Origin of the sequence: Bradyrhizobium sp., assembly GCF_016213215.1 — a bacterium.
Lineage (GTDB): Bacteria > Pseudomonadota > Alphaproteobacteria > Rhizobiales > Xanthobacteraceae > Bradyrhizobium.
On record NZ_JACRAW010000107.1, the window covers coordinates 56807 to 114303 of the forward strand.

The 57497-nt window shown below is 63.8% G+C and carries 52 protein-coding genes (2 of these 52 running past the window's edge); 16 read left to right on the forward strand and 36 right to left on the reverse strand.

Translation table 11 applies throughout. The features are described from left to right. From HY852_RS18250 to HY852_RS18265, 4 genes are all read right to left on the reverse strand, one after another. Positions 1–543: the 5' portion of a thiamine pyrophosphate-dependent enzyme gene (locus HY852_RS18250; protein ID WP_291606181.1), read on the reverse strand. Its footprint begins 48 nt before the window's first position; the window shows 543 of its 591 coding nt (coding positions 1–543); its start codon is at positions 541–543; its stop codon lies off the left edge, out of view. Continuing rightward, positions 540–1082, reverse strand: a complete 543-nt coding sequence (locus HY852_RS18255) for a thiamine pyrophosphate-binding protein (protein WP_291606182.1) — start codon at positions 1080–1082, stop codon at positions 540–542. Before HY852_RS18255 ends, HY852_RS18250 begins: the two co-directional genes overlap by 4 nt. A 556-nt stretch (positions 1083–1638) precedes the next feature. After that, the gene (locus HY852_RS18260) at positions 1639–1935 is read right to left on the reverse strand and encodes a hypothetical protein (protein ID WP_291606183.1); all 297 of its coding nucleotides are present in this window, start codon (positions 1933–1935) and stop codon (positions 1639–1641) included. 137 nt (positions 1936–2072) lie between these two features. Further along, positions 2073–2396, reverse strand: a complete 324-nt coding sequence (locus tag HY852_RS18265; RefSeq protein ID WP_291606184.1) for a hypothetical protein — start codon at positions 2394–2396, stop codon at positions 2073–2075. Between the two features lie 267 nt (positions 2397–2663). Between HY852_RS18265 and HY852_RS18270 the strand changes: the two genes are divergently transcribed. Beyond that, a complete protein-coding gene (locus tag HY852_RS18270; RefSeq protein ID WP_291606259.1) occupies positions 2664–3362 on the forward strand; it encodes a Spy/CpxP family protein refolding chaperone in 699 nt (232 codons plus the stop codon). Between the two features lie 528 nt (positions 3363–3890). Then, on the forward strand, positions 3891–4286 hold the full coding sequence (locus tag HY852_RS18275; RefSeq protein WP_291606185.1) for a hypothetical protein: 396 nt from the start codon (positions 3891–3893) through the stop codon (positions 4284–4286). Positions 4287–4293: 7 nt separating this feature from the next. Here HY852_RS18275 and HY852_RS18280 read toward each other — a convergent pair whose 3' ends face one another. Beyond that, positions 4294–5145, reverse strand: coding sequence for a VOC family protein (locus HY852_RS18280; protein ID WP_291606186.1), 852 nt, complete (start codon positions 5143–5145; stop codon positions 4294–4296). Continuing rightward, entirely contained in the window at positions 5142–6401 is a 1260-nt protein-coding gene (locus HY852_RS18285; RefSeq protein ID WP_291606187.1) for a Glu/Leu/Phe/Val dehydrogenase, read from the reverse strand. The genes HY852_RS18280 and HY852_RS18285 overlap by 4 nt, the downstream gene beginning before the upstream one ends. 213 nt (positions 6402–6614) lie before the next feature. Between HY852_RS18285 and HY852_RS18290 the strand changes: the two genes are divergently transcribed. Then, positions 6615–7508, forward strand: coding sequence for a sugar kinase (locus HY852_RS18290; RefSeq protein ID WP_291606188.1), 894 nt, complete (start codon positions 6615–6617; stop codon positions 7506–7508). Between the two features lie 18 nt (positions 7509–7526). Next, entirely contained in the window at positions 7527–8450 is a 924-nt protein-coding gene (locus tag HY852_RS18295; protein ID WP_291606189.1) for a ribokinase, read from the forward strand. Here HY852_RS18295 and HY852_RS18300 read toward each other — a convergent pair. Further along, positions 8447–9667, reverse strand: a complete 1221-nt coding sequence (locus HY852_RS18300) for an FAD-dependent oxidoreductase (protein ID WP_291606190.1) — start codon at positions 9665–9667, stop codon at positions 8447–8449. The genes HY852_RS18295 and HY852_RS18300 overlap by 4 nt on opposite strands. A gap of 273 nt (positions 9668–9940) precedes the next feature. Here HY852_RS18300 and HY852_RS18305 point away from each other — a divergent pair, with 273 nt between their 5' ends. Continuing rightward, positions 9941–10738 (forward strand): enoyl-CoA hydratase-related protein, encoded by a 798-nt coding sequence (locus HY852_RS18305; protein WP_291606191.1) that lies wholly within the window; start codon positions 9941–9943, stop codon positions 10736–10738. A gap of 68 nt (positions 10739–10806) precedes the next feature. Here the strand turns inward: HY852_RS18305 and HY852_RS18310 are convergent, their stop codons facing one another. Further along, the gene (locus tag HY852_RS18310) at positions 10807–11637 is read right to left on the reverse strand and encodes an NAD(P)-dependent oxidoreductase (protein ID WP_291606192.1); all 831 of its coding nucleotides are present in this window, start codon (positions 11635–11637) and stop codon (positions 10807–10809) included. Positions 11638–11728: 91 nt separating this feature from the next. Here HY852_RS18310 and HY852_RS18315 point away from each other — a divergent pair, with 91 nt between their 5' ends. Next, complete coding sequence (locus tag HY852_RS18315) at positions 11729–12697, forward strand: SMP-30/gluconolactonase/LRE family protein (protein ID WP_291606193.1); 969 nt, start codon at positions 11729–11731, stop codon at positions 12695–12697. A gap of 115 nt (positions 12698–12812) precedes the next feature. On the opposite strand, the gene HY852_RS18320 is transcribed toward HY852_RS18315, so the two are convergent. From HY852_RS18320 to HY852_RS18370, 11 genes are all read right to left on the reverse strand, one after another. After that, positions 12813–14243 (reverse strand): aldehyde dehydrogenase family protein, encoded by a 1431-nt coding sequence (locus tag HY852_RS18320; protein WP_291606194.1) that lies wholly within the window; start codon positions 14241–14243, stop codon positions 12813–12815. A gap of 256 nt (positions 14244–14499) precedes the next feature. Then, positions 14500–16863: a transketolase gene (locus tag HY852_RS18325; protein WP_291606195.1), complete on the reverse strand. Its 2364-nt coding sequence runs from the start codon at positions 16861–16863 to the stop codon at positions 14500–14502. 261 nt (positions 16864–17124) lie between these two features. Further along, positions 17125–18303 carry a fumarylacetoacetate hydrolase family protein gene (locus HY852_RS18330; RefSeq protein ID WP_291606196.1) on the reverse strand — a complete coding sequence of 393 codons (1179 nt, stop codon included), beginning with the start codon at positions 18301–18303 and terminating at the stop codon, positions 17125–17127. An 82-nt stretch (positions 18304–18385) separates the two neighbouring features. Then, on the reverse strand, positions 18386–19327 hold the full coding sequence (locus tag HY852_RS18335; protein WP_291606260.1) for a DMT family transporter: 942 nt from the start codon (positions 19325–19327) through the stop codon (positions 18386–18388). 186 nt (positions 19328–19513) lie between these two features. Continuing rightward, positions 19514–20353, reverse strand: coding sequence for an aldo/keto reductase (locus HY852_RS18340; RefSeq protein WP_291606197.1), 840 nt, complete (start codon positions 20351–20353; stop codon positions 19514–19516). A 475-nt stretch (positions 20354–20828) separates the two neighbouring features. Next, positions 20829–23537, reverse strand: coding sequence for a nitrate reductase (locus HY852_RS18345; RefSeq protein WP_291606198.1), 2709 nt, complete (start codon positions 23535–23537; stop codon positions 20829–20831). Positions 23538–23550: 13 nt separating this feature from the next. Beyond that, positions 23551–24768: an FAD-dependent oxidoreductase gene (locus tag HY852_RS18350; protein ID WP_291606199.1), complete on the reverse strand. Its 1218-nt coding sequence runs from the start codon at positions 24766–24768 to the stop codon at positions 23551–23553. 42 nt (positions 24769–24810) lie between these two features. Next, on the reverse strand, positions 24811–25602 hold the full coding sequence (locus tag HY852_RS18355; protein ID WP_291606200.1) for an ABC transporter ATP-binding protein: 792 nt from the start codon (positions 25600–25602) through the stop codon (positions 24811–24813). 11 nt (positions 25603–25613) lie between these two features. Continuing rightward, a complete protein-coding gene (ntrB, locus tag HY852_RS18360; RefSeq protein ID WP_291606201.1) occupies positions 25614–26510 on the reverse strand; it encodes a nitrate ABC transporter permease in 897 nt (298 codons plus the stop codon). Between the two features lie 58 nt (positions 26511–26568). After that, a complete protein-coding gene (locus tag HY852_RS18365; RefSeq protein WP_291606202.1) occupies positions 26569–27885 on the reverse strand; it encodes a CmpA/NrtA family ABC transporter substrate-binding protein in 1317 nt (438 codons plus the stop codon). Positions 27886–28205: 320 nt separating this feature from the next. After that, positions 28206–29123 (reverse strand): dioxygenase, encoded by a 918-nt coding sequence (locus tag HY852_RS18370; RefSeq protein WP_291606203.1) that lies wholly within the window; start codon positions 29121–29123, stop codon positions 28206–28208. 141 nt (positions 29124–29264) lie between these two features. Here HY852_RS18370 and HY852_RS18375 point away from each other — a divergent pair, with 141 nt between their 5' ends. Together HY852_RS18375 and HY852_RS18380 are read left to right on the forward strand one after the other, a co-directional pair. Continuing rightward, complete coding sequence (locus HY852_RS18375) at positions 29265–30539, forward strand: serine hydrolase (RefSeq protein WP_291606204.1); 1275 nt, start codon at positions 29265–29267, stop codon at positions 30537–30539. A 112-nt stretch (positions 30540–30651) separates the two neighbouring features. Then, positions 30652–32154 carry a sensor histidine kinase gene (locus HY852_RS18380; protein ID WP_291606205.1) on the forward strand — a complete coding sequence of 501 codons (1503 nt, stop codon included), beginning with the start codon at positions 30652–30654 and terminating at the stop codon, positions 32152–32154. 34 nt (positions 32155–32188) lie between these two features. On the opposite strand, the gene HY852_RS18385 is transcribed toward HY852_RS18380, so the two are convergent. Next, positions 32189–32923 (reverse strand): cytochrome c biogenesis protein CcdA, encoded by a 735-nt coding sequence (locus HY852_RS18385; RefSeq protein WP_291606261.1) that lies wholly within the window; start codon positions 32921–32923, stop codon positions 32189–32191. Positions 32924–34018: 1095 nt separating this feature from the next. On the opposite strand from HY852_RS18385, the gene HY852_RS18390 reads away from it, so the two are divergent. Together HY852_RS18390 and HY852_RS18395 are read left to right on the forward strand one after the other, a co-directional pair. Beyond that, on the forward strand, positions 34019–34153 hold the full coding sequence (locus HY852_RS18390) for a hypothetical protein (RefSeq protein ID WP_291606206.1): 135 nt from the start codon (positions 34019–34021) through the stop codon (positions 34151–34153). A gap of 170 nt (positions 34154–34323) precedes the next feature. Continuing rightward, on the forward strand, positions 34324–34719 hold the full coding sequence (locus HY852_RS18395) for a helix-turn-helix transcriptional regulator (protein WP_291606207.1): 396 nt from the start codon (positions 34324–34326) through the stop codon (positions 34717–34719). A gap of 341 nt (positions 34720–35060) precedes the next feature. Here the strand turns inward: HY852_RS18395 and HY852_RS18400 are convergent, their stop codons facing one another. The 3 genes from HY852_RS18400 to HY852_RS18410 all read right to left on the reverse strand — a co-directional run bounded on the left by HY852_RS18400 (position 35061) and on the right by HY852_RS18410 (position 38615). After that, on the reverse strand, positions 35061–36140 hold the full coding sequence (locus tag HY852_RS18400; RefSeq protein ID WP_291606208.1) for an isocitrate/isopropylmalate dehydrogenase family protein: 1080 nt from the start codon (positions 36138–36140) through the stop codon (positions 35061–35063). A gap of 124 nt (positions 36141–36264) precedes the next feature. Continuing rightward, positions 36265–37332: an alcohol dehydrogenase gene (locus HY852_RS18405; protein ID WP_291606209.1), complete on the reverse strand. Its 1068-nt coding sequence runs from the start codon at positions 37330–37332 to the stop codon at positions 36265–36267. A 77-nt stretch (positions 37333–37409) separates the two neighbouring features. Beyond that, positions 37410–38615: a CaiB/BaiF CoA-transferase family protein gene (locus tag HY852_RS18410; protein ID WP_291606210.1), complete on the reverse strand. Its 1206-nt coding sequence runs from the start codon at positions 38613–38615 to the stop codon at positions 37410–37412. Positions 38616–38816: 201 nt separating this feature from the next. Here HY852_RS18410 and glgA point away from each other — a divergent pair, with 201 nt between their 5' ends. Beyond that, complete coding sequence (gene glgA, locus HY852_RS18415) at positions 38817–40238, forward strand: glycogen synthase GlgA (protein WP_291606211.1); 1422 nt, start codon at positions 38817–38819, stop codon at positions 40236–40238. Positions 40239–40245: 7 nt separating this feature from the next. Here the strand turns inward: glgA and HY852_RS18420 are convergent, their stop codons facing one another. Beyond that, a complete protein-coding gene (locus tag HY852_RS18420; protein ID WP_291606212.1) occupies positions 40246–41403 on the reverse strand; it encodes a patatin-like phospholipase family protein in 1158 nt (385 codons plus the stop codon). A gap of 28 nt (positions 41404–41431) precedes the next feature. Next, entirely contained in the window at positions 41432–42256 is an 825-nt protein-coding gene (locus tag HY852_RS18425; RefSeq protein ID WP_291606213.1) for a 3-hydroxybutyrate dehydrogenase, read from the reverse strand. A gap of 185 nt (positions 42257–42441) precedes the next feature. On the opposite strand from HY852_RS18425, the gene HY852_RS18430 reads away from it, so the two are divergent. Then, a complete protein-coding gene (locus HY852_RS18430) occupies positions 42442–43344 on the forward strand; it encodes a LysR family transcriptional regulator (RefSeq protein ID WP_291606214.1) in 903 nt (300 codons plus the stop codon). A gap of 12 nt (positions 43345–43356) precedes the next feature. Here the strand turns inward: HY852_RS18430 and HY852_RS18435 are convergent, their stop codons facing one another. Then, entirely contained in the window at positions 43357–44073 is a 717-nt protein-coding gene (locus HY852_RS18435) for a peroxiredoxin-like family protein (RefSeq protein WP_291606215.1), read from the reverse strand. Positions 44074–44156: 83 nt separating this feature from the next. Then, positions 44157–44444, reverse strand: coding sequence for a hypothetical protein (locus HY852_RS18440; RefSeq protein ID WP_291606216.1), 288 nt, complete (start codon positions 44442–44444; stop codon positions 44157–44159). Between the two features lie 235 nt (positions 44445–44679). On the opposite strand from HY852_RS18440, the gene HY852_RS18445 reads away from it, so the two are divergent. The 4 genes from HY852_RS18445 to HY852_RS18460 all read left to right on the forward strand — a co-directional run bounded on the left by HY852_RS18445 (position 44680) and on the right by HY852_RS18460 (position 48667). Beyond that, complete coding sequence (locus HY852_RS18445; RefSeq protein WP_291606217.1) at positions 44680–45174, forward strand: DUF302 domain-containing protein; 495 nt, start codon at positions 44680–44682, stop codon at positions 45172–45174. 78 nt (positions 45175–45252) lie between these two features. Then, positions 45253–46614, forward strand: coding sequence for an NAD(P)/FAD-dependent oxidoreductase (locus tag HY852_RS18450; protein WP_291606218.1), 1362 nt, complete (start codon positions 45253–45255; stop codon positions 46612–46614). Between the two features lie 120 nt (positions 46615–46734). Then, positions 46735–47217, forward strand: a complete 483-nt coding sequence (locus HY852_RS18455; RefSeq protein WP_291606219.1) for a cupin domain-containing protein — start codon at positions 46735–46737, stop codon at positions 47215–47217. A gap of 232 nt (positions 47218–47449) precedes the next feature. After that, on the forward strand, positions 47450–48667 hold the full coding sequence (locus HY852_RS18460; protein WP_291606220.1) for an MFS transporter: 1218 nt from the start codon (positions 47450–47452) through the stop codon (positions 48665–48667). Here the strand turns inward: HY852_RS18460 and ccoS are convergent. The 9 genes from ccoS to HY852_RS18505 form a co-directional block, all read right to left on the reverse strand. Continuing rightward, positions 48664–48849, reverse strand: a complete 186-nt coding sequence (ccoS, locus tag HY852_RS18465) for a cbb3-type cytochrome oxidase assembly protein CcoS (protein ID WP_291606221.1) — start codon at positions 48847–48849, stop codon at positions 48664–48666. The genes HY852_RS18460 and ccoS overlap by 4 nt on opposite strands. Further along, positions 48850–51042, reverse strand: coding sequence for a cation-translocating P-type ATPase (locus HY852_RS18470; RefSeq protein ID WP_291606222.1), 2193 nt, complete (start codon positions 51040–51042; stop codon positions 48850–48852). An 11-nt stretch (positions 51043–51053) separates the two neighbouring features. Continuing rightward, positions 51054–51557 carry a FixH family protein gene (locus HY852_RS18475; RefSeq protein WP_291606223.1) on the reverse strand — a complete coding sequence of 168 codons (504 nt, stop codon included), beginning with the start codon at positions 51555–51557 and terminating at the stop codon, positions 51054–51056. Positions 51558–51577: 20 nt separating this feature from the next. Then, positions 51578–53044, reverse strand: coding sequence for a cytochrome c oxidase accessory protein CcoG (ccoG, locus tag HY852_RS18480; protein WP_291606224.1), 1467 nt, complete (start codon positions 53042–53044; stop codon positions 51578–51580). Positions 53045–53165: 121 nt separating this feature from the next. Further along, positions 53166–54038, reverse strand: coding sequence for a cytochrome-c oxidase, cbb3-type subunit III (gene ccoP, locus HY852_RS18485; protein ID WP_291606225.1), 873 nt, complete (start codon positions 54036–54038; stop codon positions 53166–53168). 6 nt (positions 54039–54044) lie between these two features. Then, entirely contained in the window at positions 54045–54209 is a 165-nt protein-coding gene (locus HY852_RS18490; RefSeq protein ID WP_291606226.1) for a cbb3-type cytochrome c oxidase subunit 3, read from the reverse strand. A 14-nt stretch (positions 54210–54223) separates the two neighbouring features. Continuing rightward, positions 54224–54958: a cytochrome-c oxidase, cbb3-type subunit II gene (ccoO, locus tag HY852_RS18495; protein WP_291606227.1), complete on the reverse strand. Its 735-nt coding sequence runs from the start codon at positions 54956–54958 to the stop codon at positions 54224–54226. A gap of 11 nt (positions 54959–54969) precedes the next feature. Next, positions 54970–56619: a cytochrome-c oxidase, cbb3-type subunit I gene (gene ccoN, locus HY852_RS18500; RefSeq protein WP_291606228.1), complete on the reverse strand. Its 1650-nt coding sequence runs from the start codon at positions 56617–56619 to the stop codon at positions 54970–54972. Between the two features lie 711 nt (positions 56620–57330). After that, positions 57331–57497 carry the final stretch of a CBS domain-containing protein gene (locus HY852_RS18505; RefSeq protein ID WP_291606229.1) on the reverse strand. The gene runs 259 nt beyond the window's last position, so 167 of the gene's 426 nt are visible here — the last part of the coding sequence; its start codon lies off the right edge, out of view; it ends in the stop codon at positions 57331–57333.

Consider the following 57497-nt stretch of genomic DNA (forward strand, 5'->3'; position numbering starts at 1 on the left):
GGTGCCGTCCCGGGTGGGCAGCACGCGCTCTACCCCCGCGCTGTCGATCTTCACGCTGGCGAAGCGCGGACCAGCCGAAACGTCCTGGATCGCCTTCGCAAAAGCATCCACCTCGGACATGGTCGACATCGCGCGGGCATCCCCAATTCCACAAGACTTCGCTACCCCGACCAGATCGGCCACGGCCGCGGTATGGCTCACCTGCCCGCCCGTCTCGCCGTAGCACTCGTTGTCGAGCACGACGATCGAGAGATTGCCGGGCTTCTGCAGGCCCACCGTGGCAAGACTCCCCATGCCCATCAGCATCTCGCCATCCCCGGTGATGACCAGGACAGGCAGCTTCGGTTGTGCCAGCGCAAGGCCCAGCCCGATCATCACGGCACCGCCCATTCCGCCCCAGAGATAGAAGTTGCGCGGATGGTCGCCGGCGGCCGTGATGTCATTGGTCGAAGCGCCGAGCCCGCCCACCGCAACCGCATCCTTGCGGCCGGCCAGCAATGCCGCGACGACCTGGCGGCGGTTGAGAAGATTTGCTTTGCTCATTTGAAGACCTTGGCCCCGATCAGGCGCTGCGACAACAGGACGGCGGTCGGGGTCAAGGCGTTGTAGGCCTGCGCCGCTCCGGCCTCGACGACTTCGGGCACTTCCTGCGGATTTGATGCACGCAGCACCTCGACGCCGGAAAGTTCGAGTACGCCTTGCGTGCTCGCTCCCATGGGCACCTGCCATGGATTGAACTCGCCCCACTCGCCGCGCATGGTCACCAGCATGAAAAGCGGAAACTTGAGCAGCGGGACCAGCGAAAGCATGTTGATGCAGTTGCCCACACCGCTCGACTGCATCAACACGACGCCGCGCTCGCCGCCGGCCCAGGCGCCCGCGAGCAGCGCAACGCCCTCTTCTTCCGTCGTCAGCGGAATGCCGCGCATCGAGGCGGACGACAGCACGCGCCGGATGAGCTGCGAATGCCCGGCATCCGGCACGTAGGCCACCTGCCGCACCTCGAAGCGCTGCAGGATCGAGAAGATTTCATCAGGCCATGAAGGCGTCGTCTCAATGGCGGCGTCCGTGCGAGCGTGCATTCTTGTTCCCGGTCGGCTGTAAATCAAAAGCGGACTGTAGACGGACCGGCGCGTTGTTCGAAAGAGCCAAAACGGCATATCGGTCTTAACGCGCGAGTATGGCGGCATGACGCAGATGCGAAAGAGCTGGCGGCAAGCTTCGATCTCGAAAGGCTGACGCCTGGATCCTACGAGACTCCCTATCCGACCTATCATGCACTGCGGCAGAACGAGCCGGTCAAGCGGCTGGAGAACAGCATCGTTTTCCTCAGCCGCCCGGCATGGCGCTGGCTCGGCTGAAAGGGGCCGATCTTGCGCTGCCTCGGCTTCGTGCGCGTGCCTTGTGCGGTCGGGCGAACGATTCCTGCGTTTACGCGTTGAGATTCGTGGGCGACCAGGGACTACGAGGGAGCTGCGACGATGCTTCCACGCGGCGTTCGCCTTACGGCGTTTCTACTTGGTGTCTCCGCGATCGGTTGGAGCGTCGGCTCGTCTGCCCAGCCGAGCAGGGTTGCGCCGGGTGGGCCGGGTGGCGCGGCTGCGCCGGCGGCTCGACCGGCGGCACCACCGCCCGCGATCACGCGGCCTGCACCACCTGCCATCTCTCGTCCTGCGCCACCACCGGCCATGGCCCGACCGGCAGCACCTCCGGCAATGGCGCGGCCTGCCGCACCGGCGTCCCGTCCGGCGCCCCCGCCACAGCGTCCAGCCGCGGCGCCGCGTCCGGCGCCGCACATAGCCGCACCGCCGCGCCCGGCTGCACCGCGCGTCTCAGCGCCTCGGCCCGAGATTCGCCGACCCGATATTCATAGGGACCCGGCGGGGCAACCGCAGCGTCCGGCGATGGCGGCGCCTCGCGGACCCCAGGTTGCACCACCGTCGCGCCCAAGCACATCGCCCGCCTTGGGTGCGCGGCCGTCGCGACAAGAGCAGATCGAAACGCAGGCGCAACAGCGTGAGCAGCGCATCCAGCAGCGGCAGCAAACAGTGCAGGAAGGGCAGCGTGCGACACTATCGCGCCAGAGCGCCGAACGGCAGAACCGTATCGATCGCTTGCAGCAGCGCGTCCAGCAATTGCAGTCGCAAAAGCCGGAAGGCCTGCGGGCACAACGCGCGCAGGAACGGCTGCTGCAGACCCAGAACCGCGTGCTGCAGCGCGAGCAACTCCTGCAGCAACGCGAGCAGGCGCGCCTGCAGCGGCTTACACCGCAGCCTTCGGCTGAGCGATCCGCCTCTGCTGCCGCCCTGGCGGCTGCGACACGCGGACGATTTGCCGCGCAGTTCCGCAGCACTGACGAGCTGCAGGCCCGAACCGTGCTCGCGGCCCGAGAGCATGGCTGGGCCCCGCGCCGTGCCTGGCGGCACGGCCACCGTGCCGCGTTCGTGTCCTGGCTCGGCCCGGTGTTCTGGCCCTACGCCTATTCCGACATCTTTCAATACACGTTCTGGCCCCACGCCTACGACCCCGGCTATTGGGCCTACGCTTACGACGACTTCGTCGACACCGTGTTTTGGGGCACGGACAGTCCATATTCCGCCTATGCCAGATATCCAGAACCTGGCGCCGCGATCACCGATTTCCGAACGCGCGAACGCCGAAGCGTGAGCTCACGAGTTCTGCGGCAATTGTGCGAAGATCCGGACAAGGGCATAACCGCCTGGCCGATAGCGTCGATCACGCGCGCGGTACAGCCGACGCCCCCGCAGCGCGCCTTGCTTGATGAACTGAAAACTGCGGCGGCAAATGCTGCCGATGTGTTCAAGGAATCCTGCGCCGATTCCTACGCAATGACGCCACCTGGCCGCTTGCGGGCAATGATGAATCGCGTCAGCGCTACGCTTGAGGCGGTGCGGATCGTGCGGCCGGCCCTGGAGCGGTTCTATGTCTCGCTCAACGACGAGCAACAGGCGCGTTTCAATGCGCTTGGCCCCAACATCGCCGAGCGCTCCCAGCAGCAGGAAACGAATGCTCCGTCCGAGAGCTGCGGCGATCCGAAGTCCAGTCTTACGCAATTGCCGATCGACCGGATCGAGGCCGTCATACGCCCGGCGGGCAACCAAAAGGATGCGCTCGAACGCTTGAGCGAAGCGATGAAGCACGCGGTTCAAGAGCTGCAAGCTGCCTGCCCGGACGAGGTGCCGCTCACACCGGTTGGACGGCTGGAGGCGATGGAGAGGAGGCTCGAAGCCATGCTGCAGGCAGCGAGGCTGGTGCAGCCCGCGCTGGACGAATTCTATGCCAAGCTGAGCAGCGAGCAGAAGGCCCGTTTCAATACCCTGCCACAGATTGCAAGCCCGTGACCGCAAACTGAGGCAAATCGCTGATGAGGCGATGGGGCGGCGGCAGTTCATCCGCTTCTCACCCGGCCGATATCCCGTTCGCGACTTCAGTACGAGCCCAAAATCAGCACCCACCGCTACCGATTGAGGCACATTATCGCGCTGTCGAGACTGACTTGCACCGCATCGAGGTCCATGCGGCATGAACAGAAGAGGTCCTCGAACGAGGACCTCTTCCGCTTCCAGCACCAGATTCCTGATTGCCGCACCGCCCTTCCCGTTCAACGTATATTATTGCTCTCCCTTCGAGCATCCCACGTTGATCCGCGTCAACACACGTTTCGGTTTTTGCGCCACGCAAATCCTGATGCACCTCGACACATTCATACTTATATCCATATCCATATCTGGGAAGGGAATGCAGCCCCTTGTGCGAGCGCTGAGGGCACGTGCGCGCTAGAGCGGGGCCGTCGCTGTTTAGGTTATCTCATACCGAAGCTCAGGCAGCGCAGCGCTGAATGCGCTTCGGCCGCGGCTTGGAGAGATGCCATGAGGCAAGTGAGTATCACCTCGATAATTGTCTCGACGACGTGTGCGGCCTCCTCCCTCTGCCAAAGCCATGGTTGCATCGACTGCTTTCGCCAAAGGCCATTGTCCGGGCCGCAGCCACATGGATCTTACGTCACGACCAAAGAAGGGGGCGCCTGGTACGATCCGGAAACGGGCAAGTGGTACAACAAGTCCTGCGGCTGCGTCGCCAACCAGGGTGGCGGCTCTTCGGATAGATTCGGCGGCTCATATGGACGCGCCGAGATCCACAAGAAGAACGTGCCGACGGTCACGCCCTCGGGCGTCAAACCTTCGAACATCGATGTTCACACGATGAGGATTGGGCCGCCGCGCATGCCGGCGGAAGTGCGACCGACGACAACGATCGGACGTTGAGGATCGCTCAGGCCGTCGGTTTCTGCGTCCGCTCCAGAAGCAGCGTCTGCACGCCGCACGTACCGCTTCGCACGGTCATTACCCGCGTTCCCGGCTTGCGGCCGTTTCGCACGTCCGAGACCTCCAGCCCGGAGGCGATGAGGCGTGCGCGCGTCGCGTCGATATCGGCGACGCGCCAGGTGACCCCCCACAGCTTATCATGCGTCAGATCGCCGCCCGCGCCAGGCCGGCGCACGACCTCGACGATGAGGTCGCCGCAGCGGAAAAACATCAGCTGCCCCCAATCCTGGTGCGAGCGATCGAGCGCCATGTCGAGACCGAGCCGCGCACCGTAAAGCGCCGCGGCGCGCTCCGGATCTTCGGTGGAAACCACCACATGATCGAGTCCAAGGATCGGCGCCTCGTCCGTTGCGGGGGAGACCGGCCGCTCCTCGGCAAGTTCGAGAAAGAACATGCGCACAGCGCGCGTAAGATCGGTCGACGCGCGCGTGCGCTTCCAGTGCAGGACGGCACCCGAAATGTCATCGCGGCTTTCGATCTCGGCGATCGGATCGGGCCTCAAGGCCACTCGATCGAGCCGCCGGTGCATCTTGTTGATATCCGGGGTGCGGAAGCACATGCTGGCGAGACCCTCGTCGCCATTCGCGAGCAGCGAGCGGACACGATCCGCCGTATCGCTCGCGCCGCTCGGCGCCATCAGCTCCAGCGACACGTTGTCGAGCGTGAACAACACGCGGTCGGCACCATTATCGCCGCTGTTCCGCCAGGCCGGCGCCCGGGCGAACAGCTTCTGATAGGCATTGCTGGCCGCCCCTGCGTCCTCAACCAGCGCCACGAGGTGATCCAGTCCGATGATCATGGGAACAGGCCGCGCGTGTTCTTGGCTGCGCGAACCTTGGCAACGCCGATGGCCATGGCGGCGGTTCGGTGCGCGATCCGGTCGGCCCTCGCCCGCGCCAGCATCAGCTCGAACGCGCGGTCGAGGATCTGGTATTCACGCCGCGTCACTTCCTCTTCCTCCCAGAACAATTGCTGAAGGTCCTGGACCCACTCGAAGTAGCTGACGACCACGCCGCCGGAATTGCACAGGATATCCGGGATGACGAAGATCTCGTCCTTGCGCTTTTCCAGCACGAGATCGGCATCGGGCGTGGTCGGCCCGTTGGCGCCTTCCGCAAGGATCCGGCAGCGCAGGTGCTGGGCTATCTTCGCATCGATCACGCGCTCCAGCGCCGCCGGCACCAGTACGTCGCATTTCAGCGTGAGAACCTGTGCCGGATCGAACTGCAGCTCGCTGGAAAATCCCTTGATGCTGCCGTGGCTCGCCGCGTGACGCATCAAGGCCGGGACGTCGAGCCCGCGCGGATCGTGGAGTGCGCCGGTGTGATCGCTCACCGCGATCACCTTCAGGCCGAAGCGATGCAATTCGAGCGCCGCATAGGAGCCGACATTGCCGAAGCCCTGAACGACGGCGGTCGCATTATTGGCATCGATGCGCAGCTCGTTCATCACCCTCCTGGCAAGATGGGCGACACCGCGGCCGGTCGCCTCGCGACGACCGAGCGTGCCGCCTGAGGACACGGGCTTGCCGGTGACGATCTCGGTCACCGTGCGGCCCTGATACATGGAGTAGGTATCCATGAACCAGGCCATGACCTGCTCGTTGGTGCCCATGTCCGGCGCCATCACGTCGATATGCGGTCCCACGAAGGGGATCATCTCCTGCATGTATCGCCGTGACACCAACTCCAGCTCGTGCTTTGAGATCTTGGAAAGATCGACGTTGACCCCGCCCTTGGCGCCGCCGTAAGGCAGGCCGACGAGCGCGCATTTCCAGCTCATCCAGATCGCCAGCGCCGCAATCTCTCCGATGTCGACGGTCGGTGAAAAGCGGGTGCCGCCCTTGGTCGGGCCGAGGGTGAGATGATGCTGCACTCGATAACCCTCGAATACCGCAACCGTGCCGTCGTCGCGGTGGATCGGACAGGAGATCGTGAGCGCGCGCTTTGGCAGCAGCAACCGGTCCCGCTCGTCCAGGGGAATGTCCAGGTGATCGCCGATGACGTTGAATTGCGTCCTCGCCATCTCGAATACCGGACCGGAATAGACGGTCATGCTTCCCCCTGCGATAGCCCCTGGGAACTTGAATGAAGGGGCGCTAACCGAACCGGGTATAACGATGTCTCGCTATGGTCGTATTCCGAAGGCATAGTTATCTCAAGTACTTATCGCGCCATGCTGGCGCATATTTTCGGCGTTGATCCCGCAGAAGCGGTGCTAAGCTAAGGCGCCGGCCCGGACCACACATCAGCGCACGACGGACCACTTATGCAGGCTCTCTTCATCGGACAGACCTACATTGATGTCACATTCATCACCGACCACCTGCCGACCGGCGACGAAAAGCATGTGGCTTCGGCCTACGCGGTCTCGTTCGGCGGCAACGCTGTAACCGCGGCGTTCTGCTGCGCCAAGCTCGGAATCATTCCGGATCTCATCGCCACCGTCGCCAATGACTGGCTCGGGCGGATGTTTCAGGACATGTGCGCGAAGTACGGAATCTCGCTGCATGGGCGCAAGGTGAATTCGTCCTCGCTGTCCTTCATCATGCCGAAAGACGGCAAGCGCGCGATCGTGCGCTGCCGCGATGACGCGCATATCCACCCGTTCCCGATCCTGAATCTGGGCAATTGCCGCGCCCTGCATGTCGACGGCCACCAGCCGGATGCGGCGATCCATTACGCCAAGGTCTGCCGCGAAGCCGGAATCCTGACCTCGCTGGACGGCGGTGGCCTGCGCAGCAACACACATGAGCTCTTGGAGTTCATCGACGTCGCCATCGTCGCCGAGCGGCTGTGCGAACAGATGGACCTGACGCCGGAAAAGATGCTGGATTATCTGAAGAGCCGCGGCTGCCGGATCGGCGGCGTCACAATGGGCGAGCGCGGCCTGCTCTGGTATGACGAGACCGGCGCCGTGCAGTCGCTGCCTGCACTGCCGATCCCGCCCGAGCGCGTGCTCGACACCAACGGCGCCGGCGACGTCTTTCACGGCGCCTACATCCATTCCTACCTTGCCACTCCCGGCAATAGCTGGCGCGAACATTTTGACTTCGCGCGCGCGGCTTCGACCTACAAGATACAACGTCTCGGCAACGAGGCCGGCCTGCCGTCGCTTGCGGACATCGAGAACGTCAGGCAGGAGTTCGAAATCAGAGTCTAGCACTCGCGGGGATATCGCATGGGTCGCGTCTACGTCGCCGGCAGCATCAACATGGATGTGGTGGCGACGGCCGAGCGCCATCCGAACCCGGGCGAGACCGTCAAGGGAAAGGCGGTCCTGTACTTCCCCGGCGGCAAGGGCGCGAACCAGGCGGTCGCGGCGGTACGACTAGGCGCCACGACAACGCTGATCGGGCGGCTCGGCAAGGATACGGCCGGCAAGCAGCTGAAGGCCTTCCTCGTATCCCAGCGCATCGATCTCGGTTACGTCGTTGAAGCTTCCGAAGCACCTACCGGGACGGCGATCATCACCGTCGCTGGCGGCGAAAACACCATCGTCGTTATCCCCGGCGCGAATGAGGACCTCACCCCCGAGGATGTCAGCATTGCCCCGCTCTTGAAGGGCGATGTCGCTGTCAGCCAGTTCGAGATTCCCCTGCCCGCGATCTCGTCGTTCTTCAAGCGCGCACGCATGGCCGGCGCGACGACGCTGCTCAATCCGGCGCCCGCGATGAAGTTCAACCGGGAATTGCTCGACCTCGTCGATGTCCTCGTGCTCAACGAAACCGAGCTCGGGCTGCTCGCCGGCATCGACTTGAAAAGCGATGAAGCTGCGCACATAACGGAGACCGCCCGACGAATCCAGGCGAGCAAGGACCAGGTCATTTGCGTGACGCTTGGCAGGCGCGGCGTGCTCGCGATCGTCGGGGACGAGCCGCTGATCATTCCCGGCCGTATCGTGCCGGCCGTCGATAGCACGGGCGCGGGCGACTGCTTCGTCGGTGCGCTCGCGGCGCAATTGGCCGACGGCGCACCGTTTCGCGATGCGCTGTCCTTTGCCAACACCGCCGCGTCGATCTGCGTCCAGCGGATGGGCGCCGCCCCGTCGATGCCGACGGCCGAGGAAGTCGGCACGGCCCTCGCCGCGGCGCGCCAGACTTAAGCAAGCGCGCTTTTCAGGTCGAAGCTTTCGTCGCCCGCCTTCTCCGGGGCAAGCGAGCGATCCATGCCCAATAGCCGCCGACCGAACATATGGTCACCCGCCCGGTTGATCGACTCGATGCCGACGAGCTTCCCGGATCTGTAGCAGAACGCCGAGAACGACTTCCGCGCCGGATCGCCGCGAAGCACGACCTGATCATACCCGGTGGTGAGACCCGCGATCTGCAGCTTGTCGTCGCCCTGATCGCTCCAGAACCAGGGCTGCCCGTCATAAGGCTTGTCGTCGCCGGTCAGGCGAGCGGCCACGCAGCGCGCCTGATCGGTTGCGTTCTGCACCGATTCAAGCCGCAGCGATCCACCAAAGCGCGGGCTCGCGAACAGCGCGCAGTCGCCGATCGCCGAAATGTTCGGATCGGCCGTCAAGAGATGCTGATCAACGATGATGCCCGACGCGACCGAGAGGCCCGCGTCGGCCGCGAGTTCAACATTGGGCAGCACGCCGACACCGACAACGATCAGGTCGGCCGGCAGGTGACGGCCATCGCTCAGGCTGACGCCGGTGACCTTGCCACCCTCGGCCTCGATGCTGGTCGCCTGCACGCCGAGATGAATACGGATGCCGGCCTCACGGTGACGTGCCTGGAAGTAATCGGAGACCTCCGCGGTCACCGCGCGCGCCATGACCCGCGAGGCGAGCTCGAGGACGTCGACTTCGAGTCCCTTGATCCGCGCCGTGGCGGCGAATTCGAGTCCTATGAAGCCTGCGCCGATGATCACCGCTCGCTTCTTCGACGGAAGTGTTTTGCGGAGCGCCTCGCTTTCATCAAGAATCCGCAGGTAGCGAACGTCGGGCAGATTGGCGTTGGGCAGATCGAGCAGGCGGTTGCGCGCGCCCAGGGCCAGGACCAGGTGGCCGTAATCAAGCGAAGCGCCGGAGGCGAGCAGCAGCCTGCGCTGCGGTCGATCGATCGACACGGCACGGCCCGAGATCAGCTCTATCTTCTGGTCGGCATAGAATTTTTCCGGCCGGAACGTCAGGCTCTCCGGACCGGCGTTACCCTTGATATAGGCCTTGGACAGCGGCGGCCGCTGATAGGGCAGATGCGCCTCGTCATTGATCAGGCAAATGCGCTCACCAAAGCCGAGCTGGCGCAAGGAGGCAGCGACCTGAAAGCCGGCATGCCCCGCGCCGATAATCACAACCGGACCATTCGTCATCGGAACAGCCCAACTACAAGGACACAGGAGTTACCCATGTCGTCTCCTCTTCTTGCCAGTTTTGGCTTGTTACCCTCGTCCATTGAGGAGGCGCAGTTTCGTCTCCGCGTCCTTGAAACGTAGGGATCGCCATTTGACCTCATGGCTCCGAGCAACGCAAGAGCACGCCAGCAGGAAGATGAACGAGATCGGGCCCGGCATGTTCGCCGGGGATTGTCACAATTTGCCTTCTGCGATTTAGTGGCGGGATCACGCTTCAGCCGGGGTTTTCCAATGTCTGCATCTGCACCCTCACTTCCCGACGATCCGGCCTTGCTCCGGATCGAGGGTCCGATCGCCACCATCACGCTCAATCGTCCTGCCGCCTTCAATTCGATCAATCTCGCGATCGCGCAGAAGCTCGAGCAGATTGCCGCCCGGATTGAAGCCTCCCCCGACATCAGGGTGCTGGTGATCGAAGGTGCGGGCCGCGCCTTCTGCGCCGGCGGCGATCTGCAGACCATCGGCGCCGCCGCCGAGGCCAACACGGTCACGCCGGTGGTCGGCGAACTGCTTAAGCACTATCACGCATTCATCGAGAGTGTGCGACGGATGCCGAAGATCGTGCTGACGAGCGTGCACGGCTCTGCAGCCGGCGCCGGCATGGGCCTCGCCTTCGTCGCCGATCTCTGCATCGCCGCCGAGGATGCCCGCTTCACGCCCGCCTATGCCAAGATCGGCGTGTCCCCGGATGGCGGCAGCACAGTCGGCATCGTCGGCACGGTCGGAACACGGCGTGCCCTGCAGATATTCCTCGCCGAGGACGGCTTCACCGCGCAACAGGCCTATGAATGGGGGTTGGTCGCCAAGGTGGTGCCCGCCACCGAATTGAAGGCGGCTACTCGGCAATTGGCCGAGCGGCTGGCGCAGAACCCACCGGCGGCGATTGCGGGCACCAAGTCGCTGGTTTATCAGGCCACCCTCACTCCGACCAGGCAACAGCTTGACGCCGAGGAGCACAAGATCATCACCGCCATGCACACCGACGACTTCCGAGTGGCCGTGAAGAAGTTCATCAGCAAGGGAAAGTAGGCGGCCGTTATCCGAATTACACGTGGCCGGCGAAAGCCGGCCACAGGCCTTTTGATTGAAACGTCATTTCAGCGCGAACGACTACTCCAGTCGATGATCCTGTTTGTGTCGCCGCTGAACTCCGTGCTGCAGAACGTCCCGCCCTGGTAGTAATCGCCGACCGGATCAGGCGGCAGTCCCGCCTGTTCGGCCATCGCGTGCTCGCGGAAATGTTCGGCCCTGCCGGTCGGACGGTAGCCGAGATCGTAGGCGCGGTGGTTATCCCACCAGGCGCGCTCGTTATAGGACGCGCCGTAGAAGATCTCGAAGCGGATGTCGGGATGCTCAAGCCCGATGCGGCAGAGCTGAACCAAGTCCTCGGGCCTCAGCCAGATCGACAGCCGGCGGTGATCGATCGGCTTGTCGCCGAAATTGCCGATGCGCAGGCACGTCACCTTCATTCCGTGCTTGTCGGCATAGAGCGCCCCTACCGCCTCGCCGAACACCTTGCTGACGCCATAGCGGCTGTCCGGCCGCGCGGTGACATCGGTGCCGATGCGGTGATGCCTGGGATAGAAGCCGACCGCATGGTTGGATGAGGCGAACACCACGCGCTTGACGCCCTTGCGGCGCGCGGCCTCGAACAGGTTGTAGCAGCCGATGATGTTGGACTGCAGGATATCGTCCCACGGGCCCTCGACCGAATAGCCGCCGAAATGCAGGATGCCGTCGACGCCCTCGCAGATCGCCTCGACCTGAGCCAGGTCCGAAAGCTCGGCCGCCTTGAACTTTTCGTGCGCGGCAAGATCGGCAGGCTCCCTGATGTCGCTGAGCAGCAGGTCCGGATAGAGCGGCGGCAGCAATTTGCGCAAGCTCGTGCCAATTCCCCCCGCGGCGCCCGTCATCATTATGCGTGGCATTTATTCCCTCGTGGTTCCGACTGATTTGCCGTCGTTGGTGGGTGATGGTAGCAGACTGGAAGCAGGGAAACGCAACAAACGAGGACTTCACATGTCCGATGCGACGTCGCATTCGGTGGGCTGGCGGCCGGCGAGCTATTATCCGGATCCCGCGATCAAGGCGCTCGATCCACGCTTCGAACGATACTGGCTGAAACTGTCGGCGGTGGAACGGCTGACCACCGGCTTGCGCTGGGCCGAAGGGCCGGTCTGGTTCGGCGACGGACGCTACCTGCTGTGCAGCGACATTCCCAACCAGCGCATCCTCAAATGGGAAGAGGAAACCGGCGCGGTCAGCATCTTTCGCAAGCCATCGAACTTCGCCAACGGCAATACCCGCGACCGCCAGGGCCGGCTGATCACCTGCGAGCACGGCGGCCGCCGCGTTACGCGTACCGAATATGACGGCTCGATCACGGTGCTGATGGATTCCTTCGACGGCAAACGATTGAACTCGCCCAACGACGTCGTGGTGAAATCCGACGGTTCGATCTGGTTCACCGATCCGGTATTCGGCCTGCTCGGCAATTACGAAGGCTACAGGGCGGAATCCGAGATCGACGCCAACGTGTACCGGCTCGATCCGCAAGACGGCAAGGCGGCCATCGTCGCCGAGGGCGTCCTCGGGCCGAACGGACTGTGCTTCTCGCCCGACGAAAAGGTCCTCTACATCGTGGAATCCCGCGGCGTGCCGAACCGCAAGATCCTCGCCTATGACGTTGCCGCCGGCGCAGGCAAGCTCACCAACAAGCGCGTCTTCATCGATGCCGGCCCCGGAACGCCCGACGGCATGCGCTGCGATATCGACGGCAATCTCTGGTGCGGCTGGGGCATGGGCGATCCCGAGCTCGACGGTGTGGTGGTGTTCGCCCCCGACGGCGTGATGATCGGCCGCATCGCCCTGCCCGAGCGCTGCGCCAATGTCTGCTTCGGCGGACTGAAGCGCAACCGGCTGTTCATGGCCGCGAGCCAGTCGATCTACGAGCTCTATGTGAACACGCAAGGCGCGCTCGGCGGATAGAACTCCAGCACGCCGTCATTGCGAGCGAAGCGAAGCAATCCAGCATGTTGCTACAAACTGGATTGCTTCGTCGCTATCGCTCCTCGCAATGACTATCGTAGACTCCAAACGCCGCTTACGCCGCGTTGTAGCCGGCGACCGCCTTGGCCTCGAGATATTCCTCGAGGCCATACTTGCCCCACTCGCGGCCGTTGCCGGACTGCTTGTAACCGCCGAACGGCGCGCCGCGCTCGTTCGGCAGGCCCTGCAGGTTGACGTTGCCGGCGCGGATCTGGCGCGCGACCTTGCGCGCATTCTCGACCGTGTCGGCCGAGACATAGCCCGCAAGACCGTAGGGCGTTTCGTTGGCGATACGGACCGCGTCCGTCTCGTCCTTGGCGCCAATGATGGTCAGCACCGGCCCGAAGATCTCCTCGCGCGCGATCGTCATTTCGTTGGTGACGTCGGCGAAGATGGTCGGACGGACATAGAAGCCCTTGTTGACGCCTTCCGGCAGGCCAGGACCACCGGCCACCAGCGTCGCGCCCTCGTCGATGCCCTTCTTGATCAGCGCCTGGATCTTGTCCCACTGCACGCGGTTGACGACGGGACCGATGGTGGTGCCGTCGGCACGCGGATCGCCGGCCTTGGTCTTGTCGGCGACGCCCTTCGCGATCGCGGCCACTTCCTTCATCTTCGACAGCGGCACGATCATGCGCGACGGCGCGTTGCAGGACTGGCCGGAGTTGTTGAACATGTGCATCACGCCGCCGGTCACCGCCTTGGTCAGGTCGGCGCCGTCCAGGATGACGTTCGGCGACTTGCCGCCCAATTCCTGGCTGACGCGCTTCACGGTCGGGGCGGCGCGCTTGGCAACGTCAATGCCGGCGCGGGTCGAGCCGGTGAACGAGATCATGTCGATGTCCGGATGTTCGCTCATGGCGGCGCCGACCTCCGGACCGAGGCCGTTGATCAGGTTGAACACGCCCTTGGGCACGCCGGCTTCATGGAGGATTTCTGCGAAGATCAGCGCGCAGGTCGGCGTGAACTCCGAGGGCTTCAGGATCATGGTGCAGCCGGCGGCCAGCGCCGGTGCCACCTTGCAGGCGATCTGGTTCATCGGCCAGTTCCAGGGCGTGATCATGCCGACGACGCCGACCGGCTCGCGCAGCACCACCGCCGTGCCGAGCGTCTCTTCGAAGGGATAGTTCTTCAGTACCTCGAGGGTGGTCGCGAAGTGGCCGAGGCCGGCACCGGACTGCATCCTTTCGGCCATCGGCAGCGGCGCACCCATTTCGTCGGAAATGGCGGCGCCGATCTCTTTCGAGCGGCCCTTGTAGATCTCGATGATCTTGGACAGGAGCGCGACACGCTCCTCGCGGGTGGTCTGGGAATAGGTCTCGAACGCGCGCTTCGCGGCCGCAACCGCCTTGTCGACGTCGGCCTTGGAGCCCAGGGCAACCTCGTACATCGCCTCTTCCGTCGCCGGGTTGACGACCGGCGTGGACTTCTTGACGACCGGATCGACCCAGGCGCCGTCGATGTAGAATTGCATGCGATTGACCATCGTTAACCTCTTCTTGGGAAAATGGAGGGGGCGTTTCGGCAGGCATCCTTGCACGAAAGCCCTGACAATTGAACCCGCCATATGCGGGACCAGCGTTGCGTGCAGACGCTGGATATATGAGCAGGCTCGCAGCGGTGGCAAGGCTCTCGCCACCGTCATTCCGGGGCGCGCAACGCGCGAGCCCGGATCCATAACCACGATCGGGGGTATGGATTTCGCGACTTCGTCACGCCCCGGAATGACGGCATCAGAGGGCTTACACCGCCATTTTGCGGTGCAGGACCGGGGCGCCGGTCGTGAGGCTTTCCGCCGCTTCGATGATGGCGTTGGCGTCGATACCGTGATGACGATAGAGTTCGCCGATGCTGCCGGTCTGGCCAAACCGCTCGACTCCAAGCGCCTCGACGCGATGACCCCGGACACTGCCGAGCCAACCCAGGGTAGCGGGGTGACCGTCGATCACGGTCACGATGCCGCAGTCGCGCGGCAGCGGCGCCAACAACCGTTCGATGTGGCTCAGATGCTGCACGCCGCGGCGGGCGCGGCGCAAATTCCGCGCGGCGGTCCAGCCCGCATGCAGCCGGTCGGCCGAGGTGATCGCGAGCAAGCCGACGTCTCGCCGGCTTTCGCCGATGAAGCCCGTCGCCTCGATCGCCTCCGGCGCAACGGTGCCGGCATAGGCGATCACGACTTCGGCATTGGGGCCGGGCTTGCGCAGCCAGTAGGCACCATCGGTAATGCTCTTCTGCAGTTCCGGCGTCATGATCCGCTGCACCTGCTCGATCGTCCGTGTCGACAGGCGCAGATATACGGAACTGCCCTCGCCCGCGTCCTCCTGCATGTGGGCGAAGCCCCAAGCCATGATCACGGCGAGTTCATCGACGAACGCCGGCTCGAACGAGACCAGGCCGTCCTGCGCTATGCCGATCAGGGGCGTCGCGATCGACTGATGCGCGCCGCCCTCAGGCGCGAGCGTAACGCCGGACGGCGTCGCCGCCACCATGAAGCGGGCATCCTGATAGCAGGCATAGTTCAGCGCATCGAGGCCGCGCTCGATGAAGGGATCGTAGAGCGTGCCGACCGGCAGCAGGCGTTCGCCGTTGACCTGATGCGACAGCCCGAGCGCCGACATCAGGATGAACAGGTTCATCTCGGCGATCCCGAGCTCGATGTGCTGTCCCTTGGGCGAGGCGTCCCAGTTGTAGGTGGAGGGAATTTTCTCGCTGCGGAATAAGTCAGCCTTCTCGGCGCGCGCAAACAAGCCGCGCCGGTTCACCCAGGGTCCGAGGTTGGTCGACACCGTGACGTCGGGCGAGGCGGTGACGATGCGCGCGGCGAGTTCGCTGTCGCCGCGCGCGAGCTCGTTCAGCACCAGCCCGAAGCCCTGCTGGGTCGCCATCTGCGGCGACGGCTTGAACGCAAGCTGCGGCACCTCGATGCGCGGCGCATCGAGGCGGCGCTGGCCGCCCCGGTTGAACGGCGCGCCGGCAAGGAATGCCTCCAGCTCCGCAGGGTCCTGCGCCAGTCCCTCGAACTTGTCCCATTCATGTCCGGGCCGGATGTTCTGCGCCGCGCGCCACTTCTCCATCTGCGCAACTGTCATCAGCCCGGCATGGTTGTCCTTGTGGCCCTGGAACGGCAGGCCGATGCCCTTGATGGTGTAGGCGATGAAGCAGACCGGCCGGTCGTGATCGATCGCCTGGAAGGCCTCCAGCATGCCCGCCATGTCATGGCCGCCGAGGTTGGACATCAGCGCCAGCAGCTCGTCGTCGCTGCGGCGGTCGATCAGCTGCGTGACCGCGACCTCATCGCCGATCTCGTCCTGAAGATGCTTGCGGAAGGCCGCGCCGCCCTGGAAGCACAGCGCGGAGTAGAGCGCGTTCGGACAGTCGTCGATCCAGCGCTTGAGCGCCTCGCCGCCCGGCTCGGCAAAGGCCTGCCGCATCAGGCGGCCGTATTTCACGATCACCACGTCCCAGCCGAAATTGCGGAACATGGTCTTGAACTTCTCCCACAGTCCCTCGCGCACCACCGCGTCCAGGCTCTGGCGGTTGTAGTCGACCACCCACCAGGTGTTGCGCAGGCCGTGCTTCCAGCCTTCGAGCAGCGCCTCGAAGATATTGCCCTCGTCCATCTCGGCATCGCCGACCAGCGCGATCATCCGCCCCTCAGGCCGCTCCTTCATCCAGCCATGCGCCTTGACGTAGTCCTGCACCAGCGAAGAGAACAAGGTCTGCGCCACCCCTAAGCCGACCGAGCCGGTCGAGAAGTCGACGTCGTCAGTGTCCTTGGTGCGCGAGGGATAGGACTGCGCGCCCTTGAAGCCGCGGAAGTTCTGCAGCTTCTCGCGGCTCTGTCGTCCGAACAGATACTGGATGGCGTGGAACACCGGGCTCGCATGCGGCTTCACCGCAACCCGGTCCTCCGGCCGCAGCACGGAAAAATACAGTGCCGACATGATGGTCGCGAGCGAGGCGGACGACGCCTGATGGCCGCCGACCTTCAGCCCGTCGCTGTTGGCCCGGATGTGATTGGCGTGGTGGATGGTCCAGGACGACAGCCACAGCACCTTGCGGGCGAGCGCGGTCAGGATTTCGAGACGGTCGGGGGCGACGGGCATGGCAATGCTCCGTAAAGCGGCGACTCCACGGATAATATTCCGCGAGCCGGGACCAAACTTCTCAATTCTTCGCGCCATACCGCAATATCTTGGGATAATTTCGTAGCGGCGTGGGCAAGCCTTTCGCGTCGCGCCTCTCTTCCTCCGGTTCTCGTGTTTCCCTCATCCCGAGGAGCGCGCTCTTGCGCGCGTCTCGAGGGATGAGGCCGCATCGTGGCCTCATGGTTCGAGACGGCGCTTCGCGCCTCCTCACCATGAGGATCAGCTCTGGAGGACCCTCCTCTCCGCGAGGTTCTTCATCAGCGCAGAAATGCCGAAGGTCCACGGCTCGCACTCGTCGCTGGCCCGCATCCGGTTGACCAGCTTGCCGAGCTGTGGCGCGGCGATCGTGACAATGTCGTCGCGCTTGTGGGTGAACCCCTGGCCCGGCGCATCACGGTCCTTGACCGGCGCGAACATGGTGCCGAGGAACAGCGCAAAGCCGTCAGGATATTGATGGACCGGCCCGATGGTCTGGGCAACGAGATCGGTGGGATCGCGGCTGATCCGGCTGATCGACGAATGACCCTCGAGCACAAAACCGTCCTGTCCTCTCACGGTCAGTCCGACTTCCATGTTGCGCACGTCGTCCAGGGAAAAGCTCTGGTCGAACAGGCGCAGCAGCGGCCCGACGGCGCAGGAGGCGTTGTTGTCCTTGGCCTTCGACAGGAGCAATGCCGAGCGCCCCTCGAAGTCCCGCAAATTGACGTCGTTGCCGAGCGTCGCACCGACAATGCGACCGCCGCTCGACACCGCCAGCACGACCTCCGGCTCCGGATTGTTCCAGGTCGACTTCGGGTGCAACCCGGCATCCATGCCGGTGCCGACTGAAGATAGCACCGGGGCCTTGGTGAAGACCTCCGCGTCAGGACCGATGCCCACTTCGAGATACTGGCTCCAGGCCTGTTGCTCGATCAGGACCTGTTTCAGGCGCATCGCCTCTTGCGAGCCCGGTTTGAGCCTGGAGAGGTCGTCGCCGACAAGCCGGACGATCTCGTTGCGGATCGCGTCGGCCGCAGCCGGGTTGCCGCGCGCCCGCTCCTCGATCACGCGTTCCAGCATCGAGACGGCAAAGGTCACGCCGGCGGCCTTCAGCACCTGCAGGTCGATCGGCGCGAGCAGCCAGGGCTTGTCGCGAAGGCGGTGCTGGGGCGGCGTGTTGGCGGCAATGCTTTCGAGATCCGCAATTCGCTCGCCCTTGACGGCAGCGAGTGCTCCCGCCGGATTTTCCTCCTCGCAAAGTGCGGTCACGGTCGGAAACTGCGCGGTCACGTCGAACACGCCGTCCTCGCGAACTGCGACCACCGCCGGGCCCTTTGCATGCGGCAGCCAGATCCTCCCGGCCAGCGCACCCTTCGCGCCGTCCTCGGGCAGGACGTCCTTGGCGGTCAGCGTGATCATGACTGCCTCCCGTTGTCTTGTCCGCTTCTCTTATCACAGCTGCAGGCAGCCTGCTCGCTCAGGCAGGGAGGATATCCCTTGTTCACGCGTTGGGCGAGCGTTCCTCGAGCACCAGGAGCTGCATGCGCCGGACGCGCTCGCGATGAGCGATGTAGAGGCCGCTGGCGACGACGAAGATAGCGCCGACCACGGTCCAGCCGTCAGGCACTTCGCCGAAAATCAGATAGCCGAGGATACTGACCCACACCAGCTGCGTGTACTGGAACGGCGCCAGCACCGAGGCGTCGGCGTAGCGGAAGGCCAGCACCACGATCCACTGCCCGGCGGTGGAGGCGAAACCGATGAAGATGCCGAACAGGATGTCGTTCCAGCTTGGCGTCACCCAGACGAACGGCACCATCGCGGTGAGCAGGACGAGGCCCGTGATCGCCGAATAGGTCATCGTGGTGAGCACGGCTTCTCTCCCGCTCATCATACGCGTCATAATCAGCGTCGAGGCCCAGGCGAGCGCGGACAGGATCGGAAAGAACGCCGCCGGATGAAAGGCGCTGGTGCCTGGCCTCAAGATGACCAGCACACCGAGCAGGCCAATCGCGGTGGCGATCCAGCGACGCAGACCAACGCGCTCGCCGAGGAAGACGATCGACAGAGCGGTCACGAACAGCGGCGAGACGAAGCCGGTGGCGGAAGCTTCGGCCATCGGCAGGTATCGAAGGCCAGAGATGAAGAAGAGCGACGAGCCGAGCAGCGCCGCACCGCGCAGCAGCTGGAACGAGAGCCGTTCGGTGCGCATGGCATAGACCGGCGAGCCGGGCACCATCGCCGGCACCATGATCAGCGTAAACACCAGGAAGCGGATCCACGCGATCTCGATCGACGGCATCGTCGCCGACAGATATTTCGCCGTGACGTCCGAGCAGCCGAGAAACACCGTCGATAGCAGAATCAGGCCAATGCCCTTGAAGGGAAGATCGGCGCGCGATGGCGTGCGGCGGGTCACGGGTTTCTTCTCGGGCAACGGCATGGAGGCACTGTCGAGCCTTGCGGCTGCGGCGGGCGGCGGGTTCACGGGTGATACTCGGGGCAAGGTGGAATCAGGGAAGAGCCTACATGCCGATAATCGGCCCCCGGCTGCAACATCCGAAAACAGGACGCCGATATGCGCGATTGTGCGACAGCAGGAAACGCTCTCAAGAGAGGCCCCTCCTCATCACAGCATCGGCAGGCCATGCGGCTTCGGGCCGCGCGGAAAGGCCGCATCCAGCGCGGCGATCTCATCCTCTTCAAGCAGGATGTCGCCGGCGTGCGCGTTTTCCGCCGCGTGCTCCGCGCTGGACGCTTTCGGGATCGCGAACACGGCCTTGTTCCGAGTGAGAAAGCTCAGCGCCACCTGACGCGGGCTGGCGCCATGCTCCTGCGCGATCTCATGCAGCGCCGTCCCGCCCTTGCTGCGCGAGGTTGGAAAATCATCATGGCCGAAGGGCGAATAGGCCACGACCGCGACGCCGTGCTGCTCACACCACGGAATTACCGCATGCTCGATCGCGCGTTCCTTCAGGTGATAGAGCACCTGATTGCAGGCCATCTTTCCCTCGCCCGCGACATCGAGCATCTCCGCTAGATCGTCCTCGTCAAAGTTTGAAACGCCCCATGAGCGGATCTTGCCGGCGCGGACAAGTTCGTCGAACGCCGCGACCGTTTCCTCGAAGGGATAGGAACCGCGCCAGTGCAACAGGTAGCAATCGAGCCGATCCGTCTTGAGCCGCTGCAACGAGCGTTCGCAGGCGGCGATGGTACCGCGCCGAGAGGCATTGCTGGGCAGAACTTTAGAGACCAGGAACACCTCGTCACGACGGCTCGCGATCGCTTCCGCGATCACGAGTTCCGCATCGCCGTACAGTTCCGCGGTGTCGATGTGGGTCATGCCGAGATCAAGCCCGCGCCGAAGCGCCGCTACCGCTTTGACGCGATCGCCCTGATCGAGGTACCAGGTGCCCTGCCCGATCACCGATACGTCGGGGCCGCCACGGCCGAACTGCTGTGTTCTCATGCAAGGCTCCTGCGACCATTGTTCTTCTTCAAGTTGACCAAGTGCTTGACGGACGGAGGCAACATAACGGACGTTAGCTGCACAGTCGATTGCGCTCCGTTGCAGTGGTTGGACTCCGCTGCCGCTTCGTTTTAGGTGTCGTCCCCGCGAAGGCGGGGACCCATAACCCCGGGGCGCAGTGATCGCGCCGTCGCGCGACATGTCGGCGACGTTACGGCCGGACGACGGCCCAGCCACGTGCGGCCGCGCATGAGGAAAGACGTGGAATGGCTGGAACAAGCCCGGGCATGACGAGTGAGAATGTGGCGCACGCCCGGTTCAACAACGTCATTGCGAGGAGCGACAGCGACGAAGCAATCCAGACTGTCACCGTCGCGGAATTCTGGATTGCTTCGCTTCGCTCGCAAATGACGAGGTAAACAGCAGCACCGAATTTTGAAACAGCAGACTCCGCATTCTGGCGGCGGTGATGCAATCAATTCGCCGCGCTTGCGAATCGCGTCTCCTTCGAACCTGCTTCACCCTCGCCTGCCTGCGCAATCAACCGCTTCAGTTCGGGAATGCAGGAGCCGCAATTGGTGCCCGCCTTGAGCTTCGCGCCGATCTCGGCAGGCGTGTGCGCGCCGGCGCCGATCGCATCGCAGATCGAGGTGCGGCCGACGCCGAAGCAGGCACAGACGACCGGGCCCGTACTTACTGCGCCTTCGATCGACTTGCCGGACAACAGGATGCGGCGCTGCTCGTCGCTCAGACGGTCGGCCGCGAACAGGCTTCTCACCACCTCCCAATCGCCACCATCGTGAGCGGGGCCAACGAACACGCAGGTCTCGATGCGGTCACCCGCAAACGACGCCGCGCGATAGATGCCGCCGCCGAAATCCCGGTACTCGACGAGGTCGTCGCCGGCGATTGCCTGAAGCCAGGCCGGCCAATGCCTGAGATCGCCGTTGTCGGCGAACAAGTAGCCGCAGCCTCCGGAAGCCGCGACGCGCGTCCACCACAGCCGCGGCGGCAGGTCGAGTTCCCGGCGTGACAGGGCAAAGCCGCGGAAGACGTATTCGCATGGCGCGATCGCCGCCGGCGTCGCCTTGTTCTCGGGCTGCCCGGAGAACGGATCGGTGAAAGGGGCAATCAGCGCACCGACGCGCGCGTTCGATGCGTTCGTCGCGCTCCAATGGATGGGCGCAAACAGCATGCCGCGCCGCTGCCGCTCGCTCACGATGACCTTCAGGATGCATTGGCCATAATCGGTGGTGACGCGCGCGAAGCTGTCGTCGACGATACCATATTTGGCGGCATCGTCGGGATGGATCTCCACGAACGGCTCCGGCAGATGCGCGGAAAGGCGCGGGCTGAGCCCGCTGCGCGTCATGGTGTGCCACTGGTCGCGGACGCGGCCGGTGTTCAGCCGCAGCGGGCGCGATGCCGTCGTCTCGGTCCGGAGGGCCGGCGCTTCAGGAGCGACGAAGCGTGCCCTCTTGTCGGCGGTGAAGAAGTTGCCCCCGGCGAAGAAGCGGGCAGTCGGGCCTGCGCCCTCGCGTGCCGGCCATTGCACCGGCGCAAGCTCGTCGAAGGCTGCGTCCGAGAGCGACTTCAGGGCACCGAGGTCGAAATCGCGCCGGCCGTCGTTCTCGAACGCGGAGAGCGCCGCATGTTCGCGGAAGATGTCGGCCGCGGAAGTGAAGTCGAACCCGGCGGCAAAGCCGAGGCGTTTGGCGACCTCGCAGAGGATCCACCAGTCCGGCCTGGCTTCGCCCGGCGCGGGCAGGAAGGACCGCTGTCGCGAAATGCGGCGCTCGGAATTGGTCACCGTTCCCGACTTCTCGCCCCATGCCAAGGCCGGCAGCAGCACATGCACGCCGCTATCGACGGTGTCGTTCGCCAGCACGTTCTCGGACACCACGAACAGCTCGAGTTTCCTCAAGGCCTCGCGCACGACATCGGCATGGGGCAGCGACACCGCCGGATTGGTGCCCATCACCCACAGCGCCTTGATCTCGCCGCGGCCGATCGCCTCGAACATCTGCACCGCCTTGAGGCCCTCATGGACAGCGATGTGCGGCGCCTTCCAGAACCTGCGCACGCGATCGATCTCGGGTGGCGTGAAGCCCATGTGCGCGGCGAGCTGATTGGCCAGGCCGCCAACCTCGCGGCCGCCCATCGCGTTGGGCTGGCCGGTGAGCGAGAACGGCGAAGCCCCCAACTTGCCAATCCGCCCCGTGGCAAGGTGGCAGTTGAGGATGGCATTGACCTTGTCGGTGCCCTGCGCCGACTGGTTCACGCCCTGCGAAAAGAGCGTGACCACGCGCGGCGTGTCGCGGAACATCTGGAAGAACGCCGTGACGTCGCGCTCGGAAAGTCCGGTCGCGAGCGCGGTCGCGGGCACGCCGCCGGCAATGCTGCGGGCACGCGCGAGCGCCTCGTCGAAGCCGGACGTGTGCTGCGCGATATAGTCCTGATCCAGCGCGCCGCTGTCGACGAGATGCACAAGCAGGCCGCAGAACAGAGCGGTGTCGGTGCCGGGTGTCAGGCCGAGAAAGAGATCGGCTTCGCCGGCGGTATCGGTCCGGCGCGGATCGATCACGATGATACGCGCGGCGCGCTTCTGCTTGTTGGCGAGCATGCGCTGGAACAGGACCGGGTGGCACCAGGCGGCGTTGGAGCCGACCATCACCAGAAGGTCGGCCTGGTCGAGATCCTCGTAGCAGCCCGGCACGGTGTCGGCACCGAAGGCGCGGCGGTGTCCGGCCACGGATGACGACATGCACAGCCGAGAATTGGTGTCGACGTTCGCCGAGCCGATGAAGCCCTTCATCAGCTTGTTAGCGACATAGTAGTCTTCGGTGAGGAGCTGGCCGGACAGATAGAACGCGACCGCATTGGGACCGTCGCGGGCAACGATGTGGTTGAGGCGATGAGCGACGTGATCGAGCGCATCGCTCCAGGCAACGCGCTCGAGCGAGCCCTTGCAGCGGATCATCGGATGCAGCAGCCGCCCGTTCAGAGACAGCGTCTCGCCGAGGGCCGAGCCCTTCGAGCACAGCCGACCGAAGTTGGCCGGATGCTGCGGGTCGCCGGCAATCGTTGCATCCCCATGACGATCGGGCGTCGCCAGCACGCCACAGCCGACGCCGCAATAGGGGCAGGTCGTGCGGATGGTGGAGGTGTGGACGACGGCGGTCATCGCGCGAAGACCGTCATGCAGCGATCGCCCGGTCGGCGAGCGAGCGGCCGAACATCATCGCGCCGCGGATGCGGGCGACGGGCTGGCGGCTGCGGATCAATTCGAGATACCACAGCGCGTCGGCCACGTCGCCGACCAGGACCGCGCCGGTCAGGCACCCGTCGGCGATGACCAGCTTCTTGTAGGTGCCCTGCCTCAAGTCGGAGAGCACGATGCTCTCGCTGCAATCACTTCCAAGGAAATCACCGGCCGAGAATACGCTGACGCCGGAGACTTTCAGATTGGTCGCAACCACGCTGCCGCAATAGGCGCCACCCTGCCCGGCCAGATGGCGGGCCAGAACGCGGGCCTGTTCATAGGCTGGTTCGACCAGGCCATAGCAGACGCCGCGATGCTCGGCGCATTCGCCGAGCGCAAAAATGCCGGGTGCGCTCGTCTGCATCAAGTCATCGACCACGATGCCGCGGTTGACGGCAAGGCCGGCGTCCTTGGCCAGGGTGACGTTGGGCCGGATGCCGGCGGCGAAGACCACGGCGTCGGCCTCCAGGCGCAGCCCATCGGCAAGCTCGATGGTCTCGACGCGTTCGTTGCCATGGATGCGGGCGGTATTGGCGCTTAGCAGAATGCGGATGCCCTTGCACTCGACCAGCGACTTCAGGAGCGCGGCCGCGGGCGCGTCGAGCTGACGCTCCATCAGGCGGTCCATCAGATGCACCAGCGTCACCGCAGCTCCGGCCTTGGCGAGGCCATACGCCGCCTCGAGGCCAAGCAGCCCGCCGCCGACCACGACGACACGCTGCTTCCTGGCCGCGAGTGTGAGCAACAGATCGACGTCGCGGCTGTCGCGAAACGTGTGCACGCCGGCAAAATCGGCGCCCGGGATGTTCAGCCGCAGCGGCATCGATCCGGTGGCAAGCACGAGCTTCGTGAAAGCGATGCTCTCCTCGCCCGCGATCTTCACTTCGCGTCGGCCGACGTCGATCTCGGTGGCAGCAGAGCCATATTGCACGGTGACGCCGCGATCGCGCCACCAGGCGGCGGGCCTCAGCTCGAGCTCGTGCGAAGCCGTCTCGCCGGCGAGCACCGACGACAACAGCACGCGATTATAGGCGAGCCTCGGCTCGGCGCCGATCACGGCGATGGCGTAGCGGCCCAGCGCGACCTTGCCCAGTTCCTCGACAAGGCGCGCTGCCGCCATCCCGTTGCCGACAATCACCAGAGGCTCGCTCACGGCACATCCTCTTCCAGTCCTGGTCCTGTACTTGTCCGGAACCTACGCCGCCTCGACGAAGCGATGCCGCTCGTAAAGGAATTCGAGGACACGCTGCCGGCACTGGAGGTAGGCCGCATTGCTGGCCAGATCGAGCCGCTTGCGCGGGCGCGCCAGCGGCACCTCGAGCACCTCGCCGATCCGCGCGCTCGGCCCGTTGGTCATCATAACGATGCGGTCCGAGAGCAGCACGGCCTCGTCGACGTCGTGCGTGATCATCAGGATGGTGTTGTTCAGCTTCTGGTGCAGCGCCATCACCGAGTCCTGCAGGTGTGCGCGCGTCAGCGCATCCAGCGCGCCGAAGGGCTCGTCGAGCAGGAGCACCTTCGGCTCCATTGCCAGGGCTCGCGCAATGCCGACGCGCTGCTTCATGCCGCCCGAGATTTCCGACGGCCGCTTGTCCCGGGCGTGAGCCATCTGGACCAGGTTGAGATTGTGCATGGTCCAGGCGTCGCGCTCGGCGCGGCTCTTGGTCGAAGAAAACACCTTGTCGACGCCGAGCCTCACGTTTTCATACACCGTGAGCCAGGGCAGCAGGCTGTGGTTCTGGAACACCACCGCGCGGTCCGGCCCCGGCGAATTGACCTCGCGATTCTCCAGGATCACGCCGCCCATGGTGGCGCGGGTGAGGCCTGCGATGATGTTGAGCAGGGTCGACTTGCCGCAGCCGGAGTGGCCGATGATCGAGACGTATTCGCCCTTCTCGATCGACAGGTTGATGTCCTTCAGAACCTCGGTCGTGGCGTTGCCGCGGGTGAACGTCTTGTCGATGTGGTCGAGCTTCAGATAGGCCATGTGCCGCCTCCTCAGTTCTGCGCGGTGCCGCGGGTTACGAACTTTCCGGCCGCGGCAATCAGGCGGTCGAGCACGAAGCCGACGATGCCGACATAGAACAGCGCCAGGATGATTTCGCTGATGTGCGAGGAATTCCACGCATCCCAGATGAAGAAGCCGATGCCGACGCCGCCGATCAGCATCTCGGCGGCGACAATCGCCAGCCACGACAGGCCGATGCCGATGCGAAGTCCGGTGAAGATGTAGGGCGCCGCCGCCGGGATCATGATCTTGGCAAAGAACTCGAGCGGATTGAGCTGCAGCACCGCGGCGACGTTGCGATAGTCCTGCGGGATGTTGCGGATGCCGACCGCCGTATTGATGATGATCGGCCAGATCGAGGTGATGAAGATCACGAAGATCGCCGAGGGCTGGCCGTCGCGGAACGCGGCGAGCGACAGCGGCAGCCAGGCGAGCGGCGGAATGGTGCGCAGCACCTGGAACAACGGATCAAGCCCGCGCATCGCCCAGACCGATTGTCCCACCAGGACGCCGAGCGCGACGCCGCCGACCGCCGCCAGCGAATAGCCGAACGCGACGCGCTGCAGGCTCGCCGACAGATGCCAGAACAGGCCCTTGTCGATGCCGCCATTGTCGAAGAACGGATCGAGGATCAGCTCCCTGGTGTCCTTGAACACCCTCGACGGCGGCGGCAGGGTCGAGCCGGCGCGCCGGCAGACCAGCTCCCAGACGAGGACAAGAAGCGCGAGCACGACCAGCGGCGGCACGACGCGCGCCGCCGTCTCCTTCGCCATCTTCAGATACTTTTCCGCACGCGGTGCCTGCTTCGGAGTCAGGGCGACGACCGGCGCCGCGGGGCTTACAGGCAGGACCGTGTCCATTTCAATCTTCCTGGCAGTCATGTTCATCGGAAGGCTTCTCCGGCTCGTGGATGCGGCCGTCCTTGAGGACGGCCGCGGCTCTCGTTCAGACTTCGATCCGCTTGATGGCGAGCGACTTCAGATAGGCGGCGGGATTGTCCGGATCGAACACCTTGCCGTCGAAGAAGGTCTCCTTGCCGCGCGAGGTGGACGTCGGGATGTCGGAGGCCGCAACGCCGAGCGTCTTGGCCGCATCACGCCAGAGATCTTCGCGGTTGACCTTGGCGACGAGCCCCTTGGTATCGAAGGTCGGCTCGAACTTGCCCCAGCGAATGTCCTCGGTCAGGAACCAGAGGTCGTGGCTCTGGAACGGGTAGGACGCGTGGTCGCGCCAGTACTTCATGATGTGCGGCGAGTTCTCCACGACCTTGCCGGTGCCGTAGTCGAACTTGCCGGCGGTGCGGTCATAGACGTCCTCGACCGGGCAGTTGATCCACTGCCGCTTGGCCATGATGGTGGCGAGCTCCTGCTTGTTCTCGGCCTTTTCGGCCCACTGCTGGGCTTCCTGCACGGCCATCAGCAACGCCTTCGCAGCCTTCGGATATTTGTCGACCCAGGCCGCTCGCATCGCGAAGGACTTTTCGGGATGCTTGTTCCAGATCTCGCCGGTGTTGACCGCGGTGTAGCCGATGTTCTGATGAATGAGCTGCAGATTCCACGGCTCGCCGACGCAGAAGCAATCCATGGTGCCGACCTTCATGTTGGCCACCATCTGCGGCGGCGGCACCACGATGGTCTCGATGTCCTTGTCGGGATCGATGCCGCCGGCGGCGAGCCAGTAGCGGATCCACAGATCGTGGGTACCGCCCGGGAAGGTCATGGCGGCCTTCACCGCCTTGCCGGACGCCTTCTTCTTCTCCAGCGCCGCCTTGAACGGAGTGGCGTCGACGCCGAGCTTCAGGTCCGCATATTCCTTGGCCACCGAGATGCACTGCGCATCGAGGTTGAGGCGCGCCAGGAGGTACATCGGCGTCGGCTGGTTGTTCTGCGTCACCTTGCCGGCGGAGATGAGATACGGCATCGGCGTGAGGATGTGCGCGCCGTCGATGCCGTTGCCTTCGGAGCCGAGCACGAGGTTGTCGCGTGTCGTGCCCCAGGAGGCCTGCTTCAGCACCTCGACATCGGGCATGCCGTGTTTGGCGAACAGGCCCTTGTCCTTGGCGACAAACAAGGGACCCGCGTCGCTCAGCGCGATGAAGCCGAGCTTGGCGCCCTTCACCTCCGGACCAGCCTCTTGCGCAAATGCGCCGCCGGGGAGGTTCAGCTTCGCGGCGGCCAGCAGCGCAGCCGCCCCCGCGCCCGCTTTCAGGAGTTGGCGGCGGGAAAGGCCACGGCGCAGAATCGGAGTGTCAGTCTTCCTCATGGGTGCGGTCGTCCTTCTGTGTGCTGGAGATGATGGCCGTCCGTCTCATGCCGGTCGCCGCGCGCACGGATGCGCGTTCTGGGGAGGCCCCAGTCGGGCGGCGCCACGATTCGGATTGATGATCTCGAGGGACGGCTTCAATGGCGTCGACACGATCTATTCAAGCTTCGTGCCAAGCCCGTACACTTCAGAAAGTATAGTTCGATCAATGGATTGACGCGACCGGGCTGTGGCGTCCGGAATGCGACTCGCTTGCAAAATTTGCGATTCGCTCAATTCCTGTGCGGCGCACAACAATTGAGCAGAAGGTTTGAGAGACCTCAGGCGTACTCGCCGAGCTTGATGCCAAGCGGTGTCGGAGGCGTGCCCTTGCCGGGCTTCAGATGGAATTCGTAGGTCATGAGATTCCATTCCGAAGGCGCCGGCTTGCCGTCCGGCATCACGGCGTCGCTGCGCTTCTCGACCTTCGCGATCAGTTCGTCCTTGACCCCGAACACGACGTCGGAATCGAGATACTTGTCGCCGCCAATGAACAGATGCGTGACCAGCGGCTCGTAGCCCGGTGCGGCGACGACGAAATGAATGTGAGCCGGTCGCATCGGATGGCGGCCCGTCTGCCGGATCAACTCCCCGGTTGGCCCATCAATCGGCACCGGGTAGCTGCACGGCACGACGCTGCGGAAGAAGATGCGGCCGTCGAGATCAGTAACGAAGCGCGCCCGCGCCGACGGACCCGTGGTGGCGTAGTTCGGCTTCTGTGAATCATAAAGGCCGCCGTCGTCGGCGTGCCAGACGTCGACCGGCACCCCGGCCAGCGGCTTGCCGGCAACATCGGTCACGCGGGCCTGAACGAACAGCTTCTGGCCGCTCTGGCTGTCCGGCGATATGTCAGCGCCGTGCGGCATCTCCTTGTGCTCGCCGACATAGAACGGGCCGAGCACGGTGGTTTCGGTCGCGCCGCCGCGTTCGCGGTGGTTCACGGCATCCACCAGCATCGACACGCCCAGCACGTCTGACAACAGGATGAATTCCTGGCGAATGGGCGTACATTTCTGGCCGGTGCGGGTCAGAAAGTCGATGGCGTATTCCCATTCCTCGAAACTGAGACTGGTCTTGCGGACGTAGTCGTGCAGCGACTTCACCAATTCCTGCAGCAGGAATTTGACGCGCGGATCGGGCGCGTCCTCGAAGCTGCGGACGACGGCCTCGGTGAGTTCGGTTTCGCTGAACTGGTGCATCTTGCTTTCCTGCCCGTCGTTTCCGCACACTAACCGCCAGCCTACACCAGTACCCTTGCCCGGGTAAGCGCCGGCCGCGTTGGCAGTTGCCCAGGATTTCGGCTATCACCGACCCGACAAGTTGTCCGGAGGAATGCCCCGATGCTCGCCCCCGCCCCCGCCTCGCCCGAATCCGTCGGCATGTCCAAGGCCGCGCTGGACCGTGTCGAAGCGCATCTGAAGAACCGCTACATCGACGCCGGCCGCTTTCCGGGAACCCAGCTTCTGGTCTATCGCCGCGGCAAGGTGGTGCACAGTTCGGTGCAGGGCTTTGCCGACCTCGAGCGCAAGGTTCCGGTCAAGGATGATACCATCTTCCGCATCTATTCGATGACCAAGCCGCTCACCAGCGTCGCCTTCATGATGCTGGTGGAAGAAGGACACGTCGCGATCGACGAGCCCGTGCACAAGTACATCCCGGAATGGAAGGATCTCGGCGTGTTCGTCGCTGGCACGGCGCCGAACTTCCTGTCGAAGCCGCCATCGCGGCCGATGCTCATTGTCGACCTCCTCCGGCACACCTCCGGCCTCACCTATGCATTCCAGCAGCGCTCGAACATCGACGCTGCCTATCGGGAGAAGAAGATCGGCGAGGTGGTCACGTCCGGCACCCTGCAGTCGATGATCGAGGACCTCGCCAAGGTCCCGCTGGAGTTCTCGCCGGGCGAAGCCTGGAACTATTCGGTCTCCACCGACGTGATCGGTTATCTGATCGGAAAGATCAGTGGCGTGCCGTTCGAGCAGTTCCTTAAACAGCGGATTCTGGATCCGCTCGGCATGAAGGACACCGATTTCTACGTGCCCGCCGACAAGGCGCATCGCCTGGCGGCCTGCTATTCCGCCGATCCACAGGGCGGCACGACGTTTCATGCCGGCCAGCGCAAGGGCACCTTGACGCTGCAGGACGATCCGGCGACCAGCTCGTACCTCGCGCCGCCGAGCTTCATCTCGGGCGGCGGCGGCCTGTGCTCCACCGTCGCGGACTATCTCACCTTCTGCCGCGCGCTGCTCAATGGCGGCGAACTGGGTGGCGTCCGGCTGATCGGGCCGAAAACGCTGGCGCTGATGACGACCAACCACATTCCGGGCGGCCACGACCTGCCGGACATGTCGCGTTCGCTGTTCAGCGAAGCCACTTATAAAGGCATCGGCTTCGGCCTCGGTTTCGCGGTGACCATGAGGCCAGCGGAGACGCTGATCGCTGGCAGCCCCGGCGAATACAACTGGGGCGGCGCCGCCACGACCTCGTTCTGGGTCGATCCGGCGGAAGAACTGGTCACGATCTTCATGACTCAGGTGCTGCCGTCGAGCGCCTATCCGATCCGGCGCGAGCTGCGCAGCATGATCTACGCGGCGATCACCGAGAGTAACCTCTAGGGGTCGGCGGCCGAACTACGCGCGCCACTCGGATTTTTTGTGTCGCACTGAGCATGCCGCCCCTATCCTGCCGTCAACGTGGTGCAAGCTACGCCGAATCGGGCCTCCTGAATTGCCGAAGTTATCCCTACCTGTACGGCTCACGCTCCTCGTTGCGGGCACCACGCTGCCGCTGATCCTGTTCGCAGGGAGTATCGTCCTTCACGATTATCAGGTCGCGAGAAACGAGGCGACCGGGCGCGTGCTCGATACGGTGCGCAGCGTGCGCCTCGTGGTGGACGCCGAGGTGCAGCGCATGACCGGCGGCCTGCAGGTCCTCGCGCTCAGCCGTTCATTTCGCGACGGCAGCTTCGACGAGTTCCGCAGAGGAGCTTCCGGCTTTCTCGCCCAATACGGCGAGGGCGGCCTTCTCGTGGTAACTGACCGCGAGGGCCGCGAGCTGTTTTCGTCCCAGACCGAGAACAAGGATCGGCCGTCGGGCGATAACCGCAAGGTCGTGCAGAAGGTGTTCGCCAGCAAGGCCCCGCAATACTCCGACTTGTTCATGGATGCGGTCAGCAACCGCTTGATCCTGACCATCGAAGTGCCGGTGATGCGCGACGGCGAGGTCTTGTACGGTATCTCCTTCAGCCCGCCCATGAGTATGTTTCAGGAGCTGATCGAGAAGCAGCGACCCGACCAGCGGTGGATACTTGCGCTGCTCGATGGCAAGGGCATCGTGTTCGCGCGAGCCCCCAACTTGAACGAAATGTTCGGCAAGCGGGCGACGCCGTCCATCTATGACTACATGTTCCAGAAGCCCGAGGCGACGCTCACGACCGTTTCACTCGAGGGCATTCCGCTGACTGGAGCTTACGCACGGTCGACGCTGACCGGCTGGACGGTCGCCGCCGGCATAGCCGAGAGCTCGCTGATCGCTCCGCTCTGGCGCAATCTTGCGATCACCAGCCTGATCGGTGGCATCCTGCTTCTGACCGGCCTCGGCTTCGCCCTGCGCATGGCCGCGACGATCGCGCGCGGCGAAATGCTGCATGGCCTGTTGATCGAGGAGCTCAATCACCGCGTCAAGAACACGATGGCGCTGTTGCAGGCGATCGCGGTGCAGACATTCCGCAGCGCCAAGCGCGAGGAGCGGGAGAAGTTCGAGGGCCGGCTCGTGGCGCTCGCGGGAGCGCACAACCTTCTCAGCGAGGAGATGTGGAAGGGCTCAGATCTGAAGGATGTCCTCAAGCGTGTGCTCCAGCCGTTGCTGAGCAATTCCGACCGCATCCGGATGAGCGGCCCCGACGTGCCGCTGTCGTCGCGGCTGGCCGTGGTGATGTCGATGATCGTGCACGAGATCGCGACGAATGCGGCAAAGTACGGGGCGCTTTCCAACGACGTCGGCACGGTCAGGGTCGATTGGGAGCTGATGACGGACAGTCCCAAGCCGAAGCTGCGATTGATCTGGACCGAAACCGGCGGACCGCCGGTCGTCGCGCCGGTGCACCGCGGCTTCGGATCGCGCCTGATCGAGCGCAGCGCGCGCGATCAGCTCGGCGGCGAGGCAATTGTGGATTTCCTGCCGTGCGGCGTCGTCTACACCCTCACGTGCACTCTGGAGGACGCGCGCTAATCTGAAACCGGGCGAGCCGAGCCGCGGCCCGTGCCTAACCGATGCTTTGCAGAGCTGGGAATGTCTCGAGCAACCAGATGCTCACATTCGTGACCGTGCCGGTGAGAAAGCCGATGCCGGTGATCACCATCAACACGCCCATCGCCCGCTCGACGTTGGTGAGATGTCCCTTCAGCCGCGCAAAAGCCGATGAGAACTGCTCGATCATGAAGGCAGCGAGCAGGAAGGGAATCCCGAGCCCGGCCGAGTAGACCGCAAGCAGACCTGCGCCCTTGGCAACCGTCGCTTCGGCGGCCGCGATCGAAAGGATCGCGGCCAGGATCGGGCCGATACAGGGCGTCCAGCCGAAGGCAAAAGCGAGGCCCATGACATAGGCGCCCCACAGGCCGACGGGCTTGGGGATCGGCAGGCGCCCTTCCCTCATCAACAGGCCGAACCGGGTCAATCCCAGAAAGTGCAGGCCCATGGCGATGATGACGATGCCGGCGAGGATCGATAGTTCGGCCGACCACTCCCGGATCAGGGATCCGATCAAAGAGGCGCTGGCGCCGAGAAGCACGAAAATGGTCGAGAAGCCCAGGACGAACAGCGCGGCTGAGAGCATCACCGCGCGCCTCGAGGTCGCGACCGGCTCATTGCTCTCGACGTGCTCGATGGTGGCACCGGTCAAATAGACCAGGTAGGGCGGAACAAGAGGCAGCACGCAGGGGGACAGAAAGCTGACCAGACCGGCGATCAGCGCTGCCGGGATAGAAACGTTTTGAATCATGCATCCATAGCCATTTGGTCCCGGCGGCGGCGCAGCCAGCGCGCCGGCCGGATTGAAATCCGTCCGTCTGGTGTAACCGATGCAGGGGATACGCGACAGAAGCAAGAGCCACGGATCGAACGCAGCCAAGGGGGCGATCACAGGTGCGACATTGCGGCGCGAGCAACTCGCGGCAAAGGCACGACTTTTGGCCGGCCGGAGCAGCGGGTGTGCCATGGCTCGTCTTGCTCGACCTCCCGCCGCAACGCCCCGGGGCGGTGGATTCCGGTCGCAGAGCGCCCGCAGTTCCGAGCCGCCAATCTGGCCAGGCTTCACCTGAGATCGCGAATGGCGATGGAGCCCAGATCGGCGGCCTCATGGCCGCGGCATTCGGTGCTCTTCGAGCCTTAGAGAACCGAATGCAATCGGCCGTCTGAACTCGCCACCGGCGTTCTTCCCATTCCGCGCTGCAGGAACGTCGCTGCCATTCCTCCGCGTGCCCTGCGCTCGCGAGAACTCCCGCGTGCTCGAAGAGCAATTCAGGCACCAGCCGTTGCTGCCGACCAAGTGCCAGGCTTGCTCGGAAAATGTCCACAGTGATGCAGATAAACGCAACCAAGGATGACTGCCGCTGCGAGCGCAGACCGTGTTTCGTGCGAGAGGCCCCTTCTCGATACTGGCGCGCACTGCCATCATGCAGTGCGTACCCGAGCGACCCGATTAGAGGTCGCTGGGCCAGCTAACCTTCCCCAACCCTCCGGGCTGGATGTCAGGCCAGCCGGCGGCTCCCGCCTGGTATCCCGTCAGAGTTGTAATCTACCCATTATTCTGGCAGACTACAGTTGAGAAAAAGACTTGTTTGCATCTGCGGGCGCTGTGAGATCGATGAGCACCCGCGCGCGATGATATTGCTGGTTTTCGACGTTAGAGGTGGTTGCCCGGATTGTCCGCGAAGTGATGAGGTCTGGCGCCCTCGCGAGGGCACCTCGGCCTGACCGTACTCCATGTCCTCCCGGTCTCGATTGCATGTCTCCGCTTGCCTGCAACATTCAGAAATCAATAAAGAAAAACCGCACTCTCCGTATGGTTGCGGACTTGACGAGGAGGCACCTTGTCATGCACGTCTTCAATCCGATCGCTTCCAGAGGAATGTTCGAAAGCGACGAAAGCGGCGCCGAACACATCTGGCCGGTGAAGAAGCAATTAGTCGTGACCAATGGCGCGGGCGGTGTGCTGTTGGCCGGATTATGATACCTCAGGTTGTACTTCGCAAGGCGGCTTGCCGGGGCCTCTAATCCGGCAAGATTTCAGTGGTTTACAGGTAAATTCCTACATTCACGCAAGTCGAACGCGGTATAAATGGGTGAACCCCTGACCCACTCTTCGGGGGGAGGTTTCAACCGAAGATCGGTGAGAGCAGTATGAACAAATCAGCGGCGAAGAGAATGAAGCAGCGAAGTGCCGGCAAGCCCGATATCGAGCTTGGCAAGCGCATCCGCCTCCGGCGCGTGGAAATGAAGATCTCCCAGGCAGAGCTTGGCGAGAAGCTCGGCGTCAGCTTCCAGCAGGTTCAGAAGTACGAGAAGGGCGTCAATCGCGTCGGCGCAGCTCGCCTCCAGCAAATCGCCTCCGCCCTCGATGTACCGGTGACTTTCTTCTACGACGGCGACAACAAGTCGCGCGAAGTCGAAAGCCTCCTCTTCCTGGACAGCGCGTTCAGCCTGAGGCTGCTGCGGGCCTACAGCAAGATCAAGGATCAGACGGTGCAGCGACAGCTCGTATCGCTGATGGAATCGATCGCCGCGAACGAGGACTGAGCGTCACTGCTCGGCCGCTCGCGGCCCTCTCCCTGCACTTCCACTCGCTTTCGTAGTGGAAGCAATCGATAACGCCAGCCGCCGATCGGCGCTCTCTCGTTGGGCCAGACCTTATTCCGGTCTGGCCGTGACGATGAAGGATGATGGCATATTGACGTCCAGCGACCCGACGATGTTGTCGGCAGCCGCGGGTGTAGAATGTCGCCGGCGCGACTCGATAGCTGAACCGATATCCACCAGCTTCCCTTTTTGCTGCGCAGGTTCGGCACCTAAAGCGCGACAGTTTTTGATTGAGCATGATTTTTTCGGAAAACCGGTGCCCAGTGTTTCCGGATCATGCTCTAGAGAGCCGCGAGCACCGCCTTTACGATATCGACCGTGCCGTTGCTGCCGCCGAATTCCATCGGCTTGATTCCCTCGGCATAGGCCGCATCGACCGCGCGCTCGATGCGCTCGCCGGCGTCCGCGGCGCTCTCGACGCCGTGCTTGTCGGCGAGCCAGTCCAGCATCATTGCCGCCGAGAGGATCATGGCGGTGGGGTTCGCTTTACCCTGGCCCATGATGTCGGGCGCAGTGCCGTGACAGGGTTGGAATACCGCGTGGCGGTCGCCGATATCGGCGGACGGCGCCATGCCCATGCCACCGATGAGGCCCGCGGTCAGATCGGAGAGGATGTCGCCGAACATGTTCTCCATCACCATCACGTCGAAGTCCCACGGACGCTTCACCAGCATCGCCGAGCACGCGTCGACATATAGGCGGTCGGTCTTCACCTCTGGATGACGTTTAGCGGCCTCATCGAACATTTCACGAAAGAAGGCGAAGGCCTTGAACACGTTGGCCTTGTCGACGCAGGTCAACGCACCCGGCCTGCCGCGGGCCTTGCGCCGCTCGGCAAGGCGAAAGGAGAACTCGAACAGGCGTTCGGAAGTCCTGCGCGTGATCACCAGCGTCTCGCGCGCATCCTCATGGGTGACGACGCCCTTGCCCATCGAGGCGAACAGGCCTTCGGTCGACTCCCGGATCACGACGAGATCGATGCCGCGCGCATCCGCGCCGACGATCGGACTCGGCACGCCCGGTATCAGCCGCGCCGGACGCACGCCGGCATAGAGGTCGAAAAGAAAGCGCAATTCGACCTGCGGCATAATCTCGGTATTGTCGGGATAGCGCACGGATGGCAGGCCGCAGGCCCCCAGCAGGATGGCGTCCGCCTCCTCGCACAGGCGCACCGTGCTTTCCGGCATCGATTTTCCGGTCGCAAGATAATGGTTGGCGCCCGCGGCCGCCTCGGTGAAGCGGAACTTCAGGTCCGACTTCGCCTCGACCTTGCGCAGGATCTCGAGCGCCGGCGCCATGACCTCCGGGCCGATGCCGTCGCCGGCCAGCACTGCGACGTGGAACGCGTTGTTTGCGGACATGGATTCTCCAGTGGAAAGGAAGGGACCACGTCGCATTTGCGAGGAGCGACGCTACGAAGCAATCCAGACTTCGTCCGCGGATGGATTCCTGGATTGCTTCGCTTCGCTCGCAATGACGGCGCGATTACGGCGTCAATATCGCCCGCCCCACCAGCGCGCCCTTCTGCAGCGCCAACAGCGCGTCGTTGGCCTTCGAAAGCGGCATTGTCGTCACGGGGATCGGCGGCACCTTCCTGGCTCGAACGAGGTCGAGCAATTCCTTTGTCTCGCGCAGGTTTCCGACGTAGCTGCCCTGGATGGTAACCGCCTTGATCGGAATCAGCGGCAGCGCCCACGGCGCGCCGCCGCCGAACAGGCCGACGATGACGAGCTTGCCACCCTTGGTGAGGCAGTCGAAACCGAGCTGCGCCGTGGCGGCGTTGCCGACGAGGTCGATCACCGCGCGGATCGGCTCGCCCGCCTTCTTGGTGAGCTGCTCCAGCGCGTCGGGGGCCTTGCCATCGACGGTCGCAAGCGCACCAGCCTTCTCGGCGGCCTCGCGCTTGCGGGCGTCAATGTCGACGACGATCGCGCCCTTGCCGCCCATCGCTTTCAGCAGCGACAGCGCCATGAGGCCAAGGCCGCCGGCGCCGAAGATCACGATCGGCGTGTTGAAGTGCTGCTCGACCTTCTTCAGCGCGCTGTACGTTGTGACCCCGGAGCAGGCGTAGGGCGCCGTCGTGACCGGATCGAGGCCTTTCAGGTTGAGGAGATAGCGCGGGTGCGGCACGATCATGTGATCGGCATAGCCGCCGTCGCAATAGACGCCGAGCGATCTTGAGGTAAGGCACATGTTCTCATCGCCGCCAAGGCAGGTCGCGCACTTGCCGCAGCCGAGCCAGGGATAGACCAGCGCGACGTCGCCGATCTTGAGGTCGCCCTGGTCGGTCGACTTGACGTCGGGTCCGAAGGCAAGGACTTCGCCGACGCTCTCGTGGCCCATGGTCAGCGGCAGCGCGATGCCGCGATCCTTCAGCGACAGCGGCTTGCGCCCGTGGCCGAGATCATAGCCGCCTTCCCAGATGTGCAGATCGCTGTGGCAGACGCCCGCCGCCTTGACCTTGATCAGCACCTGGGTTCCCGACGGTTGCGGCGTCGGTTGATCGACCTCCATAAGGGGGGCTTTGAAATCGGCGACCTTGAAGCTTTTCATTGGCGTTTCTCCCGCTAGCTCTTTGTTTTGCCCGCCAGCATGCCATGCCTGGCGGGGCGAGACAAACCCGGCTGGCTTCAAGCCCGGGCCGCCGGAACATCCGTGCCGCGGAACGCGGCCAGCTGCTCTTCCGACAAGCCGGCCTCCTGCAGCAGAACCCGCGTGTGCTCGCCGAGCGTTGCCATCCGCTTTGCGGGGCTGACGTCGGCGCCCGACATCCGGAACGGCAGGTTGAGTACCCTAAATGTGCCGCCGCCATCTTCGACCTCGGACAGCGCGCGCCGGTGGACGAGCTGCGGATCACGCAGCGCTTCGGCGATGGTGCGATAGGCGGAAGCCGGCACGCCGTTCGCGCTGAGCGCGGCGAGGCAATCCTGTGTCGTCATCTGCCGCGACCAGCCTTCGACAGCCTCCATCAGCAGCGACCAGTTCTCGCGGCGGTCGGCATAGCGCGCAAAGCGCGGATCGGTCGTCCACTCCGGGCGCCCGATCGCCTGCATCAGGGATTCGAAGCTCTTTTCGCTGGCGATGGTGATCATGACGTAGCCGTCCGCGGTTTCCGTCGGACCGAACATCGGACGCGGCGGAGGCTTCACGTCAAACTGCGCGGCCTGCACTTCCATGACCGTGAGCGACAACATCGACTCCATCATGGAGACGTCGATGTGCTGGCCTTCCCCGGTCACGTTGCGCTGATAGAGCGCAGAAGCGATGGCGCCGAAGGCATAAGTGCCGGTGACGACATCGGCGTGGTAGATGCCGCAATAATCCGGCCGGTCGCGACCGGGCTGGTAGGCAAGATGCGCCATGTCATAACCCGAAGCCGCATGGATGACGGGCGCATAGGCCGGCAGCTCCGACGACGGACCGGTCTGGCCATAACCGGAGATCGAGCAATAGATCAATCTCTGGTTGATGACGCGCAACGATTGGTAGTCGAGCTTCAGGCGATGCATGACGCCCGGCCGGAAGTTCTCGACCAGGATATCCGCCGTCGCTACCAGCCGACGAATCGCTTCCAGCCCTTCACCTGATTTGAGATCGAGCACGATACTCTTCTTGCCGACATTGAGCTGGCCGAACACGGTACTGCAACCGTTGCGCACGGGCGGACGGCTCCGCATCGTCTCGCCCTCCGCCGTCTCGATCTTGATGACCTCCGCGCCCATGTCTGCAAGCATCCGCGCGCAATGCGGACCTGCGATGGTGGTCGAAAAATCGAGTACGCGCAGACCTTCGAAGACCTTTGTCAAACTACGCTCATGCTGATCGGCTATGGTCATCCTGGGGTCCCTAATTGCCACTGTTTCTCATCTGGCTTCGGCGCAGCACCGTAATTTACCGAGCTGTGGCAGGGAAGATCTCAAGCGGCAGAAATAATCTTCACTGGATAGAAACCTTTGCGCTCTTACAACCACAGGGCGTGGACAGAAGTTGGACCTGTTCTTGCATTACTTCAGACAGGCTCATGAGAGGGCGGTTTCTTGAGAGTCCTATTTGTCACGACTGAAATGGACGACTACGTCCGTGTGGGCGGACTGGCTGCGGTTTCGGCAGCTCTGCCCAGAGCTTTGGCCATGAGGCCGTGGATGGATATCCGGATCATGCTACCCGGATATCGCGAGGTCATTGAGCAGCTCACGCACATCGAGATTGCCGGTACCTGCAAGGCATTCGCGGAAATGCCGGCGGCGACATTGGCGCTCGCGTCCACCCGAGACGGCTTGCCCATCTACGTCCTGCTGTGCCCGCAACTGTACGAGCGCCCCGGCAATCCCTATGGCGACGAGTCCGGCGAGGATTGGCCCGACAACGACATCCGTTTCGCGCGCTTTGCGTCTGCCGCCGCTGAGCTCGCCGCAGGCACTCTGGACAAAAATTGGGCAGCGGACATGGTCCACGCCAATGACTGGCAGGCGGCGCTTGCGCCCGCCTACCTCGCCTGGCGGGGCATCAATCTGCCTTCGGTCATGACCATCCACAACCTCGCCTATCAGGGGCTCTTTCCAAAGGAATCGCTGCGCCGGATCGGCGCACCGGAGAGCTCGTTCCACATCGACGGAATCGAATTCTACGACAAGGTCTCCTTCCTCAAGGGCGGCCTGGTCTACTCCTCGCACCTCACCACAGTGAGCGCGACCTATGCCAAGGAGATCACGACCGCCCAGTTCGGCTGCGGTCTCGAAGGACTACTTCGCCTTCGCGCGGATGCCGCGCAGTTGACCGGGATCCTGAACGGCATCGACGAAAGCTGGGATCCCCGCTTCTGCTCGCATCTGGCACAGCCCTTCGGCGCCGGTGACTGGGAAGGCAAGCGCGCCAATGCCGATTACGTGCGCAAGCAGTTCGGTCTTGGCGTCTCCCGCGGTCCGCTGTTCGGCATCGTCGCACGCCTCGTCCACCAGAAGGGCATCGACCTCGTGCTGGAGGCCGCCGACGAGATCATCGATGCCGGCGGGCAGATCGCCGTCATCGGCTCGGGCGAGCCGGCGATCGAGCAGGCCCTGATCAAGGCGCACCGCCGAAGACCGGATGCGATCGGTGTCGCGATCGGATTTGATGACGCCCAGGCACGGCGGATTTTCGCCGGCAGCGACTTCACGCTGATGCCGTCGCGCTTCGAGCCGTGCGGATTGAGCCAGATGTACGCCCAGCGCTTCGGCTCGTTGCCCATCGGACACCAGACCGGCGGGCTTGCCGAGACGATCACCGACGGCGAGACCGGATTCCTGTTCAGCAAACCGTCGCGGGACTCCTTCCTTGGCGGCATCCGCCGGGCGTTCTCGACCTTCGGGGCGCACGATCGGCTCGACTCCATGCGCCGCACTGCCATGTCGCGCTCGTTCAGCTGGGACACCTCGGCAGGCTCCTACAACGCGCTCTACCGCAAGGTCGCAGCGGCGTAGGTTCCGATCACTCCGCCGCCATGGGCATGGCTTCGGCCTGCTCGTGCAGGATGACGCCCGACAGCGGATCGAACTCGCCGATCCAGGGCGGGCGCTCCAGCACCGCCCTGGTGTGGCGGTAGCCTGCATCCCAGCGCCGCATGATGCCCGATGGACTGAAGTCGATGTCCTTGGTGTGGGTCTCGCGATCGAGCTGCGGCGCGAGCAGCCGCACGACGTGCATGCGGGTCGGGCAGCCGTAGCTGATCAGCTCCCTGACGGCAGGATTGTCGCGTTCGCTCTTGGGAAGTAGCGCGGCGAGCTGGTTGATGACATGGCGCAGCCGATGCGCCTGCTGCTGGCGCGCGATCTGGCTGGCAATGCGGCTGGAATATTGCACGTCCTTGTGCCGGTTAAGCACCTCCGCCATCGTCGTCGGCTCTGCGCCGACCGGATTCCACAGGTGCACGGCGAAGATCAGCGAATCCTTGCGCGGATTGTCGTCGAACACCGCCTCGGTCGGCGTGTTGGAGAGGATGCCGCCGTCCCAGTAGAGCTCGCCGTCGATGCGCACCGCCGGAAAGGCCGGGGGCAATGCGCCCGAGGCCATGATGTGAGCCATCGTGAGCTCTCCATCGCGGCTGTCGAAATAGCGCATCCGGCTGGTGCGGACATGCGCGGCACCGACGGTCAGGCGCGGCGTGCAGCGGTTGAACAGCCTGAAATCGACAAGTTCGCCAAGCGTTTTCTGAAGGGGCGCAGTCGAATAGAATCCGGCATGCTCGGCGCCCAGCGGATAGGAATCGCCGGCATGCGCCAGTGGATTGGGCCGGAAGAAGCCGGGAATGCCGTTTGTGATCGTGGACCAGTAGGTGAGCTTGTCGTTGAACCCGGGAAAGGCGGCGTGCAGATTCCAGATCGGATTCTGCTCCATCCGTTTCCAGAATTCCTTCAGCCGCGCCAGCCTGTCCTGCGGCTCATTGCCGGCGATGAGGCTTGCGTTGATGGCGCCGATCGAGGTGCCGATGATCCAGTCCGGCTCGATGCCGGCCTCGTGCAGCGCCTCATAGACGCCGGCCTGGTAGGAGCCGAGCGCACCACCGCCCTGCAGCACCAGGACGATCTGACCCGGCAGATCCTTCGCCGGCCTGCCGCCGCGTGCCTTGTTGCCTTGCATCCCGTGCATGTTCCACTCCCGAGCGTTATGCCGACCTTCAGTGCGCGGTCCAGCCGCCATCGACCGGCAGCGCGATGCCCGTGATCGAAGCCGCGGCGTCGGTCGAGAGAAAGACCGCGAGTGCGCCCAGCTCTTCGACCGTGGCAAACCGCTTGTTGGGTTGCTGCGCGAGCAGCACGTCGCGAATTACCTCGTCACGCGAAATGCCGTGCGCCCTCGCCTGACCGTCGATCTGCGCTTCGATCAGCGGCGTGTAGACGTAGCCGGGGCAGATCGCGTTGCAGGTAATGCCCTCTTCCGCGGTCTCCAGTGCGGTGACTTTGGTGAGACCGACGAGGCCATGCTTGGCCGCCACATAGGCCGCCTTGAATGGCGATGCGACGAGGCCATGAGCGGACGCGATGTTGATGACGCGCCCGAATCTGTTTCTGCGCATCGCCGGCAGCGCTGCCCGCGTGGTGTGGAAGGCGGACGAGAGATCGACCGCCAGGATCTGGTCCCATTTCTCGACCGGAAACTTTTCGAGGGGCGCCACATGCTGGATGCCGGCATTGTTGACGAGGATATCGAGCCGGCCATGTTGCGCGAGTGCGGCGGCGATCATGTCGCCGATCGAACGCGGCTCGCTCATGTCGGCGGGCGAATAGCTGACGGTGACGGCGCATTCCTTCGAGATCCGCTCCCGCGTCCTGTCGATTTCCGTTGCATCGCCAAAGCCGTTGAGGACGACGTCGGAGCCGGCGGCGGCGAGCGCGCGGGCGATGCCAAGCCCGATGCCGCTCGTCGAGCCGGTGACCAGCGACACCCTGCCGGCGAGCGGCCGCGATGCCGGGGCAATCCGGGATGTCACGGGGATGTTCATGGTCGGAGCCTTCCGTTGGCGCTTGCGGCCGTGCGGCCTTCCTCTGCCAGCGAAATCTGCGGCAGAAGCGTGCTTTACGGAAATGCCCTTTGGCTTCCGAAACCATAGGCCCGCGCTATTGCAGACGTGATACCGCCGGGCGGCCCGATCGGCTAAACTGCGCCCAAGCAGATGGGAGCTGATCCATGGAGATGCACCAGGTCCGCTACTTCCTCGCGGTGTCACGGCTGCTGAACTTCACGCGCGCGGCCGAAGAATGCAACGTGACGCAGCCGTCGCTGACGCGGGCGATCAAGCAGCTCGAAGCCGAGCTCGGCGGCGACCTGTTCCGGCGCGAGCGGCCTGCGGCGCAGCTCACCGAACTCGGCCAGCGCATGCATCCGCTGCTAAAGCAGTGCTATGAAGCGGCGTTGGGGGCGCGCTCGCTCGCCTCCTCGTTCAAGAGCGGCGAAATCGGCGCGCTGAGAGTTGCGCTAACTCATTCCATCGACTTGTCGCTGCTGATCCCGCACCTCGACCAGATCAGGCGCCAGTTCAACCGACTGGAATTCCGCTTCCTGCGCGGCACCGGCCGCGAAGTCGCCGAATATCTCAAGAAGGGCGAAGCCGAGCTCGGCATTGCCGCGGAAATCGACGAAGCATGGGAACGGCTCGACGTCTGGCCGCTATTCACCGAGAATTTTGATCTCGTTGTCAGCAAGGGACACCCGCTGGCCGAGCGCGGCAACATCGAATTCGACGACCTGCGCTCCGAGCAACTGCTGAGCCGGACCTATTGCGAGCATTCCACGCGCCTCGGCGCCTCGCTGCGCGAGCACGGAATCGATGTCGACCACAGTCACGAGATATCCTCGGAGCGCGACCTGATCGAACTGGTTGAAGCCGATATCGGCATCGGCATGGTGCCGCACACCTCGCCGATCCCGCAAAGCCTGAAGCGGACGGCCGTTGCCGGGCTTGACGCGCGTCGCACGGTGAACCTCTATGGTGTCGCCGGGCGGCAACGAACGGCGGCCGCCTCCGCCGTGATGCGCATGCTGCGGGGCGCGGACTGGCGCCAATTCCTGGATAACTGCGAGGCGACGTAAGCTGCTCCTGCGCTAACGCTCGTGGTTGGCGCGCTGCAACGCCGCCAGCAGATCGTCAATCTCCATGCGCCTGCGGAAATCGGGGTCGACGAACCGTGCCTCGACGACGGCGTCGCGGCCGAGGACGAACACGGCCGGAATCGGCAGCATCCACCCGTCATTGCCGTGGAAGGCAGAAAGATCCTGATGCGCGAGCAGCGCCTGGATTTCGGTGCCGAGCCAGATCGCGAGGTTCAGCGACAGCGCATAGCCGTTGTCGAGATCGGTGAGCACCGGGAACGGTGCGCCCCACTCCGTCTTGAACTTCGTGGTGAATTCCTGCGTCTCCGGCATGATGGCGACGATCTGCGCACCCATTGCCTTGATGCGGTCATGCGCCTGGATCACGGCGCGGACATTGAGCCGGCAATAGGGACACCAGTGGCCGCGGAAGAACATCACCGCGACCGGGCCTTGCCTGAGCAACGAGGGGAGAGCGACCAGTCGCCCGTTCTCATCGGGCAGGATGAAAGGCGGCATCACCTCGCCGGGACGCGGCGCATTCTCGCCACCGCCATTCTCGTTGATCCTCTCCACCAGCCGGTCGACCGCCTCACCATAGGCCGGGAAGATCTCGCGCCCGGCGGCAGCGTAGGCCGTGAGCTGTTCGCTCAGCGTGCCTTCCATGTCGCGACAGCGCAGGAAGGCTTGCCTGAGCCGTTCGGTGTCAGCCGGCGAAAGCGAGTTCATGTCCTGCTCCAGCGATCTGGCATCCTCTATACTATTTTGGCCTAACGGCCGCCCACAAGGGGCGGCCTTTCGGATGGCAGCGGTTAGCGCTTGCTGTAAATTCCGTCCGGGCCGAGCATACCATAAGCCATGTAGAGCTGGTTCCCTTCCATGAAGAACACCGTGTTGTTGGGGACCTTCGTGGCATTCTTCATCATGGCGTCGTGATTCTTCGGCGTCGCGGCCATCGCCATCGACGACATCTTTCCGGGGCCGCCGTAGACGTAGGCCATGCCGGACTTGAACTCCAGGCCCACCTCCTCCGAAAACGCAGAGGTCGCGATCGCGGCAAAGGCGACAGTGGCGATAAGAGTCTTGAACAGTTTCGTCATTGGATGCTCCTCCTGATTGACGTCGACGCCCGCCAATCGGGCGCGCTGGCATCCAACGCCCGATCCGGCATTTGCGGAAATGCCGTTGCTTGATCGGTTCGATAGCCGGCGCGCATCGCGCCGCGATAGCACGGGGCTATCGAATTCAGAGCGAGGTCGCATTTCACCTCCCGCGCCCCGGCTTCCATCCTGCCTGCAATCCACGCTGCGCATGCAACCTGACAGGAGGATTTCGATGACCCGCCCCCTAACCGCGCGCCTTGTCAATCTCTGCACGTCCCTGTTGCTGCTGGTGTTGCTGATATCGGCCGCCACCTCGGTGGCGCGGGCCGACAGCGATGACGGTATCGTCCGTGTCAAAAGCGCCGTGCCGATGTCAGAGGCGATCAGCCGCATCAGGGCGGACATCGCCTCCAAGGGCATCAAGTTCTTCCAGGAAATCGATCAGTCGAAGCTTGCCGCGGATGCCGGCATCAAGCTTCGCCCTTCCACCTTGCTCGTCTTCGGCAATCCGCCGCTCGGCACCCAGTTCATCACCGCAAATCCCAATGCCGGGCTGGACTGGCCGGTTCGCCTGCTGTTGACCGAGAACGAGAACGGCGACGTCTGGGCAGTTTGGACCGACTTCGACTGGATCGCCAGGCGTCACAACATCAAGGACCGCGAAGCGCAGTTCAAGATGGCGACCATGGTCGTCAAATCCATCACTTCGACCATCGTCAACAAATAGCCGCATCGCCCGGCGCGACCCGCCGCCGAGGCACGTGTGCCCGGAACCACGGGCACTCCCAACACGGAGGACGGCCCAATGACCCGCGACAAGTTCGACGTTGTGATCCTGGGCGGCGGCAATGCGGGGATCGGCGTCACCGGTCCGGCCCGGCGCGCCGGCCTGTCCGTTGCGATGATCGAATCCCACGAACTTGGCGGCACCTGCCCGAACCGTGGCTGCACGCCCAAGAAGATCCTGGTCGCGGCCGGCCAGGCCCTGCACGACATCGAGCGCGCAAGCGTGCACCGCATCTCGGTCGGCAAGCCCCGGCTGGACTGGGCTGGCCTGATCGACCGCGAGAAGGAGATGATCAAGGACATTCCGGCAAATCTCGCCGGCGCCATGGCGCGCCGCAACGTCGAAGTGATCAGGGGACGCGGCACCTTCATGGGGCCGAATGCCATCCGGGTCGGCGACCGCGTGCTCGAGGCCGGGCACGTGGTGATCGCGACCGGTTCCAAGCCTCGTCCGCTGCCGATTGAAGGCGCCGGGCACATGACCACCTCCGACGACATGCTGAGCGAGCGCGAGTTTCCCGCCTCAGTGATCTTCGTGGGCGGTGGGGTCATCTCGCTCGAATTCGGCCATGTCTACGCGCGCGCCGGCGCGAGCGTGACCATCCTCGAAGCATTGCCGCAGCTCCTGCCCGCTATGGATGCCGATGCCGTGGCCCGGCTGCAGATGGAATGCGAGCGCATCGGCATTCAGGTCGAGACCAGCGTGAATGTCGAGCGCATCGAGCGCTGCGGCAGCCGTCTGCGCGTGGTCTTCACGCAGGATGGCGTCGAGCATGCGGCCGAAGCCGACCGCGTCGTCAACGGCGCCGGACGTATCGCCAATGTCGATCGCCTCGATCTTGCAGCCGGCCGAGTCGAGCACAATAACGGCCACATTGCCGTTGACCGCCATCTGCGTTCGATATCGAATGCCAAGGTCTACATGTGCGGCGACGCCGTGCCGATCTCGCCGCAGCTGTCGCCGATCGCGACCTATGAAGGCGACATCGTCGGACGCAATATCGTCGAGGGCCCGAAGCACAGTCCCGATTACCAGAGCATGGCTACCTCAGTCTACACCGTGCCCGCGCTCGCCTCGGTCGGCCTCACCGAAGCCGCCGCGAGACGGAAGGGACTGCCGCTCGACGTTCACGTCAACGACATGCACGACTGGTTCTCGGCGCGAACTTACGCGGAGACCGTGGCCTGGTCGAAGATCATCGTCGATCGTGCAAGCGACCGCATTCTCGGCGCGCATCTCGTCGGTCACGCCGGCCAGGAGCTCATCAATATCTTCGGCCTTGCCGTCCGGTTCGGCATCACGGCGAAAGAGATCCGGGAAAACGTCTACGCCTATCCGACCTTTTCCGCCGACATCAAACACATGCTCGGGCATCGCTGACGCATAGCGTCACGCTATCGAAACCAGAGCCAGGCGGCATTTCATTATCAGCGCGACTTCGGCCAAGCTGATTGTATCGCCGGCCGATACCGGGGCCGCGGCAAATAGAGGAGACAGCACATGTTCAGACATCTTGGAATTCTCCGCACGTTCTGGCCGAGCTTCGTTCTTGCCGGCGCGCTCTCGATGACGCTGCAACCGGCGTTCGCCGGCGAATGTCCGGCTGACAAGATCAAGGCCAACGGTCGCGAAAAGGTCGACTTCAAAGCTGTCGGCGTCACGGACGTCACGCTCGGCTCGATCCATCTCGGCAAGCAGCCCGCCGCCATCAAGGATCGCGAACTGCGCTTCCGCAAACTGACGATCGAGCCCGGCGGGGTCGTGCCCTGGCACAGCCATGACGATCGGCCCGCGCTGATCTACGTCCAGCAGGGCGAGATCGTCGAATATGCCAGCAATTGCGTGGATCCGATCGTTCATAAGGCGGGCGACCTGCGCCCGGAAGTGCATGGCACCTCGCACTGGTGGAAGAACCTCGGCAAGGAAACCGTCATTCTCTATGTCGGCGACGTCCGCAAGGATCCGCGCGACCACAACATGTAACGAGCACGACCCCGTTGATCCTCATCCTGAGGAGCCGCAAAGCGGCGTCTCGAAGGATGAGGCCCGCTCTTTTGCCTCACGGTTCAATCCGCGATGCGCAGCATCGTCCGAAGGGGGGCAGCGTTGCTGCGCTCCTGACCATGAGGAACGGGATGTGATGTTCCGGGATTCCCCGTGTCCCCCCGCACGCCGGGCGTCACATCCTCCTTTTCGGCTTCGCAGGAGAGTCGCCATGACCGATCTGTCTGCCCCGATGAAGCCGCAACCGACGATAATGGACGCTCATTCGCCCGGCGTCGTTCTTCGATCCATCGTCATCGGACTGACGGCCTTTCTGACCGTGGTTGACCTGTTCGCGACGCAAGCCATCCTGCCGTCGCTGACGCGGCACTACGGTGTGACACCCGCGGCGATGGGATTTGCGGTCAACGCCAGCACGATGGGCATGGCGATCGCCGGCCTCGTCATCGGCGTCCTCAGTCCGCATATCGACCGCAGGCTCGGCATCCTCGTCAGCCTGACCTTGCTCGCGATCCCCACTACCCTACTGGCCACCGCGCCCAATCTCACCGTCTTCACGCTCCTGCGCATCGCCCAAGGTCTGTGCATGGCCTCCGCGTTTGCTCTGACTCTTGCCTATCTCGGCGAACAGTGCAGCGCGGCCGATGCCGGCGGCGCCTTTGCGGCCTACATCACCGGCAATGTCGCCAGCAATCTGGTCGGCCGCCTGATGTCGGCGGCAGTCGCCGACAGGCTGGGGCTTTCCTGGAATTTCTATTTGTTTGCTGCGCTCAATCTTGCCGGCGCCCTGCTGGTCTATTTCACCATTCAGCGCGTCCGGCCGATGCACGCCAGCGCACCGACGCAAACGCCCGTTGCCGCCATGATCACCCATTGGCGCAACGAAAAGCTCCGTGCCGCCTATGGTCTCGGCTTTTGTATCCTATTCGCCTTCATTGGCACCTTCACCTTCGTGAATTTCGTCCTGGTACGACCGCCACTGTCGCTCGGCATGATGGATCTCGGCCTCGTCTATTTCGTCTTCCTGCCTTCGATCGTCACGACGGTGTTGGCGGGCAAGGCCGTTGAGCGGCTGGGGCCACGGACGACGATCTGGGCCGCGCTAACCGTGGCTGCGCTCGGGCTGCCGCTGATGCTGGCGCCGCATCTTGCCGGAGTGCTGGCCGGCATGGTTCTGGTCGGCGTCGGCACCTTTTTCGCACAGGCTGCAGTCACCGGGTTCGTCGGACAGGCGGCCAGCGGCAATCGCGGCGTCGCCAGCGGGACCTATCTCGCCTGCTATTTCTGCGGCGGCCTCGTGGGCAGCGCGGTTCTCGGCCGATTGTTCGACTCGTTCGGCTGGACGGCCTGCGTCGCAGGCGTCGGCGCGGCGCTCCTGGCGGGCGGCTGGTTGACCTGCCGCCTGACTGTTGGTGACGCGAAGAGCTAGCGCTTGGCAGAGGCCAGTTCGGACGGCTTCTCCGGCGGGGTCTCATCGTCGTCGGAGATCGCTCGCCAGGCGGCGCCGTCGAGATCGTCGTACTGGCCGTTTTTCAGCGACCACAGGAAGGCGAACAGTCCGCCAAGTCCGAGCGCCAGCGCCAGCGGAACGAGAATAACCAGGACTTCCATCTACAATATCCCCTGCGAGGCGCTGCGGGCGCGCAGCGCGTTCAGCATCACCAGGATCGAAGAGCCCGACATCGCGGCGGCTGCGATCAGCGGTGTCACCACGCCGCTGATGGCGATCGGCACCGCCAGGAAATTATAGCAGATCGCAAGCCACAGGTTCTGGCGCATCAGGTGCAGCGCCTTGCGCGAGTAGTCGACAGCCGCAACCACCGGCGCCAGAGGCTTGCCGAGGAACACGAGATCGGCCGTAGACTGGCTGAGATGCGCCGCCGAGATCGGCGACATCGAGACGTGGGCCGCAGCGAGCGAGGGTGCATCGTTCATGCCGTCGCCGATCATCAGTACCCTGGCGCCCTGCCCCTTCAACCGTTCGATGCGCGCGATCTTGTCGGCCGGGGTGACGCCGGCTCGCCATTCGCTCACTCCGAGCGCCTGCGCCGCCGCGCGAACCGCCGGCTCGCGATCGCCGGAAAGAATCTCAATTCCGATCCGGCGCTGCTGCAGGGCCGATATCACCGCCTTGGCGTCCGGGCGCAGGCCCTGACGGACCGAAAAGACGTATCTCTCCCCGCCCTTGCTGAACGCCACGAACGAAGCTTCCGGATCGAGGCCGGCGCTGTCCTTCGCCTTTTGCTCGGCGCCGCAGAACGACGGCCGGCCCAGCCTGATCTCGACACCGTCGATCACGGCGCGCACGCCCTGCCCGGGCTCTTCGATCGCGCCGACGATCGGCGACCTGGCACCGGCAGATTCGGCAACCGCGGCGGCGACCGGATGGTGGCTCGACAACGCGAGCTGTCCGGCGAGCTTGAAGATGTCGGGCGGAATGTCCGCCGCGTTGATCACTTCGAGGTCGGGAACGGTCAGCGTCCCGGTCTTGTCGAAGATGATGTGGTCGGCTTCGGCCAGCCGCTCGATCGCATCACCCGAATTGATAAGCACGGCGGCCTTGAACATTGCGCCCGACGCGACCGTCTGCACGGTCGGAATCGCAAGCCCGAGCGCGCAGGGACAGGTAATGATCAGAACGGCGATGCCGGTGACGATCGCGTCGTGCCAGCTTGCACCCGCGAAGGCCCAGCCCAGAATGGTGAGCGCCGCGGTGGCGTGCACCACCGGCGCATAGAGCCGCGAGGCGCGGTCGGCAAGCCGCATGTAGCGCGAGCGCGCCTGCAGCGCGTTATCGAGCAGGCGCGTGATCTCGGCGAGCAGAGTCGCTTCGGACGCCGCCGACACCCGCACCCGCAGCGTGCCGGAAATGTTCATCGAACCGGCGTAGATCGGCGTGCCGTGCTCCGCGGTCACATACAGCGTCTCGCCCGTGATCAGGCTCTGGTCGATTTCGGAGCGCCCCTCGATCACCATGCCGTCGACGGCGCAGCGCTCGCCGGGACGCAACAGGACGATGTCGCCGGGATGGATCGCCGCGACGGGGACCTGCGAGATTTCATCCGGCCCTACGAACTTGAAGGCGGTCTCGGACTTCAGGGCGGCGAGATTGCCGGCAACGGCGCGGGTTCGCCGCCGCATGTTCTGGTCGAGGAAGCGGCCGACCAGGAGGAAGGTCAGCAGCATGATGGCCGCGTCGAAATAGGCGTGTTCGGCGTGATTGATGGTTTCGACCACCGACATCCCGAGCGCCAGGATCACCCCGATCGAAATCGGGACGTCCATGTTGACGTTGCCGGTGGAAAGCGCGCGCCAGGAGGAACGGAAGAACGGCTGGCCGGCATAGGCGGCCGCCGGCAATCCGATCAGCGCCGACAGCCAGTGGAAGAAGTCGCGCTGCTCGGGCAGCATGTCGCTGACGTTGCCGGACCACACCGGGATCGACAGCATCATCACGTTCATGGTGGCGAACGCGGCAACGCCGAGGCAGCGCAACAGGAAGCGCGATTCCTCGACCTCCGCGGCTTCGGCGCTTGCGGTCTCAAAGGGATAGGCCTTGTAGCCGAGTTCGGCCAGGCGATCGATGAAGCGGGCCGGATCGAGCGTGCCCTCCTTCCATTCCAGCGCGACGCGCCGGGCAGTCAGATTGACCCGGGCCAGCGTGACATCCGGAAACTCGGACAGGCCACGCTCGATCTTCGTCATGCATCCGGCGCAGTGGACGCCCTCGACCGCGAGGTCGATGTGATGGAGGCCGGGGCCGGCATCCTTCACATAGTGCGAGAAATCGCGCGTCACCTGCATCGCGGGTTCCTCTAGTTCAGGACCACGCGGTTCTTCGACAGGAACATGCGGTGGCCGCCCTTGGCATCACCTTCGAGCACGAGATCCCACTGGCCCGGCGCGACCGCGGCGGCGTCGGCACGATAGATGCCGATGCCCACCTCGGCCAGTTCGAGCGGCAGATCGGCGCGCTTGTCGGTCGGTCGCTCGAGCCGTCCCTGGAACTTGAGGCCCGTCATCGGACGCCCGCTCGCGTCACGCGCCTCGACCTGCACCGTCGCGCCGCCATTGTCGCTGCGCTGGATCTGCGCATTGACCTGCCACTTGCGCGACGCCTGCTCATGCGCGGCCATGATCTCCCTCCCGTAGCCGAGGCTTGCGGCATATGGGCTGTCGACCTCGGTCCCGGGCAGGGTCGAGATCGCGAGCTTCATAGCCATGCCGTTGACGCCGATCACGAGCCCAAAAAAGGCGAGCAGCATCAAAAACACCTTTCGTCCGGTGAGCGGCTTCGGCGCTGCGGCGGGTCTTTCCATGACGAAAACTCCTGGAAGCCTTACGGCGAAACGAAATTGTCGGTGGCGGAGGCGACTTCCCCGAGCCCGATATCGGTGACATGGAAACGCACCGGGACCGACTGCTCCGGATTGCTCTCGGAAGGCGCCGTCACCAGCACGCGCAGCTCGCTGGTCTGGTCCCGCCCGATGACGATCATCGGCCGGTCGGGCGTCACCGAATCGACGCCGACGATGTGGACGGTGGCGGCCGTCGGACCGTCGACATCGATGGCGATGACACGATCGAAGCCGCGCTTGTTGAGCAGCCGGATGGTGTAGCCGTTGCGAATCGAGCCGTCGCTCAGCCTCACCGCAACGGGGTTGCGGTCGTGCAGCACGTTGACCTCAAGCAGGCTGCGCGTCGCCAAGGTGTAGAGCATGAGGCCGCCGACGAGGACGATCACGGCAGTGTAAATGAGTGTGCGCGGCCGGACGATGCGGTAGACGGGCAGCTGGCCAGCCTGACGGCGCTCGATGTTGATGTCGTTATCGTAGCCGATCAGCCCGGTCGACCGGTTGATCTTCTTCATCACGTTGTCGCAGGCATCGATGCAGAGGCCGCACTGGATGCACTCGAGCTGCGGCCCGTTGCGGATATCGATGCCCGTCGGGCACACCGCCACGCACTGGTTGCAGTCGACGCAGTCGCCAACCTTTTCGCCGCGCGCGCGCAGTTCGGCCGCCTTCTTTAGCGAGGTGCGCTGCTCGCCCCGGTCGTAGCGATAGGTGACATTAAGCGCCCATTCGTCGGTCAGGGCCGCCTGGATGCGCGGCCAGGGGCACATATAGGTGCAGATCTGCTCGCGCATGAAGCCTGCGAGCAGATAGGTCGTTGTCGTAAGAATGCCGATCCAGACGTAGGCCACCATCGGGGCCTGGAAGGTGGCGAGCTGCTTCACCAGCGTCGGCGCATCGTCGAAATACAGCACCAAGGCGCCGCCGGTCCACCAGGCGATCAACAGCCAGATCGAATGCTTCAGCACGATCTCGGACATGCGCCGGAGCTTCATCGGGCCGGACGAAGCGTCCTTCTTCATTCGCTCGCGGCGGTCGCCCTCGATTAGGCGCTCGACGGCAAAATACAGGTCGGTCCACACCGTCTGCGGGCACAGATAGCCGCACCAGATGCGTCCGCCGATCGAATTCATCAGGAACAGGATGACGGCGGCGAGGATCAGAAGGCCGGTGAAATAGTAGACTTCCTGCGGCCACAGCTCGATGAAGAAGAAGTAGAAGCGCCGGTTCGGCAGGTCGATCAGCACCGCCTGGTCGGGGGCGCCGAGACCGCGATTCCAGCGCACGAACGGCAGCAAGTAGTAGATGCCGAGGCAGACGGCCATCAGCTCCCATTTGATGCGCCGGAAGGTACCCGAAACACTTTGCGGGTAGACCTTCTTGTGCGCCGAATAGAGCGGCCCGACATCGTCCTGAGGCTTGAGATCGTTGGGATTTACGGCCTTGTTCATGGTTGCTGGGATCCATTTCGCAATTGCGTCGCAACTTAGAACCTGCTCAGGCCGGGCAGTTGATCCAGCTCAAAACGGGGGCAGGTTTCCCTGCCCCCGTTTCTTGATTTTGCTGGCCTTTTTACTTGCCGCCGCCTAGCGAGTGGACATAGACCGCCATCGCCTTGATGGTGGCGGGATCGAGCCGCCCTTCCCACGCCGGCATGACGCCAGACCGGCCGTTGGTGATGGTGTCGATAAGGCTGGCCTCGTCTGAGCCATAGAGCCAGATCTTGTCCGTCAGGTTGGGCGCGCCCAATTCCTGATTGCCTTTGCCCTGTTCGCCATGGCAGGCGACGCAGTTGTCGGCGAAGATCTTGGCGCCGGCCTTCGCGTCGTAACCCTGCCGCGTCGGCAGACCCGCCAGCGAGCGGACATGATTGGCAACCGTGGCGATCTCCTCGGCCTTGAGCACGCCGTCCTTCCCGAAGGCGAGCATCTGACCCTCATGGGCCTTGGCGTGACCCGAACGCGCGCCGTACTGGACGGTCTCCATGATCTGGTCGAGCGTGCCGCCCCACAGCCAGTCATCGTCGTTCAGGTTGGGATAGCCCTTCGACCCGGTGGCGCCGGTGCCGTGGCACGGAGCGCAGTTGTCGCCGAACACGACCTTGCCCTTGGCGCGAGCCAAGGCCAGCAAGGCCGGGTCCTTCTCGATATTGGCGAGCGGCGCCGTGGCGAGCGCGGCCATCTTATCGCCGCGGATCTTCTCGAGGTTGGCAAGCTCCACCCCGACATCGGCGCGGGAGGAGTAGTTCCAGATGCCCACCGTGTTGCTCGCCAGCAGCGGCCAGGCCGGGTAGACGACCCAGTAGCCGATGGACCAGATGATGGTGAGGTAGAAGGTGATCACCCACCACCGCGGCAACGGTGTGTTCAGCTCCTTGAGGCCGTCCCACTCATGGCCGGTCGTTGACGTGCCGGAGACGCTGTCAATTTCGCTATGATCGGTCATGATTTATCACTCCTCTCGCAACGGCAGGCTCGCCGCTTCGTCGAAAGCGGCCTTGTTGCGGGGCCAGAAGGCATAAGCAACGATCGCGAGAAAGATCCCGACGAACAATGGCGTCCAGATCGTCGTCACAATGTCGGACGCAAGGTTATGGACTGTTAAGATGGCTTTCATCGTTTCAGGCTTTCTCAGCGAAGATTGGCTTTTTCGTTGTAGAGCTTGAAGTCGACCAGCGTGCCCAGCATCTGCAAGTAGGCGACGAGCGCGTCCATTTCCGTCGGCGCACCAGGCTGACCGTCGAAATCACGCACCACCGCCTTTGCATAACGCTTGCCGAATGCGTCGGCACTCTTGCCGTCCGGATCGACCTGCGCCTTCATGTCGGCCGCGGCGTTGGCGATCTGGTCCTCCGTGTAGGGAACGCCGATCGTACGAAGCGTCTTCATGTGGCTCGCAATCGCCGCCGAATCGACGTCCGCCTTGGCCAGGAACGGATAGCCGGGCATCACCGACTGCGGCACGATCGCCCGCGGGTTGACCAGGTGGGTCACGTGCCAGGAGTCGGAGTACTTGCCACCGACGCGGGCGAGGTCAGGCCCGGTCCGCTTCGAACCCCACTGGAAGGGGTGGTCATACATGCTCTCGGCCGCAAGCGAGTAGTGGCCGTAGCGCTCGACCTCGTCGCGCAGGGGCCGGACCATCTGCGAGTGGCACAGATAACAGCCCTCGCGGACGTAGACGTTGCGCCCCGCGAGCTCCAGCGGAGTGTACGGCCTTACCCCGTCCACTGCCTCGATCGTGCTCTTCAGGTAGAAGAGCGGCGCGATCTCGACGAGACCACCGATCGCGACCACCACAATGATGGCGACAATCAGCAGGATCGAGTTCTTTTCCAGGATATAGTGTCGTGTCCAGACAGACATTGTGAGGCTCCTCATTCCGCCGGCTGGAGAGCGACGGGCGCTTGCACTTCCGCCTCACCGACGCGCACGGTCATCCAGAGATTGTACGCCATGATCAACGCGCCAATCAGGAAGAGCGCTCCGCCAGCTGCACGGATGATGTAGAAGGGATGCATCGCTTCGACAGTCTCGATGAAGGAGTACTCGAGGAAGCCGAGCGATGTGTAGGCACGCCACATCAGGCCCTGCAGGATACCGGATACCCACATCGCCGAGATGTAGAGGACGATGCCGAGCGTGGCGATCCAGAAGTGCCAGTTGACGAGCTTGAGGCTGTAGAGGCCCTTGCGATTCCAGGCCCAAGGCACGAGGCAGTACAGCGCTCCGAAGGAGACGAAACCGACCCAGCCGAGGGCACCGGAGTGCACGTGGCCGATCGTCCAGTCAGTGTAGTGGCTGAGCGAGTTCACCACCTTGATCGACATCATCGGGCCTTCGAAGGTCGACATGCCGTAGAAGGCGACGGAGACGACCAGCATGCGCAGCACCGGATCGGTGCGGAGCTTGTCCCAGGCGCCGGACAGCGTCATCAGACCGTTGATCATGCCGCCCCATGAGGGCATCCACAGCATGATGGAGAAGGTCATGCCCAGTGTCTGCGTCCAGTCCGGCAGCGCCGTGTAGTGCAGATGGTGCGGACCCGCCCAGATGTACAGGAAGATCAGCGCCCAGAAGTGCACGATCGACAGCCGGTAGGAGTAGACCGGACGCTCAGCGCGCTTGGGCACGAAGTAGTACATGATGGCCAGGAAGCCGGCGGTCAGGAAGAAGCCGACTGCGTTGTGGCCATACCACCACTGAACCATCGCATCCTGCACGCCGCCCCAGACGATGTAGGACTTGGAGCCGAAGAACGACACCGGCAGCGTCGGATTGTTGCCGAGATGGAGCACCGCGATGGTGACGATGAAGGCGAAGAAGAACCAGTTCGCAACGTAGATGTGCGGTTCCTTGCGCTTGATGACCGTCACCAGGAAGACGAGCAGGTACATAACCCACACGATCGTCAGCCAGAGATCCGAGTACCATTCGGGTTCGGCATATTCCTTGCCCTGCGTGACGCCGAGCAGATAGCCCGTGCCGGCAATGACAATGAAGAAGTTGTAGCCGAGAACGACGAACCAGGGCGCGAGTTCACCGGCGAGCCGTGCCCGGCAGGTCTTCTGCACGACATAGAGCGATGTCGCCAGCAACACGTTGCCGCCAAAGGCGAAGATCACCGCCGAGGTGTGCAGCGGCCGCATGCGACCGAAGTTCGTCCATGGCAGATCGAAATTGAGCCAGGGCCAGGCGAGCTGGGATGCGATCAGTAGACCGACCGTGAACCCGGCAATACCCCAGAACATCGCCATGAAGGAGGCGAACTTGATGGGACCCAGATTATAGTTCGGCTGGCCGTTGATCTCCTGCGGCGGCAGGGCCGCCGGGCGATTGAGATAGCGGTTGATGATCGCGAAGACTGCAGCGAGGCTCGCCACGGCGCCGAGCGATGCATGGAACGCAAACGGTGCATCGACTGCTTTGGCTGCCGCAATCACGCACAGGAATGCGGTGACTGCGAACACTGCCGCCAAGCCGCTTTCACCGATGGTCATGGATTTGGAAACTGAGGGCTGGCTCATGCGGATTCTCTCTTGAAGAACACGCGGCCAGAAATCACATCGAGCAATACGAGGAATTGATCTCAATCAACGTTGCTTGATCGACGACGATGGAACCGGAACGTTGATCGCGATGGAACCGGAACCGATGGACACCGATCGCATACAAAAGGACGGATTTAGATGATTAATCGCCAATTAGTGACGAGCGCGTCATACTTCCCGTGAAACCACGTCGTTCGAAAGTCGAAGCCGGCATCCGATGTGACAAGAGCACAACGAAAGTCGAAGAGATCGTCCTAAAGTCCAACGTTCGCGCCATCTTCTCGCCGTCGTCATCAGTGCCGCGGCGACGTTCACTGCGACGAGGCGCAGCGAGTCGCCGCGTATTGTCTCGCAAACCGATGCCGCCGATCCGTGGTTTCTGCTCTGAGCTGCAGCACGCGCCGCGTAGCATGACGAATGAACTCAGACGTCACGTCAGCGCCTTTAGATTTATTCTAACGTTTGTGCGGAGCCATTTGGGTCGACTGGACTCCCGAATCGAGCTTCGCAACGGAGCCGACGATCTGATCGCGTCCGATTCGACGGCATGCGCAATCGTGAGGGAGGACGCGGGCCAGCGGCGTCCGGACGCACACAGACCAGATGAGTCCAGGCGCCATCACGTCCGAAATCCTGGATTCAACCGGCCTCGTCCTCTTCGACGGGATACGCCTTGAACTCGTGAAGCTATTCTCTCGCCGTGGTCTTGAGCGCGGCGATAACGTCCTCGCGCGAGATGATGCCGACCAGTCGTTGCGTGTTGTCGAGCACAAGGATGCTGCGGATGCGGTGCTCGACCATGAGCTGTAGCACGCGGGTAAGCCGCGTGTCGGGACGGACGTAGATGAACTCGG

Coding starts and splice junctions, on each gene's coding strand:
- HY852_RS18320 (WP_291606194.1), bottom strand. CDS start 14,243: ATGGTCAATCGCATGCAATTCTACATCGACGGCGCCTGGGTCGATCCG.
- HY852_RS18290 (WP_291606188.1), top strand. CDS start 6,615: ATGCAGGCTCTCTTCATCGGACAGACCTACATTGATGTCACATTCATC.
- HY852_RS18370 (WP_291606203.1), bottom strand. CDS start 29,123: ATGCACCAGTTCAGCGAAACCGAACTCACCGAGGCCGTCGTCCGCAGC.
- ccoN (WP_291606228.1), bottom strand. CDS start 56,619: ATGAGCCAGCCCTCAGTTTCCAAATCCATGACCATCGGTGAAAGCGGC.
- HY852_RS18310 (WP_291606192.1), bottom strand. CDS start 11,637: ATGCCACGCATAATGATGACGGGCGCCGCGGGGGGAATTGGCACGAGC.
- HY852_RS18475 (WP_291606223.1), bottom strand. CDS start 51,557: ATGGAAAGACCCGCCGCAGCGCCGAAGCCGCTCACCGGACGAAAGGTG.
- HY852_RS18435 (WP_291606215.1), bottom strand. CDS start 44,073: ATGAACTCGCTTTCGCCGGCTGACACCGAACGGCTCAGGCAAGCCTTC.
- ccoP (WP_291606225.1), bottom strand. CDS start 54,038: ATGACCGATCATAGCGAAATTGACAGCGTCTCCGGCACGTCAACGACC.
- HY852_RS18300 (WP_291606190.1), bottom strand. CDS start 9,667: ATGACGAATGGTCCGGTTGTGATTATCGGCGCGGGGCATGCCGGCTTT.
- HY852_RS18335 (WP_291606260.1), bottom strand. CDS start 19,327: ATGCCGTTGCCCGAGAAGAAACCCGTGACCCGCCGCACGCCATCGCGC.
- HY852_RS18430 (WP_291606214.1), top strand. CDS start 42,442: ATGGAGATGCACCAGGTCCGCTACTTCCTCGCGGTGTCACGGCTGCTG.
- HY852_RS18400 (WP_291606208.1), bottom strand. CDS start 36,140: ATGTCCGCAAACAACGCGTTCCACGTCGCAGTGCTGGCCGGCGACGGC.
- HY852_RS18450 (WP_291606218.1), top strand. CDS start 45,253: ATGACCCGCGACAAGTTCGACGTTGTGATCCTGGGCGGCGGCAATGCG.
- HY852_RS18490 (WP_291606226.1), bottom strand. CDS start 54,209: ATGAAAGCCATCTTAACAGTCCATAACCTTGCGTCCGACATTGTGACG.
- HY852_RS18455 (WP_291606219.1), top strand. CDS start 46,735: ATGTTCAGACATCTTGGAATTCTCCGCACGTTCTGGCCGAGCTTCGTT.
- HY852_RS18285 (WP_291606187.1), bottom strand. CDS start 6,401: ATGACCGTCTATTCCGGTCCGGTATTCGAGATGGCGAGGACGCAATTC.
- HY852_RS18265 (WP_291606184.1), bottom strand. CDS start 2,396: ATGCTCTCGGGCCGCGAGCACGGTTCGGGCCTGCAGCTCGTCAGTGCT.
- HY852_RS18340 (WP_291606197.1), bottom strand. CDS start 20,353: ATGAGAACACAGCAGTTCGGCCGTGGCGGCCCCGACGTATCGGTGATC.
- HY852_RS18405 (WP_291606209.1), bottom strand. CDS start 37,332: ATGAAAAGCTTCAAGGTCGCCGATTTCAAAGCCCCCCTTATGGAGGTC.
- HY852_RS18355 (WP_291606200.1), bottom strand. CDS start 25,602: ATGGCCTATCTGAAGCTCGACCACATCGACAAGACGTTCACCCGCGGC.
- HY852_RS18395 (WP_291606207.1), top strand. CDS start 34,324: ATGAACAAATCAGCGGCGAAGAGAATGAAGCAGCGAAGTGCCGGCAAG.
- HY852_RS18280 (WP_291606186.1), bottom strand. CDS start 5,145: ATGATCATCGGACTGGATCACCTCGTGGCGCTGGTTGAGGACGCAGGG.
- ccoS (WP_291606221.1), bottom strand. CDS start 48,849: ATGGAAGTCCTGGTTATTCTCGTTCCGCTGGCGCTGGCGCTCGGACTT.
- HY852_RS18305 (WP_291606191.1), top strand. CDS start 9,941: ATGTCTGCATCTGCACCCTCACTTCCCGACGATCCGGCCTTGCTCCGG.
- HY852_RS18390 (WP_291606206.1), top strand. CDS start 34,019: ATGCACGTCTTCAATCCGATCGCTTCCAGAGGAATGTTCGAAAGCGAC.
- HY852_RS18445 (WP_291606217.1), top strand. CDS start 44,680: ATGACCCGCCCCCTAACCGCGCGCCTTGTCAATCTCTGCACGTCCCTG.
- HY852_RS18325 (WP_291606195.1), bottom strand. CDS start 16,863: ATGCCCGTCGCCCCCGACCGTCTCGAAATCCTGACCGCGCTCGCCCGC.
- HY852_RS18410 (WP_291606210.1), bottom strand. CDS start 38,615: ATGACCATAGCCGATCAGCATGAGCGTAGTTTGACAAAGGTCTTCGAA.
- HY852_RS18255 (WP_291606182.1), bottom strand. CDS start 1,082: ATGCACGCTCGCACGGACGCCGCCATTGAGACGACGCCTTCATGGCCT.
- HY852_RS18425 (WP_291606213.1), bottom strand. CDS start 42,256: ATGAACATCCCCGTGACATCCCGGATTGCCCCGGCATCGCGGCCGCTC.
- HY852_RS18345 (WP_291606198.1), bottom strand. CDS start 23,537: ATGACCGCCGTCGTCCACACCTCCACCATCCGCACGACCTGCCCCTAT.
- HY852_RS18275 (WP_291606185.1), top strand. CDS start 3,891: ATGAGGCAAGTGAGTATCACCTCGATAATTGTCTCGACGACGTGTGCG.
- HY852_RS18365 (WP_291606202.1), bottom strand. CDS start 27,885: ATGAGGAAGACTGACACTCCGATTCTGCGCCGTGGCCTTTCCCGCCGC.
- ccoG (WP_291606224.1), bottom strand. CDS start 53,044: ATGAACAAGGCCGTAAATCCCAACGATCTCAAGCCTCAGGACGATGTC.
- HY852_RS18330 (WP_291606196.1), bottom strand. CDS start 18,303: ATGATCACGCTGACCGCCAAGGACGTCCTGCCCGAGGACGGCGCGAAG.
- HY852_RS18385 (WP_291606261.1), bottom strand. CDS start 32,923: ATGATTCAAAACGTTTCTATCCCGGCAGCGCTGATCGCCGGTCTGGTC.
- ntrB (WP_291606201.1), bottom strand. CDS start 26,510: ATGAACATGACTGCCAGGAAGATTGAAATGGACACGGTCCTGCCTGTA.
- ccoO (WP_291606227.1), bottom strand. CDS start 54,958: ATGTCTGTCTGGACACGACACTATATCCTGGAAAAGAACTCGATCCTG.
- HY852_RS18315 (WP_291606193.1), top strand. CDS start 11,729: ATGTCCGATGCGACGTCGCATTCGGTGGGCTGGCGGCCGGCGAGCTAT.
- HY852_RS18470 (WP_291606222.1), bottom strand. CDS start 51,042: ATGCAGGTGACGCGCGATTTCTCGCACTATGTGAAGGATGCCGGCCCC.
- HY852_RS18440 (WP_291606216.1), bottom strand. CDS start 44,444: ATGACGAAACTGTTCAAGACTCTTATCGCCACTGTCGCCTTTGCCGCG.
- HY852_RS18375 (WP_291606204.1), top strand. CDS start 29,265: ATGCTCGCCCCCGCCCCCGCCTCGCCCGAATCCGTCGGCATGTCCAAG.
- HY852_RS18295 (WP_291606189.1), top strand. CDS start 7,527: ATGGGTCGCGTCTACGTCGCCGGCAGCATCAACATGGATGTGGTGGCG.
- HY852_RS18460 (WP_291606220.1), top strand. CDS start 47,450: ATGACCGATCTGTCTGCCCCGATGAAGCCGCAACCGACGATAATGGAC.
- HY852_RS18420 (WP_291606212.1), bottom strand. CDS start 41,403: ATGCACGGGATGCAAGGCAACAAGGCACGCGGCGGCAGGCCGGCGAAG.